General features: G+C 46.1%; 44 protein-coding genes (2 of these 44 cut by a window edge). 16 read left to right on the forward strand and 28 right to left on the reverse strand.

Features of this window, described 5'->3' with window-relative positions; genetic code table 11:
• A protein-coding gene (locus tag AC1XUF_RS22545; protein WP_483344103.1) for a YfiT family bacillithiol transferase crosses the window boundary here: on the forward strand, positions 1-177 show its end. The gene continues 357 nt to the left of window position 1, outside the view; only the last 177 of its 534 coding nucleotides appear in the window; its start codon lies beyond the left edge, outside the window; it ends in the stop codon at positions 175-177.
• A gap of 21 nt (positions 178-198) precedes the next feature.
• On the forward strand, positions 199-351 hold the full coding sequence (locus tag AC1XUF_RS22550) for a FeoB-associated Cys-rich membrane protein (protein ID WP_483344104.1): 153 nt from the start codon (positions 199-201) through the stop codon (positions 349-351).
• A 58-nt stretch (positions 352-409) separates the two neighbouring features.
• Here AC1XUF_RS22550 and acs read toward each other — a convergent pair whose 3' ends face one another.
• On the reverse strand, positions 410-2,299 hold the full coding sequence (gene acs / locus AC1XUF_RS22555) for an acetate--CoA ligase (RefSeq protein ID WP_483344105.1): 1,890 nt from the start codon (positions 2,297-2,299) through the stop codon (positions 410-412).
• A gap of 274 nt (positions 2,300-2,573) precedes the next feature.
• Here acs and AC1XUF_RS22560 point away from each other — a divergent pair, with 274 nt between their 5' ends.
• Entirely contained in the window at positions 2,574-3,779 is a 1,206-nt protein-coding gene (locus AC1XUF_RS22560) for a THUMP-like domain-containing protein (RefSeq protein ID WP_483344106.1), read from the forward strand.
• Here AC1XUF_RS22560 and AC1XUF_RS22565 read toward each other — a convergent pair.
• Together AC1XUF_RS22565 and AC1XUF_RS22570 are read right to left on the reverse strand one after the other, a co-directional pair.
• A complete protein-coding gene (locus AC1XUF_RS22565) occupies positions 3,772-4,128 on the reverse strand; it encodes an ArsC family reductase (protein WP_483344107.1) in 357 nt (118 codons plus the stop codon). The genes AC1XUF_RS22560 and AC1XUF_RS22565 overlap by 8 nt on opposite strands.
• 75 nt (positions 4,129-4,203) lie before the next feature.
• Positions 4,204-5,595 carry a dicarboxylate/amino acid:cation symporter gene (locus AC1XUF_RS22570; protein WP_483344108.1) on the reverse strand — a complete coding sequence of 464 codons (1,392 nt, stop codon included), beginning with the start codon at positions 5,593-5,595 and terminating at the stop codon, positions 4,204-4,206.
• Positions 5,596-5,925: 330 nt separating this feature from the next.
• Here AC1XUF_RS22570 and AC1XUF_RS22575 point away from each other — a divergent pair, with 330 nt between their 5' ends.
• From AC1XUF_RS22575 to AC1XUF_RS22585, 3 genes are read left to right on the forward strand one after another with little or no spacing between them, the layout of a single operon-like run.
• A complete protein-coding gene (locus tag AC1XUF_RS22575; protein ID WP_483344109.1) occupies positions 5,926-6,777 on the forward strand; it encodes a universal stress protein in 852 nt (283 codons plus the stop codon).
• 9 nt (positions 6,778-6,786) lie between these two features.
• On the forward strand, positions 6,787-7,917 hold the full coding sequence (corA, locus tag AC1XUF_RS22580) for a magnesium/cobalt transporter CorA (RefSeq protein ID WP_483344110.1): 1,131 nt from the start codon (positions 6,787-6,789) through the stop codon (positions 7,915-7,917).
• Positions 7,908-10,379 (forward strand): bifunctional UDP-N-acetylmuramoyl-tripeptide:D-alanyl-D-alanine ligase/alanine racemase, encoded by a 2,472-nt coding sequence (locus tag AC1XUF_RS22585; RefSeq protein WP_483344111.1) that lies wholly within the window; start codon positions 7,908-7,910, stop codon positions 10,377-10,379. Before corA ends, AC1XUF_RS22585 begins: the two co-directional genes overlap by 10 nt.
• On the opposite strand, the gene ppk1 is transcribed toward AC1XUF_RS22585, so the two are convergent.
• The 14 genes from ppk1 to queG form a co-directional block, all read right to left on the reverse strand.
• A complete protein-coding gene (gene ppk1, locus AC1XUF_RS22590; RefSeq protein WP_483344112.1) occupies positions 10,380-12,710 on the reverse strand; it encodes a polyphosphate kinase 1 in 2,331 nt (776 codons plus the stop codon). It lies immediately after the preceding gene.
• A 182-nt stretch (positions 12,711-12,892) separates the two neighbouring features.
• The gene (gene gyrB, locus AC1XUF_RS22595; RefSeq protein WP_483344113.1) at positions 12,893-14,848 is read right to left on the reverse strand and encodes a DNA topoisomerase (ATP-hydrolyzing) subunit B; all 1,956 of its coding nucleotides are present in this window, start codon (positions 14,846-14,848) and stop codon (positions 12,893-12,895) included.
• 229 nt (positions 14,849-15,077) lie between these two features.
• Positions 15,078-16,739, reverse strand: a complete 1,662-nt coding sequence (locus AC1XUF_RS22600; protein WP_483344114.1) for a hypothetical protein — start codon at positions 16,737-16,739, stop codon at positions 15,078-15,080.
• A gap of 164 nt (positions 16,740-16,903) precedes the next feature.
• The gene (locus AC1XUF_RS22605) at positions 16,904-20,080 is read right to left on the reverse strand and encodes a PVC-type heme-binding CxxCH protein (protein ID WP_483344115.1); all 3,177 of its coding nucleotides are present in this window, start codon (positions 20,078-20,080) and stop codon (positions 16,904-16,906) included.
• 44 nt (positions 20,081-20,124) lie between these two features.
• Entirely contained in the window at positions 20,125-20,994 is an 870-nt protein-coding gene (locus AC1XUF_RS22610; RefSeq protein WP_483344116.1) for a ThuA domain-containing protein, read from the reverse strand.
• A 173-nt stretch (positions 20,995-21,167) separates the two neighbouring features.
• A complete protein-coding gene (locus tag AC1XUF_RS22615; RefSeq protein WP_483344117.1) occupies positions 21,168-21,593 on the reverse strand; it encodes a DUF6157 family protein in 426 nt (141 codons plus the stop codon).
• Between the two features lie 13 nt (positions 21,594-21,606).
• Positions 21,607-22,347 (reverse strand): hypothetical protein, encoded by a 741-nt coding sequence (locus tag AC1XUF_RS22620; RefSeq protein ID WP_483344118.1) that lies wholly within the window; start codon positions 22,345-22,347, stop codon positions 21,607-21,609.
• A gap of 671 nt (positions 22,348-23,018) precedes the next feature.
• The gene (locus tag AC1XUF_RS22625) at positions 23,019-24,326 is read right to left on the reverse strand and encodes a vanadium-dependent haloperoxidase (RefSeq protein WP_483344119.1); all 1,308 of its coding nucleotides are present in this window, start codon (positions 24,324-24,326) and stop codon (positions 23,019-23,021) included.
• A gap of 8 nt (positions 24,327-24,334) precedes the next feature.
• Positions 24,335-27,655: a VCBS repeat-containing protein gene (locus AC1XUF_RS22630; protein WP_483344120.1), complete on the reverse strand. Its 3,321-nt coding sequence runs from the start codon at positions 27,653-27,655 to the stop codon at positions 24,335-24,337.
• Positions 27,656-27,747: 92 nt separating this feature from the next.
• Complete coding sequence (locus AC1XUF_RS22635; protein WP_483344121.1) at positions 27,748-31,086, reverse strand: VCBS repeat-containing protein; 3,339 nt, start codon at positions 31,084-31,086, stop codon at positions 27,748-27,750.
• Between the two features lie 106 nt (positions 31,087-31,192).
• A complete protein-coding gene (locus tag AC1XUF_RS22640; RefSeq protein WP_483344122.1) occupies positions 31,193-32,764 on the reverse strand; it encodes a SusD/RagB family nutrient-binding outer membrane lipoprotein in 1,572 nt (523 codons plus the stop codon).
• A gap of 26 nt (positions 32,765-32,790) precedes the next feature.
• A complete protein-coding gene (locus tag AC1XUF_RS22645) occupies positions 32,791-35,856 on the reverse strand; it encodes a SusC/RagA family TonB-linked outer membrane protein (RefSeq protein WP_483344123.1) in 3,066 nt (1,021 codons plus the stop codon).
• Between the two features lie 384 nt (positions 35,857-36,240).
• Positions 36,241-36,654 carry a DUF1761 domain-containing protein gene (locus AC1XUF_RS22650; RefSeq protein ID WP_483344124.1) on the reverse strand — a complete coding sequence of 138 codons (414 nt, stop codon included), beginning with the start codon at positions 36,652-36,654 and terminating at the stop codon, positions 36,241-36,243.
• Positions 36,655-36,729: 75 nt separating this feature from the next.
• Positions 36,730-37,677: a tRNA epoxyqueuosine(34) reductase QueG gene (gene queG / locus AC1XUF_RS22655; RefSeq protein WP_483344125.1), complete on the reverse strand. Its 948-nt coding sequence runs from the start codon at positions 37,675-37,677 to the stop codon at positions 36,730-36,732.
• A gap of 111 nt (positions 37,678-37,788) precedes the next feature.
• Between queG and AC1XUF_RS22660 the strand changes: the two genes are divergently transcribed.
• The 3 genes from AC1XUF_RS22660 (at position 37,789) to AC1XUF_RS22670 (ending at position 40,901) form a co-directional block, all read left to right on the forward strand.
• The gene (locus AC1XUF_RS22660; protein ID WP_483344126.1) at positions 37,789-38,409 is read left to right on the forward strand and encodes a nucleotide exchange factor GrpE; all 621 of its coding nucleotides are present in this window, start codon (positions 37,789-37,791) and stop codon (positions 38,407-38,409) included.
• 38 nt (positions 38,410-38,447) lie between these two features.
• Positions 38,448-39,611 carry a molecular chaperone DnaJ gene (gene dnaJ, locus AC1XUF_RS22665; RefSeq protein ID WP_483344127.1) on the forward strand — a complete coding sequence of 388 codons (1,164 nt, stop codon included), beginning with the start codon at positions 38,448-38,450 and terminating at the stop codon, positions 39,609-39,611.
• Positions 39,612-39,722: 111 nt separating this feature from the next.
• Entirely contained in the window at positions 39,723-40,901 is a 1,179-nt protein-coding gene (locus tag AC1XUF_RS22670) for an endonuclease/exonuclease/phosphatase family protein (protein WP_483344128.1), read from the forward strand.
• Positions 40,902-40,993: 92 nt separating this feature from the next.
• Here the strand turns inward: AC1XUF_RS22670 and AC1XUF_RS22675 are convergent, their stop codons facing one another.
• From AC1XUF_RS22675 to AC1XUF_RS22710, 8 genes are all read right to left on the reverse strand, one after another.
• Positions 40,994-43,966 (reverse strand): glycosyltransferase family 117 protein, encoded by a 2,973-nt coding sequence (locus AC1XUF_RS22675; protein ID WP_483344129.1) that lies wholly within the window; start codon positions 43,964-43,966, stop codon positions 40,994-40,996.
• A 143-nt stretch (positions 43,967-44,109) separates the two neighbouring features.
• A complete protein-coding gene (locus AC1XUF_RS22680; protein WP_483344130.1) occupies positions 44,110-45,435 on the reverse strand; it encodes an ABC transporter permease in 1,326 nt (441 codons plus the stop codon).
• A 39-nt stretch (positions 45,436-45,474) separates the two neighbouring features.
• Entirely contained in the window at positions 45,475-46,389 is a 915-nt protein-coding gene (locus AC1XUF_RS22685) for an ABC transporter ATP-binding protein (RefSeq protein ID WP_483344131.1), read from the reverse strand.
• 156 nt (positions 46,390-46,545) lie between these two features.
• Positions 46,546-46,980 (reverse strand): hypothetical protein, encoded by a 435-nt coding sequence (locus AC1XUF_RS22690; protein ID WP_483344132.1) that lies wholly within the window; start codon positions 46,978-46,980, stop codon positions 46,546-46,548.
• Positions 46,981-47,134: 154 nt separating this feature from the next.
• Entirely contained in the window at positions 47,135-47,539 is a 405-nt protein-coding gene (locus AC1XUF_RS22695; RefSeq protein ID WP_483344133.1) for a hypothetical protein, read from the reverse strand.
• 125 nt (positions 47,540-47,664) lie between these two features.
• Positions 47,665-48,891: an alanine dehydrogenase gene (locus AC1XUF_RS22700; protein WP_483344134.1), complete on the reverse strand. Its 1,227-nt coding sequence runs from the start codon at positions 48,889-48,891 to the stop codon at positions 47,665-47,667.
• 37 nt (positions 48,892-48,928) lie between these two features.
• A complete protein-coding gene (gene tsaE, locus AC1XUF_RS22705) occupies positions 48,929-49,375 on the reverse strand; it encodes a tRNA (adenosine(37)-N6)-threonylcarbamoyltransferase complex ATPase subunit type 1 TsaE (RefSeq protein WP_483344135.1) in 447 nt (148 codons plus the stop codon).
• A gap of 20 nt (positions 49,376-49,395) precedes the next feature.
• Positions 49,396-50,481 (reverse strand): Gfo/Idh/MocA family protein, encoded by a 1,086-nt coding sequence (locus AC1XUF_RS22710; RefSeq protein WP_483344136.1) that lies wholly within the window; start codon positions 50,479-50,481, stop codon positions 49,396-49,398.
• 344 nt (positions 50,482-50,825) lie between these two features.
• On the opposite strand from AC1XUF_RS22710, the gene AC1XUF_RS22715 reads away from it, so the two are divergent.
• Positions 50,826-51,833, forward strand: coding sequence for a sugar phosphate isomerase/epimerase family protein (locus AC1XUF_RS22715; RefSeq protein ID WP_483344137.1), 1,008 nt, complete (start codon positions 50,826-50,828; stop codon positions 51,831-51,833).
• A gap of 19 nt (positions 51,834-51,852) precedes the next feature.
• On the opposite strand, the gene AC1XUF_RS22720 is transcribed toward AC1XUF_RS22715, so the two are convergent.
• Positions 51,853-52,551: a hypothetical protein gene (locus tag AC1XUF_RS22720; protein WP_483344138.1), complete on the reverse strand. Its 699-nt coding sequence runs from the start codon at positions 52,549-52,551 to the stop codon at positions 51,853-51,855.
• A gap of 320 nt (positions 52,552-52,871) precedes the next feature.
• On the opposite strand from AC1XUF_RS22720, the gene AC1XUF_RS22725 reads away from it, so the two are divergent.
• Complete coding sequence (locus AC1XUF_RS22725) at positions 52,872-53,909, forward strand: Gfo/Idh/MocA family oxidoreductase (RefSeq protein ID WP_483344139.1); 1,038 nt, start codon at positions 52,872-52,874, stop codon at positions 53,907-53,909.
• A 74-nt stretch (positions 53,910-53,983) separates the two neighbouring features.
• On the opposite strand, the gene AC1XUF_RS22730 is transcribed toward AC1XUF_RS22725, so the two are convergent.
• On the reverse strand, positions 53,984-54,346 hold the full coding sequence (locus AC1XUF_RS22730) for a hypothetical protein (RefSeq protein WP_483344140.1): 363 nt from the start codon (positions 54,344-54,346) through the stop codon (positions 53,984-53,986).
• 483 nt (positions 54,347-54,829) lie between these two features.
• Here AC1XUF_RS22730 and AC1XUF_RS22735 point away from each other — a divergent pair, with 483 nt between their 5' ends.
• From AC1XUF_RS22735 to AC1XUF_RS22755, 5 genes are all read left to right on the forward strand, one after another.
• The gene (locus AC1XUF_RS22735; RefSeq protein WP_483344141.1) at positions 54,830-55,378 is read left to right on the forward strand and encodes an RNA polymerase sigma factor; all 549 of its coding nucleotides are present in this window, start codon (positions 54,830-54,832) and stop codon (positions 55,376-55,378) included.
• Between the two features lie 11 nt (positions 55,379-55,389).
• On the forward strand, positions 55,390-55,761 hold the full coding sequence (locus tag AC1XUF_RS22740) for a hypothetical protein (protein WP_483344142.1): 372 nt from the start codon (positions 55,390-55,392) through the stop codon (positions 55,759-55,761).
• 126 nt (positions 55,762-55,887) lie between these two features.
• On the forward strand, positions 55,888-56,145 hold the full coding sequence (locus AC1XUF_RS22745; protein WP_483344143.1) for a hypothetical protein: 258 nt from the start codon (positions 55,888-55,890) through the stop codon (positions 56,143-56,145).
• Positions 56,146-56,148: 3 nt separating this feature from the next.
• The gene (locus AC1XUF_RS22750; RefSeq protein WP_483344144.1) at positions 56,149-56,370 is read left to right on the forward strand and encodes a hypothetical protein; all 222 of its coding nucleotides are present in this window, start codon (positions 56,149-56,151) and stop codon (positions 56,368-56,370) included.
• Between the two features lie 16 nt (positions 56,371-56,386).
• On the forward strand, positions 56,387-56,791 hold the full coding sequence (locus AC1XUF_RS22755; RefSeq protein ID WP_483344145.1) for an Hsp20/alpha crystallin family protein: 405 nt from the start codon (positions 56,387-56,389) through the stop codon (positions 56,789-56,791).
• A gap of 96 nt (positions 56,792-56,887) precedes the next feature.
• Here the strand turns inward: AC1XUF_RS22755 and AC1XUF_RS22760 are convergent, their stop codons facing one another.
• Positions 56,888-57,671 carry the 3' end of a RagB/SusD family nutrient uptake outer membrane protein gene (locus AC1XUF_RS22760; protein ID WP_483344146.1) on the reverse strand. It continues 995 nt past the right edge of the window, so only the last 784 of its 1,779 coding nucleotides appear in the window; the start codon falls outside the window, past its right edge; the stop codon is at positions 56,888-56,890.

Below are 57,671 nucleotides of genomic sequence, written 5' to 3' on the forward strand. Positions count from 1 at the left end.
CATTTGCGCTGGGTCTTGCTTTTAAGCTCGATGGACCAAACCGACCTGGGTAGGACCTATACGCATCCGGCGACGGGCCGGATTACCAGGCTGGACGAAGTGATCGCTAACTACGCATGGCATAGCGAACATCATTACCAGCATGCTTTCCGCCTCGCCGCGAGGAACAATTGGTAGCATTCTCTTGTTTTCCGGGTCATGGACATACAGCAATTGATCGTACTTATTCTTTTCCTGATAGCGGGAGGCTTTATCGGTCGGCGTATCTGGAAGACTTTTGATAGCCGCAACAGTGGAGGATGCGCAAAAGGATGCGGCTGTGCAGCTGATAAGGCATCATTAAAAGCTTAATTTGTCAGACATAAAAAAGGTAGCCTTGAAGAGCTACCTTTTTTATGTCTGACAAAGGCTATAGCGCCCCTTTTTTGATATCGTCGACAACCGCCGGGTCCAGTAACGTGGAAGTATCACCTAGATTACTGACATCTCCTTCCGATATTTTTCTTAAAATCCGTCGCATGATTTTTCCAGAGCGGGTCTTTGGCAATCCCGTCACAAATTGCACCTTATCGGGTTTAGCAATTGGCCCGATGATGCGGGAGACCGTTGCCGAAATGTCTTTCCTGAACATATCCGCATCATCTATCTCCTTTTCTGCAATCACGTAAGCATAAATTCCCTGACCTTTGATATCGTGCGGATAACCGACTACTGCAGATTCCACTACACCAAGGTGCATATTGATCGCATTCTCGACTTCCGCAGTTCCAATCCTGTGGCCCGAAACATTCAGTACGTCATCGACACGGCCTGTAATGCGGTAATAGCCATCTTCGTCACGCAAACAACCGTCACCTGTAAAATACATTCCAGGATAAGTTGAAAAATAGGTTTGCTTGCAGCGCTCGTGATCGCCATAAGTGGTTCTGATGATTCCCGGCCATGGAAATTTGATACAAAGATTTCCGCTCACGCCATTTCCTTCGATTTCTTTTCCATTTTCGTCGACCAAAACCGGCTGTATCCCCGGTAATGGCAGTGTGGCAAAAGTTGGTTTTTCGGGCGTAATGCCAGCCAGCGGGGATATCATAATTCCGCCGGTTTCTGTTTGCCACCAGGTATCTACCAATGGGCAATGGTCTGCACCAATGTTGGTTTTATACCAATGCCATGCCTCCTCATTAATCGGCTCACCTACCGAACCGAGCTTTGTCAGCGAAGAAAGATCATTTCCATTCACATAGTCCAGACCCGAGCTCATCAATGAACGGATGGCCGTAGGAGCGGTATAAAGGATGTTCACCTTGTGCTTTTCAACGATTTTCCAGAAACGGCTTGCATCCGGGTAAGTGGGGACCCCCTCGAAAATAACCGAGGTAGCACCACAACAAAGCGGACCATACACGATGTAGCTATGCCCGGTAATCCAGCCGATATCGGCGGTACAGAAATGAATTTCGCCTGGCTCATACTGGAAAACATTCTGAAAAGTATAAGCGGCATAGATCATGTAGCCACCGCAGGTATGGACTACACCCTTAGGTTTTCCGGTAGATCCGGAGGTGTACAGGATAAACAGCATATCCTCCGCATCCATCGGCTCGGCCGCGCAGACTGAATCCACCAATTTCACCTCTTCTTCCCACCACAAATCCCTTCCTTTGAGCATGGAAACCGGCGTACGCGTGCGGGTCATGACGATTACATTCTTCACTGTATCGCATTGCACAAGTGCCTCATCAACCGTCGCTTTCATTGGGATCACCTTATTGCCACGGAACGCGCCGTCCGAGGTGATTACCATGGTGCAAGCGGCATCGTTGATCCGGTCGGCTATGGACTTAGCCGAAAAACCACCGAAAACAACCGAGTGAATTGCTCCAATCCGAGCGCAGGCCAGAACAGCAACAGTCAGCTCGGGCACCATGGGAAGATATATACAAACCCGGTCCCCTTTTTTGACACCATGTTTTTTCAACACATTGGCAAACCGGCAAACCTGATCGAACAAAACACGGTAGGTTATAGAAACTGATTTATCTTCCGGATCATTAGGTTCCCAGATAAGAGCTATCTGGTCGCCCTTATCTGCCAGATGACGGTCCAGGGCATTTTCCGTGATGTTAAGGACACCACCTTCAAACCATTTCACATTTGCCTCGGTAAAATCCCAGCTGAGGGCTTTTTTCCAGGGTTTACGCCATTGAAATTGTTGGGCCACCTCCGCCCAGAAACCTTCGGGATCATCTACACTTTGTTTGTAGGCAACCTGATACTCTTCAAAGGTCTTAATTCTCATGATAAATAAAGGTTAAACTTAAGGAAATAGGATATTAGACGACAAGTTATAATTTTCATCTGGTTAGTCCTACTTGACTAAAAACGCTGGTCAGGCATTAACAGGCCTATTTAATTGATAATCAGACAAAAGTAAAATGGTGCAAATCATCTGCATTCTGATAATATTTCTAAATCCGACTTGTTGGTATATAAGCTCCGATCAGTTGCCAAAATGATTTAATTTCGACCTCTCAAAACCTGCGAAAGGTATTGATGCATATCCTTTACATAAGATGGGAACAGACGGACCTGGTTTGTCGGATGAGGAAATCATTTTTATACAGTCACACCAACATGAAAATGTCAGTCGGCTGATTTTGAATGCCGGCCATTACAAGGGTTTGGATGTCAAAAAACTCGCGGGCCAGATTCTGTCCCGGCAGAAGGCTGCAAAAAAGCTTCCCGACTGGTACCACAATGAGCAACTGGTTTTTCCTCCGGCCCTATCCGTGGAGCAATGTTCCTCGGAAGCTACGGCACGCTATAAAGCAAGTCTGGTTTCCGGAAAAAAACTGGTAGATATCACTGGCGGAATGGGTATAGACAGTTATTATTTAAGCCGGAGTTTCGAAAAAGTTGAATATTACGAGAGGCAGCAGGAAGTTGCGGAAACGGCACGCTATAATTTCCATCAGCTCGGCGTCCGCCACATCGAAGTCCACGAGGAGGATTCGCTCACAGCCCTCTTGCATCATGTTTCAGCGGCGGACTGGATTTACGCAGATCCCGCCAGGAGAACCGAGAACCGGGAAAAAGTTGTCAGGCTCACAGATTGTACACCCGATATTTTATCGAATCTTGATCTGTTGTTCAAAAACGCCCCTAACATCTTGCTAAAAACCTCCCCGCTTCTCGACATCGCATTGGCCTGCAGTGAATTACAATGGGTGAAAGAAGTTCATGCCGTTGGTTATGAGCAGGAATGCAAGGAATTGCTTTTCGTTTTGAACAAGGATTTCAAAGCCAGCCAATACAGGGTTAAAGCCACCATTCTGGATCAAAATGGAAATCCCAGGCAGGTCCTCGATTTTGACCCTGAATCAGAACGGAATGCAGAGGTCACCTATTCCGACCCGCTTGGCTATTTATACGAACCGCATCCTGCCATTCTGAAAGCAGGGGCATTCAAAACCATCTGTGAACGCTATCGCGTGGATAAAATCGCCGCTAACAGTCAATTGTACACGTCAGCACATTTGGCGGGCAATTTCCCCGGGCGGTCCATGAAAATCATTGCAGTTTGCAAACCGGATATGCGGGAATTAACAAAACATATCGGAGGAAATAAAGCCAACCTGACTGTCCGTAATTTTCCTGCCAAAACAGAAGAATTGAGAAAGAAGTGGAAACTCAGGGAAGGCGGTGACTACTATTTGTTCGCAACTACACTCACCGATCAATCAAAAGTGGTAGTAGTAACCGTCAGGGCCTCTACTTAAGAAATGTTTCTTCGTAAATCTTCTCTGAAAACCCAAGTGTAACGGCTTTGCCCGTGGCATCTTCAATTACAGGCCTCTTGATTACAGTGGTATGAGCCACTGCCAACCTAGCTGCTGACTTCTCGTCGATTACTTTTGCCCTTTCTTCTTCCGAAAGCTCTTTCCAGGTCGTGGAAGCTTTATTGATCACTTTTTCCCAGGGAAAAACTTTAAACCACTTTTTAACCTTGTCGGCACTGATCGCATCTTTACGATAGTCGTAAAAAGTGTATTCAATATGATGTTTATCAAGCCAGGTACGCGCTTTTTTGATGGTATCGCAATTAGGTATTCCGTAAACGGTTAACATATGCAGAGTTAAAAGGTCAAAAGGTTAATGGTCAAGGGATAATGGTCTAAAGGTCAATACTAAGGATTGAACTCCTTAAACTGCTATTTCTTCCGTCACCAAGTCAGAATTGTGCATTTTCTCATCGTCCAATTCCCCTTCCCAGCGGGCAATCACTGCTGTGGCCAGGCAGTTCCCGGTTACATTGACAGACGTCCGCGCCATATCCATTAACTCATCAATACCCATGATTAGTAATACGGGCCACTCAGGCATTCCGAAGTTAGCAATCGCCCCCAGAAGTATTACCAATGTTGCGCGTGGAATACCAGCAACCCCTTTACTGGTCAGCATGAGCAACAATACCATGGTGAGCTGTTGCCCAAACGACATTTCGGTACCTGTGGCCTGGGCCACAAAAACGGTTGCCAGCGCCAGATAAAGCGTGGACCCGTCGAGATTGAAGCTGTAACCAGTTGGCATAACAAAGGATACGATCTGACGGGGAACGCCGAATTTCTCCATTTTCTCCATTGCTTTGGGCAGTGCAGATTCCGAACTGGTGGTTGCAAATGCGATGGATACCGGCTCGAAAATAGCCTTTGCAAACTTGATCACCGGGATCCGGGCGAATAAAGCGATCGGGACAAAAACAATTAGTATGAAAACAATCAAGGCGCAATACAAGGTAGCCAGCAGCAAGGCAAGGTTTTTCAAAACATCGATGCCCATATGGCCAACGGTTTCGGCAATAGCCGCTCCTACCCCGATTGGCGCAAAATACATGATGATTTTGGTAAACTTAAACATCACCTCCGCCAGCAATTCCACGCCATGCACGAATTTCTCTTTTTTAGCAGCCGGCAGCAATGCCAGGCTTATCCCAAACAAAACACTGAAAACAACAATTTGCAATACTTCCCCATGATAAATGGACTTGGCGACGTTCTCGGGAAATGAATGCAGCACAATATCCTGCCAGGTCTGCTCTGCTACTTTCGGCAAGGTAGCATTGAGCGATTCGGGGGGTACAATACCCACGCCTGGCTTAAACCAGTTGGCAAAAAACAACCCGATCAGCAATGCAAACGTGGTTACCACCTCGAAGTAAAGCAATGATTTCCAACCCATTCTGCCAACTTGTTTCAAATCCGAATGTCCGGCAATTCCCGTGACCAGCGTGGCAAAAAGCAAAGGTGCAATCACCGTTTTGATCATCTGCAGGAAGATCTGCCGCAGGAAATGCAGCTCAGTCCCCATTTTAGGATAATCATACCCGATCTCAGTGCCTACAAGCATGGAGATCAGGATGGAAGTAGTGAGGTTTTTCTTTAGTATGGCAAATACGACAAGGCCCGCCAGCGCAAGCCAGCGGAGCAAAATAAGCACATTATCAGAAACGGAAATAACATCATAAGCATTTAGAACTGTTGCAATTGCCGCTATGGTAACCAGCGCGATGTTGATAATGGTAATTTTGCTCTTCATACAGAAAATTGAAGTGATGAGTAGTTTGTGAAGGTAAACTTATAAAAAATCAGTTTAAGCCCAACTATGCCAATCGGCCCTATTAAGGTAAGATGCAAAATTTATAATATGTTTTCAAGGCTGTTATTTATTGATTGTATTAAACATTTTCTGATTTTTGAAATAAAAAATGGATCTACCCAAATTTTGCATGGAACTCTGGCATAAAAATTGAGTTTCACACTCAACATGAAATATTAAACTTTTGATAAGATGAGCCAAATCCTTTGTTTCATTCTTCAAAATGAATAGGTTCGGAAACTGCTTTCCAAAACATCATAATTAACTGACATGAACCGGATACTTGTCCCTATCGACTTTTCAGAAAATGCTGACCATGCCCTTGCTGCCGCGAAAATTATTGCCGAAAAAGAGATCACTGAGCTGCTTGTATTGCACGCATATCAGCCGTACATAGCCGATGTAAACCTGACACCCGGCAATATCGTACCTGGTGTGGGCGGTTCTGATTTTCTGGGCATGACCAGCGAACTGGAAGATGAGTTCAAGAAAAAACTGGAAAGTTACGCCGATCAACTCGCCACAGAGGGCTATCGGGCGCAAGCCATCTGGGCATTGGGCAGCATTCAGTCCAGCATTGAAGATGCCGTAGAAGAATACAATCCTGATATGATCGTGATGGGCAGGACCGGTACAGGCGGATTCCTGGACAAACTGATCGGCAGTTCGGCGACCCAAATCGCACTGCATGCCACATGCCCTGTCCTGGTTATACCACCGCATGTCAGTCCGGGCAAATTTACCAAAGTCGTATATGCTACTCAGTTTGAATATGATGAGAATGATATTTTAAAAGAGGTTTTTGTCTTGATGAACCATTTTGGTGCAAGCCTGACCTTGCTGAAAGTGAAGTCGGACACCCAACCCGATATTCAGCCTGACAACCAATTCATCGCTGAAATCAAGAAGGAATTTGATATAGCAGAGGGCCAGATCGTGATCCGCCAGGCCAAACACGTATTGGACGGGATTGAGGATTATTGCGACGAGGTGAAAGCCGACCTGCTGATGATGTCTTCCCGTGAACGTTCGTTCATTGAAGAATTTCTGATCAACCCAAGCGTTACCAGAAAGCTCATCATTGACACGCACGTTCCATTAATGGTTTTTCATCTTAAGTAATTCTTAAAATTGAACAAGACAGGAGAAAGCGAAGGTGTAAAGCGCAAGGAGATAGCACCGATCATCAAGAAATCGAAGCGCTATAAAAGGCGTAATTTGCTGACTTCGCCGGGCACACTGACCTACATAGGGCCTGAGATTGAACTCAAAACCAAAATTCGCAGGATCCAGTATAACGACAAAGTGTTCCGGGACGAACAAGCGCATTCCTTGAAAGACTGTGCTCCTGCTGAACCTGACGAGACCATCATCACCTGGCTTGACGTGGACGGCATCCACGAGATCCCGCTCATCGAAAAATTAGGGAAGCTGTACCAGCTACACCCCCTTCTGCTGGAAGATGTGGTCAATACGGAACATAAGCCTAAATTGGAGGTGTATGATTCAGGTTATCTTTTCCTGACGCTGAAAATGCTTCATGTAGAATATGAATCCCCTATCAGCATATCCTGGGAACACGTAAGCTTTGTGGTAGGCGAAAATTACCTGATCTCGTTCCAGGAAGAACTCACCAACGATATTTTCAGTCCGGTACTGGGCAGGTTACAGGCTTCAGTTGGCAAAACACGCCGAAATGGGCCTGATTACCTTTTATTTGCCTTGCTGGATGTCATTGTCGACAACTATTTCATCGTCCTGGAAAAACTGGGCGACAGCCTTGATGCGACAGAGGACAGGGTCATCAGTGGTTCGGAAAGTGTGTCGCTGAATGAGCTATACGCCTTGAAACGCGAACTTAGCGTTGCAAGGCGGCAGATCTGGCCTTTGCGCGATATGCTCAACCAATTGATTAGGGAGGATAACATCCAAATAAAAAAAGACGTAATACCTTACTATCGCGACCTCTATGACCACGTCATGCAGGTGTTGGACACTATTGATTCCTACCGTGAGCTGGTCGCCAGCCTTGCCGACGTGCATTTATCCGCCATCAGCAACCGCATGAATTCCGTCATGAAAACGCTTACCATTTTCTCCGCCGTTTTTATGCCCTTGACCTTCATAGTCGGCGTATATGGAATGAACTTTGAATTTATGCCTGAACTAAAGTGGCATTATGGCTACTTTTACGTCTGGGGTCTGATGGTCGTCGTCACCATCGGGATGATTTTTTATTTCAAGTCTAAAAAATGGATGTAGGTTTCAAACCGCAAGCTGCTTACCTTCTTACCGATAGCCGTCAAGTTTCTTTTCCCGAACAAAGCATTTTTTTCGCGATTAAAGGCGCAAGGCACGATGGTCACGCATTTATCAATGATTTATACAAGATCGGCGTCCGGGAATTTGTTGTTGAAGAGGATTCCTGGTCCGAATCCTTAAAAAAAGAAACCGCCCGATGGCACGATGCGCAAATTTGGGTGGTACCATCCGCAGTCAGGGCCTTACAGAAGCTGGTTTCTGAGAAAAGAAAACAGTTCGATATACCCGTTCTGGGCATTGCGGGCAGCAATGGTAAAACGATCGTGAAAGAATGGCTTGCCCAACTGATGGCACCAGACCAGCGGATCCTGGCAAGTCCCAAAAGTTATAACTCACAGATCGGCGTTCCCTTATCAGTCTGGAACCTCAGCAGCGAACATACGCTGGGCATTTTCGAAGCGGGTATTTCAAAAGCCCACGAAATGGAATATCTCCAGCCGGTTATGCAGCCCACTATAGGTATTTTCACCAATATCGGCTCAGCGCACGACGATGGTTTCAGGAGCCGGAAACAAAAAATCACAGAGAAGCTCCGCCTTTTTACCAAGGTAAAAAAACTCATCTATCGCAAGGATTATCAAGAGATCGACGAGGAAATAGCGTTGATCCTGCGGCCGGTTAATCCGTTTTTGGAAACCATCAGCTGGGGTACGACCAATTCGGGGGCCGGTATCCAGGTTTCGTATCAGATTCAAAAAGACAAGTCGGTCATCACTTTAAAAGGAAAGTCGGGATCCTTTACTTTTGAAACCGGTTTCCGGGACGAGGCATCCCTTGAAAACCTGACACATTGCATCGTATTCATGCTGGACTTTGGTATCGGGCCAGCCGCAATTCAGGAGCGGGTCCTTGCGCTAAAGCCCGTTTCCATGAGACTGGAATTAAAAGAAGGGATCAATCATTGTTACCTGATCGACGACGCATACAACAATGATCTGCAGGGGCTTTCTATGGCATTAAACTTTCTGTCACAGCAGGAACAGCGCCAAAAAAAAGCCATCATCCTTTCTGATGTTCTGCAAACCGGGCAGAGACCTTCCGATCTGTATGGGCTGGTATCCAAACTGTTAAAGGAAAAATCAATCAACCGGCTCATCGGAATAGGCCCGCAGATCAGCAGCCAGGCTACCCTGTTTGACATTCCCGAGCAGGAGTTTTTCAACGATACCGAGTCTTTTTTAAAAGATTTTCCATTCCAGACATTATCAGACAGCCTGATCCTGGTGAAGGGCGCAAGGCCCTTTTCATTTGAAAAGATCGTCCACAGGATACAACAAAAAGCACACGGCACTGTTTTGGAAATCAACCTGGATGCCTTGGCTCATAACCTGAACTATTATCGTTCGAAAATTGGACCCAGGGCTGGCGGTCAGGGAACCAAAATCATGGCGATGGTGAAGGCATTTGCCTATGGAAGCGGAAGTTCGGAAGTGGCTTCGTTGCTCCAGTTTCACAGGATTGACTATCTGGGCGTAGCGTATGCAGATGAAGGCGTGACGCTCAGGCAAAATGGTATTACGCTGCCAATTATGGTGATGAATGCCACTTCTCCGGCATTTGACCTGCTCTGGGAATACCGCCTGGAACCGGAAATTTACAGTCGCCGTATCCTGATGGACTGGGTTGAATATATCAAGAAAAAGAACGACGTAATCCACACGCCTTCTGTCCATATTAAATTGGACACAGGCATGCACCGTTTGGGTTTTGTAAAAGATGACTACCCATGGCTGGTTGACCAGCTACGACAAAATCCTGCATTGAAAGTAGCCAGCGTGTTCTCGCATCTGGTTGGTGCGGATGAAGGGATTCACAATGATTTTTCCAGAAATCAATATGCCCAGTTTATCGAAGGCGCCGCTCTTTTGGAAGAGACATTGGGTTATACAATCATCAAGCATATCCTCAACTCTGCCGGGATCGTACGTTTTCCGGATTATCGGCTGGATATGGTGCGGCTTGGTATCGGGCTGTATGGCGTGGAAGCAACCGGCCAGGAACAACATGCGTTACAGGCGGTTGGGACTTTGAAAACCATCGTCTCGCAAATCAAATATCTTTCCTCGGGAGAAACGGTCGGTTACAGCCGAAGCGGCCAGGTTGACCACGATTCTGCCATCGCAACGCTGGCTATTGGTTATGCCGACGGATATGACCGCGGATTTGGTAATGGTGTAGGCAAAGTTTCGGTCAATGGCCAGTTATGTCCTACTATTGGCAATATCTGCATGGATATGACGATGATCGACGTCACCAACGCTTCTGTGGAGGAAGGTGACGAAGTAATTGTTTTTGGTAAAGAGATACCTATCACCGAGCTGGCGAAAAGCATCCAAACCATTCCTTACGAGATTTTAACAGGTATTGGTGACCGGGTAAAAAGGATTTTTTACAAAGAATAATCAGGATAAGCCAGCCTCGGACTGTACTTCAATTTCAATAGGACCGGCTTCTGATGGTTTTTCTGTTTCTTTCGGCTCCGAATTGTCCTTGGGAATAAAATCCTCTTCAAAAAGGTGCGTCGCCATTACCTCATCGAGGGTAACGTCATAAAATGCCTGATGAACATTCAGCGGCTCTACGCCTTCGGGAATCTCGCATTTGATGTAGTTGCCATCTTCCTGCAGTTCATAGGCATTGACATTATCCTTAAGGCTGTAATAAAGGATATGGATTGCTTCCTGCCTCACACGGGGATCAACCAGCTTGAACAGCGACTCAATCCGTTTATCGAAACTGCGGACCATCGCATCGGCACTTCCGCCGTAAACCAGCGGATTCCCATTCTGATGGAAATAAAAGATTCTGGAATGTTCAAGGAAATCCCCTACCAGGGACCTTACGGTGATATTCTCGCTCAAACCAACACGTTTCGGGCGGAGGCAGCACATACCGCGTACAATCAACCGCACAGGAACGCCAGCCTCCGAAGCCTTATATAATTCCAGGATCGTGTCTCTGTCTTCCAGAGAGTTTATTTTAATACATATCCCACTTTTCAACCCGGCACGGGCATTTTCTGCTTCCTGCTGGATCAGCTCAATCAGCTTGGTACGCATATACCTCGGCGCTGTGATCAGGTTCTGGTATTCTGAGGGGATTGAATGCCCTGTAATTACATTGAAAAACTCGGAAATGTCGTGGGTATATTCCTCATTGGAGGTGAGCAAACCTGTGTCAGTATAAAGACGTGAAGTGTCTTCGTTGTAATTCCCACTAGATAAATGCGCATAACGGAGCACTCTGTTACCTTCGTTTCTGACGATCAGCAATAGTTTTGTGTGTGTTTTCAACAACCCGATACCATAAATCACAAAACAGCCTGCTTTTTGCAAACGCTGTGCTTCGCGTATATTGTTTTCCTCGTCAAAACGTGCCTTTACTTCGAAGAGAACGGCCACGTGCTTTCCGTTTTCGGCGGCATGCAGCAATGCTTCCGTTACCCGCGAATTTTTGGCTAGCCGGTAGATGGTCAGTTTAATGGACAAGACTTTGGGATCTTCCGAAGCCTGTTCCAGAAGTTGTAAAACGGGCTCAAAATTGTTGTAGGGATGGTGCAACAGAATATCCCGTTCGCGCATTACTTCAAAAATATCCGGAATACGCTCCCTGTCCAATCCCAGAGGCGGTACTGGCGCGTGGATCGGCGGGATCTGGTCTTTGAACTCGGGGTGTTTGATGATCCCCCATAGCGCAGTGTAGTCTATCAGGCCATCTATTTTAAAAACATTGTAATCATCAATTTCCCATCGCTTTTTGATCAGGTTCAGCAGGTCCGGGTTGGCATCGGGCTCAATGTATACCTGCACTACGCGACCGAGACGGCGGTTCTTGATTTTTTGCTTGATCTCATCTATGAAGTCCGCTTCGATGTCGTCGCTTTCCTCCAGCGTAAAGTCCCCATTACGGATCAGCCTGAACAAGTTGGTAGATACGATGTCGACATTTCTATAAAGCTTGTTGATATAGGCTCGAACGATACTTTCAATAGGAAGAAATAAAAGCTCATCGTCCCGCTCGATAACATAAAACCGCGGAAGGTTCAGCGGCAATTGTACAAAAGATAATTTGCGGTCTTCTTCGGAAGTAGTCCCTTTCACCTGGGTGATAACCCCTAACACCAGCACTTTCGCGAGTAATACCGGAAATGCGTGGGTATAGTCGAAAAGCATAGGTGTCAGCATCGGGTAAACCGTCCGCTCAAAATATTCTTCCACTGCAGCCTTCTCTTCCTCTTCCACCTCCTCTAATCCCACAATTCTGAAACCGTGCCGGGCAAACAAGGGTAGCAGCTGGTATTTGTAACAATCGTTCTGCTTGCGGACCGAATCGTGCAACTCGCGCATCAGCACTTTCCGGAAAGGAATTTCACGTAGTCCCGAATAGTCGAGGCGTTCTTTTCCGAAGTCAAGGTAATTATAAAGGCTGCCGACCCGGATCGTGAAAAACTCATCAAGATTTGAGGAGGTAATGGCCAAAAATTTCATGCGGTCGAAAAGGTTCCGCTCTTCGTTGATGGCCTGGTCCAATACGCGGTCATTGAATTTGAGCCAGCTCAGGTCACGACTGATGAGATCGCTCTGCTGAACTTGTGTATTTGCTTTCTCAGTAGAACTGACTGCTTTGTTGTCTTCGGCAGGCGCCGGTTCTTTCGAGCTTTTGAAGAAGGCTAATAAACTGGTCAGTTTGCCTTTTTTTTCATTGCTGTCTGAGGTGTCATTAGGGCCTGGCATAACTAAATTCAATTAATGTACTTAAATAGATAACCTTAAAATTCAACGAATCTAACCAATCTTATGTTTCAGCCTTGTGAAGTTTGTGTTAAATCTTCACCCTGAAAACAGGAACGGATGACTGCTATTGACAGCCATCCGTTCCCAAATTTGTATCGGAGCGCGGCTCCCGGAGCTAACGGCTAAACGTCAACACGTGCATATTTGGCATTTTTTTCAATAAAATCGCGCCGGGGCGCTACTTCGTCACCCATGAGCATAGAGAAAAGATGGTCTGCCTCAGCCGCCGATTCCACTGAAACCTGTTTAAGGCTTCTTCTGTCCGGATTCATGGTTGTTTCCCACAACTGCTCGGCATTCATTTCTCCCAAACCTTTGTAACGCTGCACGTTTACCGACTCTTCCTTTCCTGCCGCAATTTCGCGGATCGCTTCCTCACGCTGCAATTCGGTCCAGCAGTATCTTTCTTCTTTTCCTTTTTTGACGAGATAAAGAGGCGGCTGCGCAATGTAGATATAACCATGATCGATCAAAACCTTCATGTACCTGAAAAAGAAAGTAAGAATCAGGGTCCTGATATGGCTACCATCAATATCGGCATCCGTCATGATGACAATCTTATGATACCTCAGCTTGTCGATGTTCAGCGCCCTTTCGTCACCGTCCTTGCCGATCTGCACGCCCATTGCGGTAAACATATTCTTGATCTCCTCGTTTTCGTAGATGCGGTATTCCTGCGCTTTTTCTACGTTCAGGATCTTACCACGAAGCGGCAAAATTGCCTGATAAGCACGATTACGACCTTGTTTTGCGGTACCACCCGCCGAATCCCCTTCTACCAGGTACAATTCACAAATATGTGGGTCCGTTTCAGAGCAGTCAGAAAGCTTGCCGGGAAGACCTGTACCAGTCAGTACATTTTTGCGCTGAACCATTTCACGGGCTTTTTTCGCGGCAATCCGGGCCTTAGCGGCCAGAATCACTTTATCAATAATCACCCGGGCCTCTTTGGGATGCTCATCCAGATAAGTATCCAACATTTCAGAGACGACCTGGCTCACTACGCCAGTCACTTCCGAGTTACCCAACTTGGTTTTAGTCTGGCCTTCGAATTGCGGCTCGGCCACTTTAATGGAAATAACAGCAGTAAGCCCTTCACGAAAATCGTCCCCGCTGATCTCTATTTTTTCCTTTGCAAGGATACCCAGCTTGTCGGCATAGTTCTTTAATGTCCTGGTCAGAGCAGCGCGGAAGCCCGAAACGTGTGTTCCTCCTTCGACTGTATTAATATTATTGACATAGGAAAAGACATTCTCGCTGTACGAAGTATTGTACATCATCGCCACCTCCACAGGAACAGACCCCTTGTTAGTTTCCATGTGAATAGGCTCCGGGATCAGCGGTGTGCGTGTTGCATCGAGATAAGTCACAAATTCATTCAAACCAATCTCCGAGTAAAACTCTTCGCCCCTGAATTTCCCGTCCTCGTCTTCTTCACGCTTGTCTTCAAGTGTAATCCTGATCCTTTTATTCAAATAGGATAGTTCGCGCAGGCGCGTTGCAACAGTTTCATATTTGAATTCAGTGACGGTAAAAATGGTGGCGTCAGGCAGAAAGTGGATAAAGGTCCCTGTTTTTTCGGATTCCCCGATGACCCTCGTCGAATACAGCGGCTTTCCCTCGCTGAATTCTTGTTCGAATATTTTTCCTTCGCGGTGAACCTCTGCACGCAAATGTATAGAAAGTGCATTAACGCAGGAAACACCCACACCATGCAAACCTCCTGAAACCTTATAAGTGTCTTTATCAAATTTACCCCCTGCGTGAAGAACGGTCAAGACCACTTCCAATGCAGACTTCTTTTCTTTGGGGTGCATCCCTGTCGGTATCCCGCGGCCATTATCCTGAACGGTAATGGAATTATTTTTTTCAATCGTGACATTGATGGTGTCGCAATAGCCAGCCATTGCCTCATCAATGGAATTATCAACCACCTCCCAAATCAAATGGTGAACGCCTTTAAAACCCGTATCACCTATGTACATCGCGGGACGCTTCCGTACCGCCTCTAAACCTTCAAGAACTTGGATATTTTCGGCTGAATAACTATTTACTTCAAGCACTGTTTCGTTTGACATATAGTTTGTTTTTCATTTGGATAAAAAGAACCAGATTCTGGCTTTTTAAGCATGCGAAGATACGATTTTTTTGTCGTTTAACCTAGTGTTTACGATACAGAAGCGAGCTAAAAAAGGCTACTTTCCCATTATTTTGGCTTCCCGAATTCCGGGCGCGTAAATAGGAGATTTTTTATATTGTAGAATGTGAAAACCGGGCGAAATGAAAGATTTCCGGCAAAAAACCGGCTTATCGTTGCGTGCCGACAGCGGCGTTAATGGTGATTTGCGCTGTCGTCCAGGAAAGTCTGTTATTTCGTAAAACAGCGATCTGATAATTTCCCGGCAGGATATTTTCCGTCAGAAATTCCAGCGTAAACCCGGGTTTAAACCAGGTACCGGTCTTTAAAAAATCGACGATACCGCTGTGGTTTTTTCTGCTCGCAAGCCAGTAGCCTTCCGGGTTGTTTGGGGATTTTAGAAAAATAAAAACATTCCTGTCCGTGATGTCGCGATTCGACAATGTCACATAATTCCGGAAGTAGCTTTTGCTAGCATCTCTTTCCTCCCTGACAACTAGATCATACTTTAAATCCACACTCTGGTCCAGCTTGCTACCTTGTTTGATGCTGGTGAAATGGTCCCGGGAAATACAAATGCCCTTGCTGACCGCCCGCTGATATCCCGACCGGATATTATCATTAAATGAAGCACCATAGTAGAGAAAATTCTGATGGTGCGTCCAGTTTGTGTCGTCGGCAAGCAGGCCGTCACGGCGATAGAGAATTTCTTCATGGTACGTAAAATAGCTCAGTAGATTGAACACAACCCCGACAGCAATACCGGCAAAACCCACTGTCCTCTGCAACCTTCCGGTCAATACCGAAACCACCGACAGATAAACCAGACAGGCAATGAAGGACGAGTAGTGCTGGTAGCGCGGCGCGATAATGGTCTCAATACCTCCCCAGCTTCGCGAAACACTCACCAGCCCGCTAGTAATGGTAAGAAAAGCCAAAATCCCGGCAACCATTTTAACCGACCACGGGAGCGGAACATGCATCTTCCTGAAATGGAAAAACCTGAAAATAACAAAAATCGCAAGTGCCAGGAAAAGAACCATCCCGATCAGCACTGCCGCCCCGGGTGCCATAATCCGAACTTTGCTTAGCGAACCGAAAAAGGCAAAAAAGCATTCGATCAGTCTGACCGGATCGGAGAGACTTTTCATAAAATCGGCATTCTGACCTTTCTGGAAATCCAATAAGTAAATGGTTCCTGTTAAAATCCACCCCAACCCCAGAATTCCCGCCCACTTCCAATTACGGTCGTATAAAACAAACAAAATCGCTATGAGGAAACTAAACAGTCCATTACCATGCGTAAAGGTCGCAATGAGGCAAACCACCAATGCACCAGCATACCGCCCCCTCGCACATAGGTAGCTGAGGACGACAAACCAGAACACAATAACGGATTGCTGAAGAATGCTGATCGACCAGGTGACGTTGTCGTAGTACTGTGGATTCAACAAAATGAGAGGTGCCGGGATAAACAGCCACGCCGCGCTGTGTGTACTACGGAAACCTTTCCAGAAAAACCACAAGATCGAGGCCCACAATATATTTCCCAATAAGATCAGTACCGGCCAGTTGATATAGCCGAAGATCCGATAATTGATATAGGTAATAAGCCTCGGAATAACGATCCTGTGCTCATTGTGCTGCTGAAGAAATAGCCTGACCTTATTTAAAAACTCAGGTTCCTCGCCCACCCAAAGCACTGTTTTGAGTAGATGAAAATCATCGGAAAAAAAGATGTTTTCTGAAAATAGCCAGCTATAAACAAGGTAAAACAAAACCGGCAACAGAATGAGTGGAACTACAACTAAGACTTTGCGCTTTGAAGACATACCAATTGCTTAGAAAAGAACAAATAAATATCATTTTAGGCATTTTAGCTCTAAACAAATCCATTTTTCAGGGAAAACAAAAAACGATAAGGGTTTAATGTGAACTTTAAATAGCTCAACACCAAACCCTTATCGAATAGTAAGAAAACTACCAATACCGTTTTCTACATCTTTTCAAGCGGATGTTCCTTCAGCAGTTGTTCGGGTGAATAGAAATCCTTTTTATTTTCTGTGGATAATCTTACCTGCTTCACCTTACTAGGCGTAATTGCAGTGCCTTTATTTCCGAAAGAATTTCTGACATAAGTCAGCACCGCAGCTACTTCCTCATCTTTAAGCAATCCGCCGAAAGGCGTCATAGGTACCTGCCCAGGATATTTCTGGCCGCCCACTTCGATAGGGCCCAGCAGACCTTTGAGCACCAGCTTGATCAGACGGTCGTCGTTTCCAAGGATCCATTTGTTGGCTGTAAGCGGCGGAAAGCCCGATGCCGCAAGCCCTTTTCCGTCCGGCTGGTGGCAGGTTGAGCAATAACCCTCTCTGGCATAAATCTCTTTACCCATGTTGAAAAGGCTCAGTTCATCACCTTTCAAGCCTGTTTTCGCAACTTCCACTTTTTCTTTTTTGACATTCTCCCCTTTCAGATGGGCTTCCGCCGCCTCATAAGCATAGATCATCCAATCGTCCAGAGGCATTTTCTTGGCTTCCGCCAAAATAGGCAAGCCTTTTTCTTTGCCAATCCACGAAGCCGCAACAATCGCCACCAAACGCACACGGCTGTTTTCGTCCCTTACCGCCTGCATCAACAGATCAGCCTGGTTCGCAACCTGATGACCTGTATAACGCAGTACTTCCACTGCCGCAGCACGGGCGTGATAGTCTTTCGCTTTGAGCATTTGATTCAGCAGTTTCTGATCCACCTTGTCCAGACCCCAGCTCACCCATAGACCCTCCAGAACGTGGTGTTCATATCTCGGATCTTTCTTGTCTAATCCCGCAACCCAGGCTGTCAGTTTTGGTAACACCTGCGCTGCGTCCCTTCCCCGCAATTCTCTCCTGGTACGGTATCTGGTGCGGTATTCAGGCAGTTTAAGGTTGTCCAACAGTTGCTCAATGCTTGCTCCTGCCACTTTTGCAGGAGTTACCAATGGTCTGGATGGATAGGTAATGCGGTAAACACGTCCGTGGGAATGGTCACGCAAAGGATCACGCGCATTGTGCTGCATGTGCCCGATCAGGATGTTGTGCCAGTCGATCACATAAAGGGACCCGTCGGGCGCAAATTCCATATCCACGGGACGGAAGTTCCTGTCCTCGCTCACCACCAGATCCTGGCGGTGGTGGCTTTTGTAACCCGTGCCCTCGTCAGTCAATGTATGTTCTTTGGTACCCAAAAACCCAATGGTATTGTTGATCAGAAAATCTCCCTGCAATTCGTCCGGAAAATGACGGCTCGACACGAATTCCAATCCCGATGTCGGCCGGACACGATGCTTTTCTTCAATCAGCTGCACCCCTTTGTGCGTAGCTTCGCCATACCTCGGCAGTACACTTCCGGGCAACATCCAGCGCACATCCGGACTTGAAGTTTCGGCAAAAAATGGCTGTCCCCAGTCATCAAAGGCAATTCCCCAGGGGTTCGGGATCGATAACTGCGCCGTGCGTTCCAGCTTTTTAAGCTGCGGGGCATAACGGTAAAAACCACCGTTTGTAGCCCTCACCGGCCCATAGGATGTTTCTACGTTGGTATGCAAAAACACACCTTCACCTGAATAAATGGCTCCCGACGGATCAACGGTGAAAGCATGACTGTTATGGTGGGTATCATGGTCGTCAAAACCACTCAGCAAAATCTCACTTTTGTCGGCCTTGTCGTCGCCATTGGTATCTGTAAACAGTTTCAGATTTGTTCCCTGGGAAACGTACACTCCTTCCGGTGCGATTTCGAAACCGAGCGGCAAATGCAATTTGTCGGCAAAAATCGTTTGCTTATCCGCTTTGCCATCATTGTTGGTGTCTTCCAGGATAATGATCTTATCGTCAGGCTTGGTGTCCCCTGGTTTGTAGTGCGGATAACTTGGCATGGTAGCGATCCACAAACGTCCCTTGTTGTCAAACGACATTTGCATAGGTTTGGCCAGATCAGGAAATTCTTCTTCCGAGGCAAAGAGCTCAATCTTATATCCGTCCGGGACTTTCAGCTTTTTCACAGCATCCTGACCATACAGGTACTCCAGACTTCCGTTTTTCTCAGGATTGTAGTTGGTTTTGATTTCGGGCAATGGCCTGGTATTTTTATCGGCTGCCGCCACATCCATCTTCTCTCCTTTCGAAGCTGCCAGCCATACTGCCCTATCCCGTATATCCGTCATTTCACGGATTTTCTCGATCTCCGCGGGATAATTATCTTGCCCAAACGGGTTATAACGGCGGCCGTAAACGTGTACGCCATTTGGTATTTTGAAGTCATTATGCCACATCCAGTTCTTTTCCATCACCGCATCGTGCACCAGCTTTCTGTTAGCTTCTGCTTTCAACGACGATTTACCAAAAACCTGGTCTACCAGCAACACGCCTAATTTTTTATATCCTTCTTCATTCAGTTGAGAACCGTCGATCGTCAAATTTTCCTTGGTCTCATGATACCATTTCTGGGAAGGTGTAAAGGCATCCACAAAAAGCACTCCCTTATTTTGATCGACCACTTCTTTCATGGCTTTGGTATACAAGGAAAGGTTCTCGTTTTCCTTCTTACCATTGGGCAGATCAAATTGCGCCGATAAGTCTTCGAATGCAATCGGGGATACAATTGCCAGCTGGGGAGGTGTGCTGCCATTGTATTTCTGGCTCAATGTGTATTTGATAAACGCGTCCAGTTCAGCCTTGTAGTTGGCCAGACCCGCTTTACCTTCAAATGATTCATTATAACCAAAAAAGGCGATGATGACATCCGTTTTCAAACGGGTCAGCCATTGGTCCGGAGTTTCAAAATGCCCCTCGCTTTGGGAAGGATTCGCGAGTTCGGTCTGGAATTTTTCTGCCCCGGGGAATGCCCACGGCGAGTTCCTGCTCGCATGCGGACGGAACCCCGGCGTGTCACCACCGTCGCACATGTTACGTATGTAGAGGTTATTTTCGGGGTACCTCACATGCAATTCGGTTTCAAAGTTATCGTAATTCATCATCCTGGACCCCAGGTTATTACCTAGCAGAATGATGTGAGAACCTTTATTGACCGGAATCGGAACGGGCTGGTTGAACTTGAAAGCACTGAACGCAATGATTGCTAGTCCAAATGCAATTAGCGATACATGAACGCTGATTTTCCTGGGTTTAGACATTTGACAGGTATTCTTAAGTTGGGATTTAGGAAATATAACGGATCTTATTTTGCTTCTCGGTAAGGGACCAGGATGTCCATTTTGCCTTTCCAGGTTTTAGGGATCTTCATACCTAGCTCCCAATGGATCGCATTGATGACCAGCCTCTGGAATGATTCGATGCGAAAATCCTCAGGGTGGCCCAATGTGGTCATAAACACTTTTCCGCCGAAAGAATTGGTACCTGTCCAGGCAACGGGATTTTCAATGGCTTCTTTATCCGGATTGACAGATTTGCCCATCAGCAGCCAGGTCGATCCCTTCACAGGATAGTCAGGCAAAACTCGGTACAACCACGAACGGGCATGAAATGGGCCGGTAACACCGGTGAGGATTGGATTTTTCGCTTGTTCAGGTATGATGGTCACATCCGTGCTGCTGTTATGGCCATAATGGGTGTGTTTTGCGGCACCGCCCCAGCCCGGAGGCGAATTCAGGGCAAATTCCCCGAATGCATTCCATTTCTCGCTTTCGTCGCCTTTCGGAAAATTAAAAGCGTGGGTTGTGGTCCTGAAACCCATCACCGGCTTGCCTTTTTTCAGGTATTCTTCAATGTAAGCGAGTTGATCTTTGGGCAGCTGCCGCCACCGCAGATAAAAAACGGCCAGATCCGCATCTTTCAGTGCTTCCAGGCCGGGAATGTTCTTTTCGCTGTTGTGATCGGGATAGGCTTTCAGAACGATGGTTCTTATGCCGTAATTTTTCTCCAGTTCAGCAGCTACGATCGGAAGGGTTTCCTCTCCGCTATATTCATGGTCACCGGTCACGAAAACGACAAGCGGCCTTTTGTCTTTGGATTGTGCCTGAACACTTTGAGGGACAGCGTAGATGGCGAGGAATAAAAAGAGGCAGGAAATGAACTGACTTATTTTCATCAGGAAAAAATTAAGGATACTTGGTGGTTAGGAATATAATGCAAAACTATGGGCAAACTACTGATAACTATCGGCACGTCTTTTCATAAAATCACGCTGTAGCAAGGCAGTCACAAAAACAAGACTGTTTTGTCCTACTTTTCCCTTACTTTTTTATAGATATTTTAGAATTGTCAAACCCGCTTCGACCGCATTGCCCTGGCGTGCTTCAAATTATTGTCAGATGCAAACTTCTTGTATTCATCCGACTCAACCGGGTAAATAGCAACTTTACCATCCTCATTGCTATGGATACCCCAGCCATAACGTTTGCCAAGAGGGGAACAACGCAGGCAGGGCTGGCCTTTGGAAAAGAATTTTTCTCTTACTTCTTCTAATTCGTTGCGTTTGACTTTATTTTTTGACACGTAAGCTCCAAAGATCACATCGTCGGAGGTGTATTGATAAGGATGGTCATAAATCATGGCAAAATGCAGGACGGCCACCGTCTTTTCTTCAACTTTCTGAGGCGGGATTTCTGCTTTCGTAGCGGGACTGTCCTCCGCAGTTTCGATGAAAGTATTGAAATAATTGGTTGTATGTATCCTTTCTTCTTTCATGGTGCATGCTTCATTACTTCAGAAAACCAACACCTAGCGTCAGTGAAAACCGGGAAAGATCTACGCTGTTGTCTTTTGACAAATGCAGTGTCGCCGTGCTGATCTCCGTTTTTCTTCGCAAGCGATAAATCGCACCCATCATGGCAGTTCCGGTAAGGTTCAGGCTGAATTTTTCGCTAAGACGGTGTTCCAGCCCAACGCTCACGCCCCAGCCCATTGTTTTCCCGTAAAAGGTAAAATGCTCTGCTCCAACACCGGTTTTATTCTGATAGGGTTGATATCCCACTAGCAATGAAGAAAGTACGGAGGTTTGTTGATTTTTAGAAACCGTCCGGTGGGTCAACAAGCCGCTGAAATGCTGTATGGTCACATCTTCGCTCAAGTCGTTCATAGACGCCCTACTCTGGTAGCGTTCATATCTGACCCCAAATCCTACTTTCGGCCACGGGAAATAAGCTAGCCCCCCTCCGAATGCAATGCCCGACTTGAAATTCTTGATGTATTTCTGATTGGCAGCCGTTGTAACGGCGATACCTGTCCGGTACAACCTGTAGCCTACGCCTCCATTGAGGCCGATGCTCCATTTGGGTAAAGCGGATTGCCGGGCTTGTTTTTCCCTGGTTTCTGGTCTCGGATGACTGTCTTCCGTCTCGCCCCCTCTGTCTTTTGCCCATTCGGCCTGTGCAGACTGCGCCTTCAACTGCGGAACAGCGAAACCAAGTATCAGCAATAACTGGGCAAACGTTTTTGTCATTTATTCGGGTGAAGACGGAACTCTCAATTTCAAAACTAGCCATTTCAGACCAAAATTGGCAGTAACTAATGGGTTTATTTCCCGATCAACAAGCTTAATTCTCCTCTTTCTACGCTTTTCGACGATAAGTCCGGTCCATTTGGAAGGAATACCTAAACATACTCATATCGTTGGAATTGGGCATATTCACACCTCTCAATACATGGCTGTAAAAGACCTGGACTATCTTTCAGTCAACAAATCCGTTACTTTTATCAATTTACCTCCGCTGAAAATCAAGTTTATCCGATTTAGAAATAGCGTGTCCGCGTCATGATTTTGGACAATGAGAACAGAATCCGTGGAGGCCGAAATGTTCGATCCATCTTTGCTCGGCTTTCCGCTGTTAAAAATTTTGATCAATTCCCTCAAATCATTTTCAGTATCTGCATATCCCTCCTGCATATAAGTAATCGTAACAGCCTGGTCAGTTACTAAATATGCACTTGATACGATCGTTGCGAACAGCAGTAGCAAACAGATAAAAAAGGCAATTTTCCACTTGTTCATGGTCCTTGAATATCTGGAAAGTACATTTTAAATCCGGAGCTGCCACAGAAAATTTCCCTGTAGCTCTTCTGACTTACCCAGCGTAAATTTTGATGAAATGCGGACGGAATCCGGCCTGGTGCTCAAAGAACCGGCTTCACACCGCTCTTTTTCAACTTTTCCACAATAAAAGCCCCGATTGCTTTTCCCTGTGCCTGGCCATTTTCGATGGCGTCGCGGTAATGTATCCCGCCGTACAAACGCGAAACAGCGGCTTCCTCCGCGGCCAGGCGGAACGATTTGAAATCACGGGTAGGAAGGTCAAAAATGACTTCGGTGTCGTCCCGGAAGGAGAAATTGTCGCCCAATAAATAGGTCAATGTTTCTGAAACGGCGGTGGAAATGACGCTATGCCCGCTGGTGTATTCGGGAAAAGGAGGCGTTTGCAAAAGAGGCGTCCATTTGGGATCGATCGATCGGGCTATGAAAGTTTCTGGCCTGACGCGGCTGCTCCGGTACTTTTCGTCCCAACAACTGATGAACGCGTCCATTAACGTTGCTGCCGCCAGTGCATGTACTACAATTCCCTTATCCAGGTCCAGGTTGGCTTTTGCACTTGCAATTCCAGTGATGTTCATCCAATGCCCACCCGGACTGATCTTTTTAAAGCCGATCGACATATGGCCCGACGTATTGATCGCGAACGGGTTACAGTCCCAGTAAGATGCGATGAGCCTTTCTTTTTCGGTCAGGTTTTTACCGACCAGGTACACTTCCCGGGCCAGCTTGTAAAATTCGCTGGTACTATCCTTGCTGAAGGCAACCGGAGGTTTTGGCACAAACTGGTTGCATGAGTCGATCAGCATCGGACGGATCGTCTTCCAATGCGGCTCAATGCCTTCGATATAACCCGGGGGGGTGGGATACCAGAATGCGTCGCCCTTTTTAGGTCGGTACCTGACCCGGGTGCTCAGTTTGAGATAACCATCTGTCGCGGCATTGGCAGCTATTTTTTTCGCCACTTCCTGCGCAACCAGCATGGCCTTATCGATCGTTTCCTGCGAATGCCCCTCCCGCAGCAAATCGATGATCAGTTTTTTCTGGTCTTCTTCGAGCATTGAGCCCGACGGCAAGATCAGCCGGCCTGTTTCCAGAATACAGTAAAGCGCCGCGATCCGATAGTCGTAGTCTTTGGATGCTTCGATGGAGATCGGTTTAATGCTCGGAATAAAGGTGGTGGGCGACGTGACCTGCTTGTTGTTTTGCGCCACGATTTCATAAGCACCCATCATACAATACGTATAAAACCGCGAAGCAGCAGGTGGGTTTACAACATCATGGATCATCACCATGGTTACCGAAAATACCGCCGGCTGTAAATGTGCGCGCAGTTCATCTTTGACGATATCGGCGAACGATAACTGGCAGCTGAGCAATATGAGGGTTATCATTCTAAGCATTACTTTCCTTCATTTCTGTAAAACTGTAGGGCCTCATTGAACGCCCCTACCACAACATAAGGCTTCCTGCGGATCGTCAGATTGACAGCCGACTTCACATCCCCTTTTACCGATAAGCCGGACAACGGCTGGCCCTGATAAGTAAATCTGCCCTTTCCATCGCCAGTAAGCAGGCAACCATAATTTGCGTCCATACTCCCCAGCTTCAAGCGGTTATCCGTTTTATTTCCCAGCAGGAGTAAATCCTTAGTACCGTCCTTGTCATAATCCTGCACAAGGATCGCCGTGACTGGCGAAAATTGCGCCTGTAAGGGCAAAGGAAGTTTTTCAAATTTCCCTCCCATATTCAAAAATAGAACAGTTCTTATTTCCCTGGCTTCCAGCCGGGTTGCTTTGTCCAATTCGGCTTGTGAAAACACTTCCCTGATCGAAGCATTTGCATAGTCCTTGTAAAAGCCGAACTTCTTGCGCATCGGATAAATCTGGTCGTTCAGTTCGTCGCGGCTTACAAATGGATAGGACTTTCCCTGGACATAGAAATTGAAGAAGGGGTCAATGGAGCCGTTTTTATCAAAATCGGCAAAATAGAGCTCAGCAGGCTGTTCTTTAGAAGCCTTAATCTGCGAATTCTGTCCGAGATTGCCTGCAACCATATCCGGCTTGCCGTCGCCATCCAGGTCCTCTATTTTCAATGCCGACCAAAAGCCGGTTTCCTCATCCTTGAAGAACTTCGAAGTCGTGTCCTCAAAATCCTTTCCGTTGAAACTAAATACCTTCACCGGCATCATTTCACCGACTATGACCAGCTCCGCTCTTCCATCGGCATCCAGATCCGCCCATTGCGCATCAGTAACCATGCCCACCTTGAAAAATGGTGATTCTTTGATTGTATAAGTCCCCTTTCCGTCATTTATCAGCAGGAACGAGACAGGAGATTCGGGATACCTGCCGGGAATGATGCGCCCCCCGACAAACAGGTCCAGGTCGCCGTCATGATCAAAATCAAATGGCCGCGCGCACGATTTGCTGCAGGCTTTCATGTTTGGGATCGATAGTACCGATAAATTCAGTTTACCTGTTCCATCGCTGAGGTAAATCTCGTCCTGCAATGAAATGGTATTGGGTTCAAACATCGAATATCCACCTTTTGCAATATAGAGATCGTCAAAACCATCACCGTTTGCATCAAAAAAGACCACGGAAGAAGTGGCAGAAATGTGCTCGTCGCCTACTGCGAAGCCCGGCATTTCTTTGAAAGAACCACTGGCGCCCTGCAACCAGATTTTGGCTTGCTTATTTTGGTCGCCACTGACAAAAATATCTTCCAGTCCATCTTTATTCACATCCCCTTTTGCCACCACCGGCCCGGTTTGCGAATACATGGTGAGCATCAGCGGCTGCCTTTTGAAATCATTTTCATTAAAGCCTTCGTGCTGGTAAGAGATGATACTGGTGTCTTTCTGAAACAATGGCACCGGTTTTTCTGGAGCAGCCCTTTTTCCGGCCCTGCTATGGTCTTGTTTTTGAACAATAAGCAACTGATTAGCCTGCACATCCTTTTTTACTTCCCAGGTTCCGTCCGGCCAGATGATTTTCATAGAATCTGCCAAGGTTTCCTTACCCAAACCGAAATGCAGCCGTAGCGGCGTGCAGGACAGATAGCCCCTGTTTGGGTTTAGCTCCTGGTACTGCATTTTGCTTTTAGTAAAAACATAAACCCTCGCCCCAATGCTGTTTTCATTGGCTGATTTTTGTACCAGCCTGAGCTGCAGCCAGGTACTGCCGGCTTGCTCCACTGCCATATTCTGGTATACAAATGCGGGATCGTTGATGTTGTTCACTACCAGATCAAGATCGCCATCGTTATCCAGGTCGGCGTATACTGCCCCGCTCGAAACCGCAGGTTCCAGCATTCCCCATTCCTCCTGTTTTTTACTAAAAGTGAGATCCTGGTTATTGCGGAAAATATAATTGGCAAGCTTTGTAGAAGGCATTGCCCTTACGAGATCCATCAGCCGAAATGGCTCTTTGTCCACTGCCCTCTTGAATTTATAATCGCCCCAGTACTTGAGAAAATCTTTATTGGTATAATCTCTCAGATAACCGTTTGAAACAAAAAGATCCTTGAAACCATCGTTATCGAAATCGGCGAAAAGCGGGCTCCAGCTCCAATCCGTATTCGAAACGCCCGCTATCTGAGCGATTTCGCTGAAAGTGCCGTCACCATTGTTCAACTGTAGCATATTGCGCATATACTGCTTGTGCAGGTTCTGCTGCTGCATCAGCTCGAAAGATTCGTAATTTTCCTGCAGCTGCAGGAGCTTCTGGCGCTGGTTATCTTCGGGAAGCATGTCCAGCGACATGATATCGGGCAAACCATCATTATTAAAATCAGCGATATCGATTCCCATTGAAAACTGGGCAATATGCCGGAAATACTGCTGGGTAACGTCCTTGAAAGTCCCGTCCTGATTATTAATATAGAGGTAATCAGATTCGTTGTAGTCGTTTGTGACGTAGATGTCTTCCCATCCGTCCTGGTTCACATCCGAGATTGCAATACCCAGGCCGAATGTCAGCGGATACTGATGTATCCCGGCCTTTTGGGTTACATCTACGAAATGGTTTTTCTGGTTTTCAAAAAGCTTATTGCCGGCCAGCGCATCCGTCTCTGTTTTGAATTTGGCAAGCTCCATATTGTCAATTTTTTTGATGCTATGGTTCAGAAGCATCATATCCAGGTCGCCGTCATTGTCATAATCAAAAAAAGCCGCCTGCGTACTGTAACTGACGTTGTCCAGGCCGTACTGTGCAGCTTGTTCAACAAATTTCAGGTTCCCCTGGTTGATGAAAAGCTGGTTTTTGCGTTTTTCGTCGTCGACTTTCCCCGAATAACAAATATGAATATCCAATAAGCCGTCTCCATTGACATCAGCCATGGTAACCCCGGTTTTCCAGCCGCCTTTCCTGCCTTCCAAACCTTTACCCGCAGCCGATGTAATGTCCTTGAATTTCAGTGCCTGGCCTTTCGCAGCGCCCATATTCAGATACAGCTTATTCGGCCCCATATTGGATGTCAGGAAAAGGTCGTCGAAACCATCATTATTCAGGTCGCCCACTGCCACACCGCCGCCATTGTAAAAATATTCGTAGGACATCACGTTCTGGCTTTCATCTTCATTGATGATATTGGTGAATTCGATGCCGGTTTGTTTTGGCGGGAGAAGCTTAAATAAAGGTTGCTGCGCCCCGACAGTTGAACACGAAAATGCCAGAAAGAACAGTACAAGAAAGTAACGGCGGCGCTCTTTGATGTTCATTAATTTGCTTATACCGGTTTCTGAAAACAGGAAGATTTATTGGAAGTAAAAAACTTCAACTTTTGGTTGAAGTTAAAACTTAGCTTACTCATTTATTTGAAAGAGGAGAGAATTTTTTGAGTATGTTCATCTTTTACGGGTTGTAACCGGTATCCGATCAGGTTCGCGTTGTTCAATGCGCCCAGTAAAAAAGTCTGGCCTGATTTCGTCAGAACCGCCAGGTCGCGCACGTCTCCATTTACGTAAAAGCCGCTTTTTGACTGTGGCAGGTAACCAAAATCCAGGGCACCTTTATTCAGAAAAACCTGCAGTAAGTTTGCATCATTTTTCCCGATCCTTACCCGGGTTTGTTTCAGGTTACCACCCAGCACCAGGTCGGGCTTGCCATCGGCGTTCATATCCGAAATGGAAATAGCGTAAACGGGGGCAAACTGTGCCTCAATAGGCAATGGATGAAATACCAGCTTGCCTGCCTTGTTTTCGAGGATACCGCTCCTGAACTCCCTCGCTGAAAGTTTCTGCGCCGCTTTCAGCTTTTCGGCGGGAAGCATTTCTTCCAGACTGGCTTTAGAGTACAAAACATAATTGGTGTATTTCTTTTTAAGCGAAGGAATCTGGTCCAATAGCTCGTCCCTGCTTGCATAAGGGAATTCTTTTCCGTTTTCGGTGACACTGATGATCGGAACAATCCGGTTCAGGTTATCAAAGTCGGCAGCATAAATGGACAGGCCTTCAGGCGAAGTGAGGTTCCATTGCCAGTTGGTCCCCATATTGCCTACCACGAAATCCATATCGCCGTCGCCGTCGAGGTCTGCTGCTTTCAGTGCATTCCAGCAGCCATGGAGAGATGCCATGCCCCAGGCTTCACTCGCATTGGTTAGTTTTCCCTTATTATTATTAAAAACTTGTACAGCACTCCAATCGCCGGTAAGTACCAGCTCGGGATATCCGTCCTTGTTCAGGTCCTGAAACAATGCATCGGTGATCATACCAGCCTGCTTCAACTGCGGTGCAAGCGCAGCAGTTCCGTCACTGAATTTACCCTTTCCGTCATTAACCAGTAAAATTCCACCCATACTTTCCGGAAAACGGCCGGGCGTTACCCGGGCGCCCAAAAACACGTCCTGATCTCCATCTTTATCTACATCTGCGACAGCCAGCGCTGCGGCATTCGTCCCGACTGCCGGCAATTCGGTTTTCTTCCAGACACCCCTGTCGTTGATGTATAAACGCGGCAGCAAAAGCGGGTCATTTATACTCAGCTCGTAACCTGCGCTGGTCACGAGCAAATCAGCATCGCCATCCTGGTCGGCGTCGAAAAATTCCATATCAGCATCTTCAAACGCAGCATCCGCTTCAAATGCAGGTTGTGCGGATTTAGAATATTTGCCACCGGAACTCAAAAATAGGGCTCCCGCCTGTCCCCTGCCTCCTCCTACATAAAAATCGTCCGTACCATCCCCGTTCACATCCTTTTGAGCAAAATGCGGCCCCTGATACGACAACATATTGGGAAGTAATGTCTGGATCCGGAAATCATTGCGGATATCCTCGTTGTGTTTGAAATCGATCAGACTTGTCGGCTGCCACATCGCGTCTGACAGTACAGCCGGCACACTGGGATATTTTTTAGCATCGCTGTATTTCACCGTAACAGTTTTGCCGAAGTCCGGCTTTTTCAAAACCTGCCTGCTTCCATCCGCCCAGTTTACCACCAGAGAGTCGATATGCTGGTCATTACCCAAACCAAAATGAACAAGGTCCCATTGCGCAGACTGGAAACCCCTCACAGGCATAAAAGTCTGCGTCTGAGACAAAGTATCTGAATATAAATCAAGTTTAGTACCTGCAAGCAAGGCATACTTAGGAGATTCCAGCTTTATGTTGAAATGCTTATTCTTCAGCTTGGTATCTGCATTGTTGCGGTATACGAAGGCTTTCTGGTTTACATTGCTCGTTACCAGGTCCAGGTCGCCGTCATTGTCAAGGTCGGCATACACCGCGCCGTTCGACTGGTTGTTTTCTTCAAACCCCCATTCTTTTATTTTTTTGATAAAAGTCAGGTTCTTCTGGTTTTGAAATATATAATCCGGCTCGTTAATCGGCGGCATTTCGGCAATGATCTCCATTTGCGTTGGCGCCTTACTGCCCTGTCCGGCCTTCACCTGAACATCTGTCGAATATTTCAGGAACTCCATATTGGTGTAGTCCCTGGCATAGCCGTTGGAAACAAAAATGTCTTTCCATCCGTCATTATCGAAGTCGGCCATTAATGCTGCCCAACTCCAGTCTGTATTGGAAACGCCTGCTAGCTGGCCAATTTCGCTGAAAACGGGCACACCACTGGCATTGACGCCATTGTTCAACTGGAGCATATTTCGCATCGTCTGGTCGTGGAACCCGGCACGGAGCAATTGCTGGTATTTATCGTAATTATCATCGCCGGCGGTGAGCTTAAGGCGCTCATTGGAAGCAGGGAGCATGTCAAGTGTCAGGATATCCGCTAATCCGTCATTATTCAAGTCTGCGGCGTCTGTACCCATGGAGTATAACGACACGTGCCCGGTAGCTTCACGGATCACTTCTCTAAATTTCCCGTTTTTCTGGTTGAGGTACAGGTAATCGTTCTCGTTATAGTCATTGGAAATGTAAATATCCTGCCAGCCATCGCTGTTGAAATCATTGATATTTACACCCAAACCAAAACTTAAGACATTGGAAACGATGCCCGAAGAATCGGTAACATTGGTAAATTTCCCGCCATCGTTTCTCAGGAGCTTATTTCCATAAGCTTCGTTCCTTTGCTGACGGTAGTTCCCCAACAAGTTGCTGAAACCAGCATATTTCTGAACGGAGTGGTTCAATAAAAAACAATCGGTATCACCGTCGCGGTCATAATCAAAAAAAACAGCCTGAGTTGTGTAAGAAGGATCATTCAAGCCATATTCTGCCGCTTTTTCTGTAAATGTAGGAATGCCGTCCGCTGTTTTTCCATTGTTGACGTACAAGAGCTTTGTCCTGAGCCTCGGGTCTTGTGCGCCGGCGCGGCATACGTAAATATCGATCCAGCCATCATCATTGATATCGACCAGCGATACGCCCGTTTTCCACCCCTCGTTCAAAGCAGTTCCCGACTTTTCGGAAACATCTTCAAATTCAAGATCACCTTTGTTAATATACATTTTGTTGGCGACCATGTTTCCTGTAAAATACAGGTCAATAAGCCCATCGTTATTGAAATCCGCAGCGGCTATTCCACCTCCATTGTAAAAATAGCCATATTCCAGAACGTTATTGGACTCGTCCTCGTCAATGTAATTGTTAAAATCGATCCCCGTTTTATCGGACTTCAGCAGTGTGAAAAGCGTATCCTTTGATTGACAGGACGTAAGCAGAATAATAAAGAAAAATAAAATGCGGCTACTTTTCATTAGGTCGAATGATACTGATGTATTACAAAAAAAGACAGAATCCCCTTCATAACAAAAGGCAGGCACAAGGCCTGCCTTTTTGCTAACGTTTAACGCGCCACAGGGATTAGTTTTTGTCCCACCACAGCGGCGTGCTTGCTTTATCGGGACCACCCAATAATTTAACAGCATCCTGAACGGCCTTTGCGTTGGTTTCCTTTTCCGACGTAATGAACGGGATCCTTCTCAAAACCGCTCCTGCCGGCACATCCTCATTTTCAGAGTTTACTACGGGATAAAGTTTCGGGAAACGTGTTCTTCTGTATTCTGCCCATGCTTCCATACCATCCGGATACAGCGCCAGCCATTTTTGCGTGCCAATTTTTTCCCGTTTTACAGCGTCGGTAGCGGCGTCATCCCATTTAATGGCAATGTCAGACAATGCAGGTGAATTCTGCTGATCACCGGGAGCAACCGGCTTTGCCGAACTGTTGATATATGCTGTAACTGCTGCCCCACTCACACCCCATTGTGCCATAGAGGCTGCAATACCTTTTTCGTACAGATCCTTGGGAGTTCCACCCATGTTCCATCCGTTCAGGGCACCCTCTGCCCGAAGGAAGTATGCTTCCGCAGTATGCAAGATATTCTGTGGCGTTTCAAAATTCGTGTTCCAGGCAGCTCCCGATCCTGTTACCCAGCGTGTTCCCACGTTCGCGTTGTCGTCGTTAAGGTTTTTAGGGAGTGCCAGCTGTGCAGGGGTGAGTCCGTTGCGCAAGCCGTCATAGGCTTTGGTAGTGGTTGCCGGCTGGAAATAAACCCCGATCCGCGGATCCTCGAAACCTTTCAGTACCGACTCCATAGAAGCGCTCATACGGAATTCATTCCAGACCGCGATCCGGCTTAATCCGTTTCCATCATCTCCCACCAGTTTTTTAACCATATAGGCATCGTCCGCCACTTCGGTCATGACACCGCCTGCATACGCCGCCTCAGCCTGTTTCTTGGCTTCTGCTGGATCTACTTTTGATATCCGCAATGCCAGACGAAGACGTAGTGTATTCGCAAATTTGATCCATTTGGTGACGTCACCAGCATAAATTAAATCAAAAGTACCATAGGGCTTGGCATTCGCATTGGCCTTCAAAGCAGCAGTTGCTGCGTCCAGACGGACAAAGAAGTCTTTATAGATATCTGCCTGCGCGTCGTACTTTACACTGATGGCCGGAACACCTGCATCAAAATACGGAACAGGGCCGTAGTAATCTGTAAGCCGGTGAAATGCGAAAACCCACATGACATTGGCCAGTGCATATTCCGCTGAACCAGGATCAGTTTGTTCAAAAAGAGTTTTCAGCTGGGGCACCACCTGGGTATAAATCGGGTTCCAGTGACCAGTCAGCCAGTCATAACGCATAACAAAGCGGTCTGAAGGAAAATAAGTGGCTGTGGTAGCGAAATACTGGGCGTAAAGGTCCGCGAAGAGATTTTGTGCGATCTGGTAAGTACCGCTCTGATACGACGCCTGCTGCTCTGCGCGCGAAAAAAGAAACGGCAGCTCATCCTCCGAAAGCGTAGTGAGCTTCGTCTTGCTCGTATTCATCTCCTCAAAATCCCCGGTACAAGCCTGCTGAAGACCCGCCATGCCGATTAGCATTCCGGCACATGCAAGTTTTTTATATGTATTTAAAATATTCATTTTGCTATCGAAAGAAGTGGTTTTTACTAAAATCCTAGTTTCAGATTCAATCCGATTGTCCTTGTGGAAGGAAGGTTTCCATACTCAATACCCTGGAAGTTACCAGCGCCCAGGTTCACATCAGGGTCAAACGGCAGCTTGCGTTTTTTTACGCCCGGAATGTCCATGGTTGCGGAGCCTCTGTAGATAAAGAACAGGTTGCGCGCGATAAACGACAGCCTCGCCGATTTGATGAAGAAGCCTGTTCCGGTAGGGATGTCGTAACCCACAGTCAGCTCTCTCAAACGAACATTGGTTGCGGAGTAGGTAAAAAATTCACCCCAGGAGTAACGACCGCCTGATACGGTAGTCCAGAAAGTCTCAGCGTTGATCGCTGTTGTGTTAGTCTCTCCGGTAGACGTTACGCCCGGCAGTACCCAGCCTCCGTCGCGATGGTCGGTCGTGAAATCACCGGTCCCATCAAATGCGAGGTTTGCTGCTGTTCCTGAAGTCATTACCCCGCCAAACCGGCCATCGATCAGGAAGCTGGCCGAGAAGCGCTTGTATTTGAAGGTGTTACTCAAACCGGCAGTCAGCTTGGGGTTGAAATTTCCAATGTACTCATTCTCCGAAGTGACTACTGGTTTTCCACCACCATTGCCTTTGCTGTCAGGAGCGGTAACTACATATTTTCCGGTAAGCGAGTCTGTTTTCCATTTTTGGGCAATCATATCGCCATACGAGCCGCCTTCCTGCACGACCGGCGTCGCTGTGCGGCCAAATCCGCCGCCCAGAAATGCGCGTTTTACATTAGGATCAAGTTTTATAATCTTGTTTTTGTTTCTGGCAAGATTCAATGTCACATCCCAGCTGAAATCCTCGGTTTTTATTGCCTTACCGGTAATGGAGATCTCAAAACCTTTATTGTTGATTTTTCCCGCATTGATAAACTGCTGTGAAAAACCGCTGGCTGGTGCCAGTGAAAGTGACAGTAACTGGTTCACCGTATTCGAATTATAATACGTCACATCCAATCCGAGTTTCCCGCCAAACAAACGCAGGTCAAGTCCGAATTCAGTAGAGGACGAAATCTCCGGCTTCAGATTGGTCGCAGGCTGGGTTGGGTCACGGTAAATATACCCTCCGGTACCTCCCTGGGTGAATGTGTAGGTTTGTGTCAGGAGATAAGGATCTGTGTCATTACCCACTTGCGCCCACGATCCGCGGATTTTTGCAAAACTGATCACATTCGGCAGTTGGAATGCTTCAGAAAGGATCAGGTTAGCGCCAAAGGACGGATAGAAGAAGGAGTATGGTTTCGGCAATGTAGACGACCAGTCGTTCCTTGCAGCCGCATCCACGGTGAAGAAATCCTTATAAGAGAAAGACGCGGTCCCGAAAACATAATGCAGTTCTTTTTCGCTGAAATTGGCAATCTGCGATAGCGAGGACGCAAACGACAGGTCAAACTTGTTAGGCACCAGCAAACCATTTGCGTTACCACCCACCTGTGAATAGCGCTTATAGGTTTGTCCCGCACCAAAGTTGTAGGTCACGTTAATGTTCTCGCCGATTTTATTATTTCCCGAAACGATCAGATCAAGGTTCTTTTCAAGAATGGCAACGGAATAATCCTGGTAAGAACCACCCGGACCAGCAAAAAGCAAGGTATGGTCTGACCAGCTCCTGTTCACGCGGTCATCATAACGGTCAAAGCTGATACGTCCCTGCACATTCAACCAGTCGGTAATGTTGTATTTGGCCGAACCAAGAGCCGTCGTCCGGTTACGTTTTTCGTCATCCGACGTTTTGTTGATCGTCCAATAAGGATTCATGTAGATAGAAGACGATGTCCAGTAAGTAGGCTGGCCCGCAGCGTCCTCGTACGCCTTATAAGTATTCAGATCAACACTTCTCGGCACCTTGTAAACGTTCATGACCGTACCGCTTTCTTCACCGGACCTGGGTTTGTTCTTGATATCCTGGTTCACGTAGGTGATTTTCGCATCGGTTGAAAAACGTTTCGTCAACTGGGTGCCAATGCGTAGGTTAAATGTATGACGCGCCAGGCTGTTATTTGGAATAATACCCTGTACATTATTATATGCATAAGAGGTATAAGTCTGAACCTTGTCTGTTCCCGCTGAAATACCGAAGGAATTATTGGTTGTCACGCCTGTGCGGAAGAAATTCTTCACATTATCGGGGAATGTCGTAGTGGCAGGTCCCCAGCTGCCATAAGAGTTGGAGGTAGCCCCGCCTGCGCCTTGTCCGTAAGTATTCTGGAATTTTGGAAGCAGAAAAGGATTTTCAATTACAACACCCGAGTTGACGTTTGCGGTTACCGCGCCTGCCTTACCTTTTTTGGTGGTAATCATCACTACTCCGTTTGCGGCACGGCTACCATAAAGTGCCGATGCGGCTGCGCCCTTCAACACGTTCATTGACTCGATATCGTCCGGGTTGATGTTCGACGCACCATCACTGCCGTTTGTTCCACCGAAATCATTTCCAACCTGCCCCTGAACAGTGTTATCGATCGGAACACCGTCCACCACAAACAGAGCATTGTTATTTCCACTGATGGAACGGTTACCGCGAAGCACAACACGTGTTGCTGATCCGGGGCCGCTGGCTCCCTGCGTTACGACAATACCCGCTACTTTACCTGAAAGGGTGTTCACGAAGTTTGCATCACGTACGTCTGTAAGTTGTTTTCCATCAATCTGCTGCGTTGCATAAGTCAGCGATTTGGCACTTCTTTCAATACCAAGGGCTGTTACCACTACCTCTCCCAGGTTTCTTACGTCCGGATCGAGGCTCACATTCACACTGGCCATGGAGCTGGTTACTGCTACTTCCTTGGCCAGATATCCAACCGAAGAAATGATGAGCGTAGCACCCGAGGCTGACACGCTGATCGAGAAGTTACCGTCAGCATCGCTATTGGTACCTCTTGTAGTTCCTTTAATAAGGATATTAGCCCCTGGCAACCCGGCCCCATTTTCATCGCTCACCTTTCCCGTAACCGGCCGGTCCTGGGCTTGGGATGGTGAAACCAACATTGCTACCGAGAGGAACGTCAGCAGCAAATAGAGTACACTGTTTTTCATAGGTTAATTTGGCTTTTTTAAAATTCCATGAAATTTATAACTAAATAACAACACACGCAATTTATTTGGCAAAATTTAATTGTACTAAACTAATATTCCGAATTATAGCTAGCAGCACGTAGCGAAAGTCCAATTATCCTACACAAAAGAAATATTATATGTCCTAAGTACATTTATAAAAACAGAAGATAATTTCTGCGTGCTCGAAGACACCATTTCAAAATGTTCTGTATCCCCAAAATGGACTGAAGGTAACATTTGTAAAACATCCCCAAGAAAAAACAGGAATTATCGTATAAAATGGACGCAAAGACGCTGGTTCGGGGATATCCGGAACTAGTATTAAAATAAGATGTGAAAAGAAGGTCACCGCGGCTCTCCGGGCTACTCGTACTTGCGCCAGACACCCAGAATACTCCCAGTTACGGAGTAGGTAATCACACTCACGCCGCCGTCGATCAATGAAAGCAGCAGAGGCCTGAGCGAAAACATATCTTTGACAATGACCTCGGAAAGGACAAAAACAGCCCCCAAAAGCAGCCCGGTCAGGAAACCGGCAAGAAGTGATTTGACTGGAATTTTAGTAAAAATCCAGGCTATTGTATAAGCCACGAAGGAGAAAGAAACGATACTGGCAAGATAGGGAGCCGGGCTTGTTGCCGACTTGACTTGCTCCATGGTGAAACCGTTTAGGGCCATCCATTTTTCCGAAAAAACACTATACCATAAAGCCGGAATGATTTGTCCTATCACCACGCAGACCAGCACCGCCCAAAGATTGACAGATTGTTTTCTCATAATTTGAGTGTTTTATTCAGTCATCGAAAGGAACTCCCGAGCTCAAATATAAAAGTTTAAACCGAATTGCGCTTTTTATTTAGACGATGTAACAAATTCGATATTGCGCTTCAAGCCTTCGAATTTGGCGCGTTTTACGGGGGAACGGCGGAAGATTTCACGGAAAACTTCCTCGGTAATTTCCTGCCAGTCACTGGATGTAAAGCCGGTCAGACTTTCGGGCAGATCGAATTCTTTTGTTGCGTGGGGTTTTGAAAAACGGTTCCAGGGACAGACGTCCTGGCAAATGTCGCAACCGAAAATCCAGTTGTTGAATTTGCCTTGCACGTCCTGCGGAATAGACTCTTTCAGTTCAATCGTGTAATAACTGATGCACTTGCTCCCGTCCACCACAAACGGATCCGTAATGGCATCGGTCGGACAGGCATCCATGCATCGTGTGCAAGTCCCGCAATAATCCCCTACTGAAGTGTCATAGGCCAGGTCGAGGTCGCAGATGATTTCTCCAATAAAGAAGAAGCTGCCCATTTCACGGTTTAGCAGGTTTGAATGTTTTCCGATCCAGCCCAGACCGCTTTTTGCAGCCCATGCTTTGTCCATGACCGGCGCCGAATCCACAAATATCCTCCCATTCACCTCTCCTATTTCTTCCTGGACAGAAAGCAGAAGTGCGCCCAATTTTTCTTTTAACACAAAATGATAGTCCGTGCCGTAGGCATATTTGGATATTTTGAGATCTTTTTCGCCTTCAGGAAGCTTACTGTCGGGATAATAATTGAGCAAAACCGAAATAACACTTTTTGCTCCGTCGACCAGCTTGCGGGGATCAAGCCTTTTATCAAAATGATTGGCCATATAACCCATTGCACCGTGATGGTGCTTGTTCAGCCAGTTTTCGAGCCTCGGGGCTTCGCTTTCCAGGAATTCAGCTTTGGATATACCACAAAAGTCAAACCCGTTTTCCCGGGCTCTGGCTTTGATAATCTGACTTCTTTCCTGCTTGACGAGATCTTCGGTAGTCATCTTACAAAGTTACAAATTGATTGTAAAATGCCATCTTGTCAGTATTTTAGCTCTGGCAAAATAATTTAGGGGAAAAGTGGGCATTATAAAAGTCACGTTATTTTAACAGTTATGCCGGAAAATACAGAATTCAACATAGATCAAGACAAAAACTACGTAATGAACGAGGATAACGCCCCATTGGAAACTGACAATCTGGAAAACGAAGAAATTACTGAAACCACCAACTCCGTGCCCTTGGACAATGCTGGGCAGGAAATCAAAAATGAGGCGCCTGCGGTTGATCCACTTGATAGCGCCAAATCCGAGATTGCAGAATTAAAGGATAAATATTTGCGTCTTTATGCGGATTTTGAAAATTTCAGAAGAAGGACTGCAAAGGAGAAATTGGAAATGATTTCCGGCGCAAGTGCTGATATGATGAAAATAATCCTCCCCATTGTAGATGATTTCGAACGGGCCAAAGTTTCATTTGATTCCTCCACAGAAATCGAGGCGCTCAAAGAAGGTGTAGACCTGATTTACAGCAAGCTGTTCAAGACATTAGAATCGAAAGGGCTTAAACCCATGATTTCCAAAGGCGAAGCGTTCGATGCAGAATTACATGAATCAATTGCCCAATTTCCGGCACCTTCAGAAGATTTGAAAGGAAAGGTTATCGATGAGATAGAAAAAGGGTATTATCTTAATGACAAAGTGATACGCTACGCCAAAGTCATCGTAGGCTCTTAAAATATTAACCTCCTTAAAGGATTCACGACCAATCTAAAATGGCAAAGAAAAGAGATTATTACGAGGTGCTTGGAGTAGACCGTGGCGCAGCAGCTGATGACATCAAAAAAGCCTACCGCAAGCTAGCCATCAAATTCCACCCGGACAAAAATCCGGACGACCCCACTGCGGAAGACAAATTCAAGGAAGCCGCTGAAGCATACAGCGTTCTGAGCGACGACAACAAACGTGCGCGTTATGACCAGTTTGGTCATGCAGGTGTGAGTGGTGCTGGTGGTGGAGCCGGCGGTTTCAGCGGCGGAGGATTTTCAATGGACGACATTTTCTCCCAGTTCGGGGATATTTTCGGTGATAGCAGCCCATTTGGCGATATTTTTGGACGTACCGGCGGCGGAAATGGCCGCAGGGTGCGCAAAGGTTCCGATTTAAGGATCAAATTGAAACTGAATCTGGAAGAGGTGGCCAATGGTGTTGAGAAGAAAATTAAAGTAAAAAGACATGTTACCTGTAATACCTGCGGGGGAAATGGGGCGAAACATGGCACGTCTCTCACCAATTGTAATACTTGTAACGGAACCGGCCAGGTTCGCAAAGTAGTGAGCACCATGCTGGGTCAGATGGTATCTACCAGCACCTGCCCAACTTGTAATGGCGACGGCAAGATCATCAGCGAACGCTGCGATTCTTGTGCAGGGGAAGGAAGATTGTTACAGGACGACCTGATCACCCTGAATATCCCTGGAGGCGTTGCCGAAGGCATGCAGCTTTCCATGTCCGGCAAAGGCAACGTTCCTGCCCGTGGCGGCGTTGCGGGAGACCTGCTGATCGTAATTGAGGAAGAAGAAGATGCGCTTCTGAAAAGAGATGGAAACAATGTAGTGTTTGACATGCATCTGAGCTTTATCGATGCAGCGTTGGGTACGTCGGTTGAAATACCCACGATTGATGGAAAAGCAAGAATAACAGTAGAATCGGGCACCCAGGCGGGCAAAATTCTTCGCCTGAAAGGAAAAGGTGTAAAAGACCTGAACGGCTATGGAAAAGGGGATCAGCTCGTACATATCAATGTATGGACGCCCCAGCAACTCTCCTCCGACGAGCGTGAAACATTGGAATCACTTCGCCATTCGCCCAATTTCCAACCGAAACCAGGTAAGAACGAAAAGGGTTTTTTTGACAAAATGAAAGACTTTTTTCATTGATATTTTGGGACACCAGTTTATATACCGAGCCACTTCCGAAACGGGGTGGCTCTTTTTATTGAACACCCAGTATAGCATTTATTTATTCCAGTGTATTAACATTTAATTTCTATGAAAAAGCTACTGCTTTCGTCACTAATGCTTTACACGATTCCGTTGCCTGCACAGCCTTCCAAACCAGTTGAACTCACATTTGCTACCTATAATGTAAGTATGGAAGCAGAAAACTACGTTCCGCGGGGCACCAAGGGCAATTCGGAGCAAATTTTGGTCAGGGAACTTGCATCGGGGCAAAATCAGCAGATACATAACATTGCCCGGATCATCCAAACGGTAAGGCCGGATGTGATCCTTCTGAATGAATTCGATTATATCAAAGATCCGCAGGCAGGTATCTTGCAATTTGTAAAGGCTTACCTAAAAGAAGATTCTGGTGACACAAAAGGCATTGATTATCCTTACTACTATTACTCGACTGTCAATACGGGCCAGCCAAGCTCTTATGACCTGGATAATAATGGCAAGGTCGAGCAATTCGGAAACGATGCCTGGGGATTTGGAACCTTTCCAGGGCAATATGGCATGGTACTCCTGTCCAGATACCCTATTGAAATGGGACAGGTGAGAACATTTCAGCATTTCAAATGGAAGGATATGCCCGGCGCACTGAAGGTCACCAAGGCAGATGGTACCGACTGGTATTCGGCGGAGGCATGGGCGAAATTTCCGCTATCGTCAAAATCACATTGGGATATCCCTGTTAAAGTCGGAAAAGAAACCGTTCACATCCTTGCAAGCCACCCTACCCCACCGACCTTCGACGGGGCGGAAGACCGCAATGGCAAACGAAACCACGATGAGATCCGGTTTTGGAAGGATTACGTCAACGACGCGGACGGGGCCTATATTTACGATGATAAAGGAGTAAAAGGTGGTTTGAAGCCCGATTCCCGTTTTGTGATTCTCGGAGACCAGAATGCTTCCCCCGATGAAGGAAACGCTATTTCGGAAGGCATCAGATCGTTGTTGAACAACCCGAAAGTCAACAGTGAAATGGCCCCAGCCAGCAAAGGAGGTGCTGAGTATAGCACTTCGAATGCGTTTGCCAAAAATCATACTGCCTTCTGGAGAATGCGTGCTGACTATGTACTGCCTTCTAAAAAGGGATTTCAGGTACTTGATAGTGGTGTCTTCTGGCCATCAAAAGGAGAACCCAAAGCTGACCTGGTCGAAAAGAGAGAATCCAGTTCAGATCACCGGTTGGTTTGGGTAAAAGTGAAGATGCAATGACAAATAGTGAATAATTTGCGGCCGTCCAGTGAATGGGGTCGAAGACGTGACGGATAACCACCATGCCTTCGACCCTGCTCAATTTGCAGTCACTATTGCCCGCCGTACATATTAAATGCAGCCAGATGTTTCTGGAATATCGCTTCGTATTTCTTCGCGACAGCTTCCTGTTTCGCTTCGCGGCATTCCTGTACGATTACTTGCATGATATATAAATAAACATTACTGTCGCGACGTCTGGTTGTGCCATTGTCTTTGGCCCAGGTCAGGACCTCATCGGCACGCTTCGCCATTGTTTCAGCAATTTCCAATGCTCTTTTGGTTTCCCCCAGATCGAACAATGGTCCGATGAAATTGGCGGAGAACTGATCGTATGGAATGCTCTTGTCCGGCATGGTCGCCAAAGATTTATCAATCGCTTTTTTAGCTTCATCTCTTCTGCCGTCGGCGATTAACTGCCCTGCCAGGCGCAGAAAGGCTATACGCGCCGTCGCAACCGGAGAACCCAGATAGGTATTGTCATAGTATGTATTGGGGTTGTCAAGATCACGCCAGAACATTTTGGTCATCAGATTGTTGTACATCACATCCGAATTCACATAACCGTCATTGGCACCAGGGACCTTCACCGGCAATAAACGATACGCATACCCTTCCAGTTGCATATACTCTTTCAGGTTCAGGTAACTACTTCCTCCCAATGTAGATGAGAAGTAAATCGGCCGTTTCCAGTCGTTGGTAGCGATGATATCCAGCATGATGAGATCCGATTTATATAAATCGCCCTTACCAATTGTCCAGCTGATAGAGTCACTAACAAATGGAAGCAGGTCACTTTTTATGATATTCATTTTCTTAACCGCCTCGGCATTGACCGGCAAGAACAGCACCGATGAGGGGAGAATAGAAGTCATATCACCACTCGTCAGCGGCACCTGGATCGCTTTATTTTCCTGCCTTACCAAACCAAGATATTCTTTCAGGTTGATACCTGCCTTCACACTTGGAATTTCGTAAAACGGCACAATGTCATTTTTTCCAAAAGCATAATTGCTCTTGTCCAGAGAGATGGGCAATGCCTCTGACAAATAGGTTTTACGCTTCATCTGATCAATATACCAGTCGGTTCCCAATAAGCTGAGGTTACAAACGCGCACGTCGGTACGGAAACCTTCTACTTCCTGGACGTACCACAAAGGAAATGTATCATTGTCGCCGCCCGTGAACAGGATCGCATTCGGGGCGCAGGAATTAAGCAGGTTCTTGGCAAAATCAACAGAATGGTATCTGTGGTTACGATTGTGATTATCCCAGCCCTTTGCACCCATAATTACCGGCACTACCAGGCTTATTGCTGTTGCTACCCCTGCACGTGCCGCGGGATTTTTCACAAACTTGCTGATCGCGTCAAAGACTGCGATGACCCCATATCCAATCCAGATACAGAAAATATAAAATGATCCTACATAAATATAGTCCCTTTCGCGTGGCTCAGTGGGCGGCGAATTCAGGTACATGACAAGGGCCACACCTGTCAAAACAAATAATAGCCCAAGGACCAATAAGTCGCGTTTTTGACGAAAAAATATAATCACCACGCCAAACAAGCCCAGTAAAAATGGAAGCATGAAATAATTGTCATGCGCCTTGTTATTAAGGATAGGCTCCGGATATTTCTTGGCTGTATCCCACGGAAGCATGTTTCCGGCACCTTCCTCATCGCTCTCCCTACCTACAAAGTTCCAAAGGAAGTACCGCCAGTACATATGCCCGATCTGGTAAGAGAACATAAACGAAAGGTTGTTCCCCATCGTAGGTTTTTGCCCCTCCGCGAGGCCCGTCATTTGCCGGTAAAGTTCCGGGTGCCCACCCTGGGTGCTGTACATCCTGGGAAGCAGCATGTTAGCACCTGGCTCGTACTCATATTCGGGACGGTAGTCGTAAATGGTATATTTCCCGTCCTGTTTGCGATACATGGGAGCACCACGTTTCTGACTTACGGGACGCGAAACAAAAGATGGTCCGTACAACAATGGCCGACTTCCGTATTGCTCTCTTTTCAGGTACGAAACAAAGCTGAGAACATCATTTGGGTTGTTTTCATTGATCGGCGGGTTGTATTCAGCACGCACCAGCACCATCAGATAACTTGCATAGCCTATCAACACGAAGGCAAGGGACAACAATCCGGTGTTCAGCAACACTTTCTCTTTCTGGTGAGAATACCGGATCCCCCAAACCAACGCGCCCAAAAAGATAATGATAAAGAAAATTACGCCGGATTTGTAAGGTAACCCCAGCGAATTCACGAAGAATATTTCAAACTTACCAGCAACACTTGGCAGACCAGGAATGATACCGGAGTTAATGATGGCAAGAATAACAAGACCTCCTAAGAAGGCGAGGATACCTCCAAATAATGTATTCTTCGGATATTTTTTGAAATAGTAAACCAGCGCAAGCGCAGGGATTGTAACGAGGTTCAATAAGTGGACACCGATAGAGAGCCCTACGAGGTAAGCGATCAGGATCAGCCAACGGTTTTCGGTTGCCGGGTCTTGTACTCTTTCCCATTTAAAAACCGCCCAGATTACAATGGCCGTAAAGAAAGAAGACATCCCATAAACTTCTGCTTCAACCGCCGAAAACCAGAATGAATCGGACCAGGTATATGCCAGTGCGCCCACGATACCCGCTCCCATCAAAAGAACGATATCACCAGAATCGAGCTGCTCGTCCGTTTTGGAGATCATTTTGCGAACCAGCAAGGTAATGGTCCAGAATAAAAAGAGAATAGTAAAGGCACTGCTCAGCACCGAAACCATATTGACCCAGTAAGCTACATTGCTCAGGTCACCAAATGCGAAAAGAGAAAAAAGACGTCCAATTAAAAGGAAAAACGGCGCTCCCGGGGGGTGAGGAACCTGCAATTTAAAGGCACAAGCAATGAATTCCCCGCAATCCCAAAAACTGGCTGTTCGTTCAACTGTAAGTGCGTAGGTAATGAATGCGATTGCGAAGACAATCCAACCCGTAAGGTTGTTGGAACGGTTGAAACGGGTCATTTGAAAGACGGTAGATTTGAAAAATTTATATGCACAATGCGCAAAGATGGCAACTCCCTTGGAGCATTTTTACCAATGATCGGCCAAAATTAGCAAAATTACCACAACAGCAAGATTTTCCGTCTCTTAAAAAGTGTTAAGAATTACTTATAAAAGATCCATTTGGCCAGCTCTTTATAGCTCACTTTTTTACCATACATCAGAATCCCTACCCTGTAAATACGGGCCGCCAACCAGGTAGTGCCCATAAAGCCGAGCACGAGTAAGACCATAGACAGCGCGATCTCCCATGCAGGAACACCGAACGGGATCCTCACCATCATGATCACTGGTGACGTGAACGGAATAATGGATGTCCAGAACGCAAGGTTACCGTCGGGGTCGCGCAGCACAAACTGGGCAAACACAAAAGAAAAAATAATCGGCAGGGTAATAGGCAACATAAACTGTTGTGTATCTGCGTCGTTATCCACGGCTGCCCCCACGGCGCCAAAAAGCGCGCTGTAAAGCAGGTATCCTCCCAGATAGTAAAACAAAAAGCAACCCAGGATCAGCGGAATGTTCAGGCTGTTGACTGCACCCAGAACTTCGGCAACCGGGTTTTCGACATTACCTCCGGGCATCTGTTGATTGGGCATACCCTTCTGGATTTTCTGCATTTCCTGTTTGACCTGATCCGACTCGCCGGACATACGGGCGCTTAAAACTGCGGAAGTTGCGCTGGTTAATGCGGTTGTTAAAGTGATCCAGAGAACAAACTGGGTTAATCCCACCAGTGCCACGCCAATGATTTTGCCGAGCATAAGGTCAAACGGCTTGACAGAAGAAATAATAACTTCAACAATCCGGCTGGTTTTCTCCTCCGTAATACCCCGCATGACCTGCGTTCCGTAAATGAAGACGGACATATAAATAAGGAATGCACAAATTCCCCCAATAACGGTTGCAGCACCGGAGCTACTGGCTTTCTCGCCCTCTTCACTGAGGCTAATGGTTTCGGAAGTAACATTGACACGCGAATCTTCCAGGATTTTGTGTGTAATACCGGCTTCAGAAAGTTTGATGTCCTCGATTTGCTTTTCGATTACCTTTTCAATTTCCGATTTGAGGTCCATGCTAACGTTCTTCTCGGCATAAATCCGAACGCTCTTGGGCTTTTTAATCACATCCTTCGGTATAAAAACCAGTGCATTGGCTTCACTGTTCTTGAAACCAGCTTTGGCCGAATCGATATTGCTGTCGATGTAAATAAATTTAAGCGTCTCCGAATCCTTGAATTCCTTCTTGAAAAGTCCGCTTTCATCCAATACCTGAACCGTTTTGGCATCGATCGAACCTACTGCTACCCAAATAACGGCCGCATAAAAGCCTACAAAAAGCAGCGGTGCGAGCAGGGTCATGATCAGGAAAGATTTTTTCTTGACCCTTACCATATACTCCCGTTTGATAACAAGAAAAATATTGCGCATTTAACAAAAGTTTAAAAATGATGAAGAACGTTGAATAAACTACGCTTCCGGTACCTCATTGACCGACCGCATGAAAATGTCGCTCATACTCGGAATATTTTCTCCGAAAGAACGAATTTCTACTTTTGGCAACAAGCTCATCAAAAGCTCGTTAGGGCTGATATTCTCCCCGAGGTAGATATTCGTTCGCCGGTAACCGCCTTCCAGCTCTTTTTCGTCACGAATGTTGTAAGCCTGTTCGAGCCCGTCCAGTTCGCCCCTGTATTCAACAAAATAAGTATTGGTTTTGAACTGCTCCTTAATCTGCTTTTTGGGGCCATCGAGTACTTTCCTCGACTTATGAATCAGTGCAATGTTGTCGCACAGTTCTTCCACGGTTTCCATTCTGTGGGTCGAAAAAATGATGGTGCTACCTTTCTTTTTTAGTTCAAGAATTTCGTCCCTGATGAGGTTTGCATTGATCGGATCAAAACCTGAGAAAGGTTCATCCAGGATAATCAAGTCGGGCTCGTGTAATACAGTGGATACAAACTGGACCTTCTGTTGCATCCCTTTGGAAAGATCGGACACGCTTTTGTCCCACCAGGTCTTGATATCAAATTTCACAAACCAGGTTTTTAGCTTGTCCATGGCCTGCCTTTGAGACAATCCTTTCAATTGGGCAAGGTATAAAAGCTGCTCACCCACTTTCATTTTCTTGTAAAGCCCCCTTTCTTCGGGCAAATAGCCGATTCTGGATATGTGGCTTGAATTCAAGACTTTACCGTCAAACAATATCTCTCCTTTGTCAGGGCCGGTTATCTGATTGATGATACGTATCAACGAGGTTTTTCCGGCACCATTTGGACCTAATAAACCGAATATGCAGCCTTTTGGGATTGAAATGCTTACGTCGTCGAGCGCAACATGATTGGAATATTCTTTAGTAACATTCCTGACTTCGATGATATTCATAAGATGGGAAACGCTGTAATTTGCACCAAATATGTGAAATATAAGTAGCAGGAATAAAGTTACAAGTAAGAATGCATTATTTGACGGATCAATGGCAAAATAAAAAAGCGGGCGGAAAACCGCTCGCTCTGTGCAAAATCGATCAGTAGTCAGTTATTAGATGTATTTTTCTCGGATCTGAAACAATACCCAAAATCCCAGTATACCGCCAATGATCGCCCCGAGAAGGGCCAGCTGAATCAGATTACTCACCAACCCGACGAGTAACGCATAGTATAACAGGTTCCAGCCAGCTCTTTTACGGGCCCTTAGTGGGGTAAACGCCATCAGATACATGATCAGCGTGATCACGCCCAGCGCAATACTCAGGTAAAAGTTAAATCCAACCCCAACTGATACAGCACCAAGGCCAAGCGCGGCGCTGCCAATCCCTAGTGCGGTGAGCAATCCGAAAATAGCAATCACCGAAAGTACAAGCATAAAATAAGGACCGTACTGTACAAGAAATTCTTTGACAGTATCTGAGAACGGGGGAAACTTTTCAAGAAAAATGGGTTCCAATTCCTTTTCAAGGGGCAATTTCGATTCCATAGGGAGAAGTTTAAACTGATTATCAAGAAACTATCTGATAAAGCTAATTTTTTTTCCCCTTTACCTGCCTCAGAAATACCTAAGCGGGAAAATAGTTTATTTTCCGGCACGAGCACTTGATTTTACGGCGCATTAGCCTACAAAGTGAAGAAGATCAATCTTCGGGATAGGGTACAAATACAAAGCCCGAAAACTCCCCGATCAATGCAAAAAGACAGCAAAATTCGTCTGGGTTCTTGTAATTTTCTGTAAACATCGGAAGTGATTCCTCCCCTATCAATTTGCGGTCGACAAACTCCTGCATGTAGGATGCCCGGTATACATATAAGTTACCAAGTTCATGCGAATCAATGAGCAATGCGCCGATCTGAAGTTCATTATTTGTAACTGCAAAAATAGGGTACTCGGAAAAACCCCGCTTCCGGATCTGATAAGAAGCTTCCTTTAACTGGTCCGCCACTTTGATAAAATCCTGTGATATATTCCCCATGAGTTTCTGGTTCAACTCCGGAGAGTTGGCATCATCCATCAGGGTGTTTTCGTTACTGTTGTTGATCATTTTTTTGGTTTTAGCTTTTGGGCTGAGATAATGTTGAACTATTGCTATTAATCATTAACCAGCAGCTTTTCAGTCATGTTTAAAATATGCACGATGAAGCTAAAGCTGACGCTTAACTAACGCCCCTACATCCTCGCCGCAAGCAGCAACGTCAAATCCTTGTACCTCATATTGAAGTTTCGGGCGATGTGTGAATTGGTCAGCGTTCCTTTATGGCAATACACCCCCTTCATAAACCACCTATTGGCATAAATCATTTCTTCTATGCCACCAATTGTCCCGGTTTGCAATAAAAAAGGTAAAAATACATTACTCAATGCTGTACTTGCAGTATGCGCAACCCGCGATGGTATATTGGGCACGCAATAATGGATCACATCATTATACTTAAATGTGGGGTGCTTGTGACTGGTCATTCGTGAGGTTTCAAAGGAACCGCCCTGGTCGATACTTACATCGATAATGACAGAGCCGGGTTTCATCTGCGCTACCATCTCTTTGGTTACAACCAACGGACTGATACCGTTTTCAGCACGCATGGTACCAATGACCACGTCTGCCCGCCCAATCGCCTCGGCAAGTGTGTCCGAATCAATGATAGAGGTATACAAATTCTGGCCAATCGAATATTTGAGCCTCTGTAGCCTATAAATGTGCTTGTCGAAAACCTTGATATCCGCACCCACACTGATCGCAGCGCGGGTGGCATATTCTGCAACCGTACCTGCACCCAGGATTACGATTTTGGTAGGAGGTACACCGGTAATGCCCCCGAGTATAATTCCCCGGCCACCGTTTGGTGTTGACAAATATTCAGCCGCGATTAACAACACCGTACTCCCCGCGATTTCGCCCATTGCACGGATAATCGGCTTTCCGCCTACTTTATCCTCAATCAGTTCGTACCCAATGCCGGTTATTTTGAGCTCGTTCAGTTTCTCAAAATAATGCTTTTCAAGAGCCGGCAAATTCAAAGCAGAAATGAGTGTGGTGCCTGATTTGACATATCGGAACTCTTCTTCCACCAGGGGCTCGACTTTGAGTATCACTTTTGCCTGATAAACCTCTTCGACACTCTGGACAATTTTTGCCCCTGCCTCACTGTACTCATGATCCGAAAGATTTGCGCCTCTCCCTGCATCCTTCTCCACCCACACTTCATGGCCGTTCCTGACGAGTATCCCAACGGCATCCGGAGTTAGCGCAATGCGGTTTTCCTGTAACGACACCTCTTTGGGTAAGCCGATATGCAATGAATTTTGGTCCTTTCGGACAGCCATCAAAGATTCTTGCGGATAAAGGACCGATTGCTTGGCAAGCTCTTCAAAACCGGTAATCTGAGGTTGTGCCATTAATGAGCAAATGAAAATGAAACCATGTTAATACCTCTTACACCTTTGTAACTTCTAATATTCTCATGCCATTTTCATCGGCCTGAAGATTTAAATGCAAATATTGCTGCGGCCACAGAGACGCTATTTTCACAGGCCATTCCACAAAGCAATAACTCCCCGAATCGAAGTATTCTTCCACACCCATATCCAGGGCTTCGGTTTCATCCTCAATCCGGTAAAAATCAAAATGATAAATTAGCTTTCCGTCAGCTTCGTATTCGTTGACCAGCGAAAATGTTGGACTTTGTATATGCGACTTTACCCCTAGCTTTCTGCACAAGGCTTTGATAACGGTTGTCTTTCCAGCCCCCATTCCCCCTTCGAAAAGCCATACAGAAACATCCCTGCCAAGATCCAGCAGATCGGCAGATACTTTTTCCAGTTCACTAAGTGCTTTGAAGTGTATGATGGCAGGCTCGGCGGTCATTTTGCAAAAATACACAATTTGGAAAAAAGGTCACCTCAGACCCTCCATTCCTTTTGCATACTTCTTCCCAGTAGTTTGTCAGCTGCTTTGTCATTTTTAAAATTCTCCTTGCCCGGGTCCCATTTCAGCGAACGGTGTAACTTGTAGGCGATATTGCCAATATTGCAAACTGTGGCCGACCGGTGGCCAATCTCGACGTCACAAATAGGCCGTTTCCTTTCTTTAATAGCGTTGAGAAAATCGCGGTAATGGTTTTCGCTGACATACACATGCCCATCACCTTCATTAAATGTTTTTTGATCGAGCACCTGCGGAGTCGTTCTCAGCTCTCCCCTGGCGACGTATACTTCACCATCCGTCCCGACAAAATGACAATGTGACTTCCCTTCCATAGGACGATGTATTAACTCCACGCCGTTGGCGTATTGATAGATCAACCCTTTTCCTGGTTCCGAGTAAATCAACTCCTGCGGACCTGAATTGTCCATATCGAGTCCCCATTGAGCGATATCGAACATATGCGCACCCCAGTCGGTCATCCCTCCTCCTCCGAATTCAATGTAATCCCTCCATTTTGGCCAGAAAGTCGCAGTCATAACGGGGGCCAGTTCGTTGTTATACGGCCTGTCCACTACGTTGGGCCCCATCCACATTTTCCAGTTCAGGTCTGCGGGTTTTGTTTCCGCTTTCAAATCCCATTCCTTGGGAGGACCTCCAACACTCACATATATTTTCTTTACCGTTCCGATAGCGCCCGTTCTGACCAATTGAACCGCCTTGGTGAATTCCTTTGACGATCGTTGCATACTGCCAGTCTGGAAAACGCGATCATGCTTACGAGTTGCATCTACCATCGCCCGTCCTTCTTTAACAGTCAGGGATAAGGGTTTTTCGCAATAAATATCCTTACCAGCTTCGGCCGCCCGAACTGCCATGGATGCGTGCCAGTGATCAGGTGAAGCGATGACCACCGCGTCAATACCCTTTCGGGACAACAGCTCCCGAAAGTCGGCATATCCTTGGGCCGACTTATAGTCAGCTGCCTGCTTTTCGGAATACCATTTGTTGACCTGATTAACAAAGCTTTCCTGTTTAACACCATATACATCGGACGCTGCCACAACTGGACATCGGGAAAATCAAGAAAACGGTTACGCAACCCTCCCGCCTGCCTGCCACATCCAATAAAGCCCAAGGTGATCTTGTCACTCGGGGCTGTAAAACCTCTGCCTAGCACATGCCTGGGCACAATCATCAAGGAAGATATAACTGCTCCCGCTTTCAAAAACTCCCTACGGCCGATGTTTTCCGTTTTCATTTTTTCTGAAATAAAATGCCTTAAACCGATATTCTTTAAAGTTAAAAGCCCTTCATTCTACTGAATTTAGGGCATCCTCAAAGAAGTAACCTCTTCGGGGACTGCAATGGATCTCTCGTAAAATCACGTGAGTTTGGCGGTAAAAAAATGATCTTATTCACTTATGACTTTAAAGTCAGGACAATTCCAAGCAGCCCTATCATGAGAGATCCTATTTCACGCCGAAAATTCCTCATCAACAGCGCCATTGCAGGAAGTATCGTGCCGGCAATCGCCAAGGAGACTTTCTCTCAATCGCGTATTTCAATGGCTGATATCCCCAAAATCAACATTTTCTCAAAACACCTTCAGTTCCTGAATTATCAGGATATGTCGGAAGTTGCGAGGGAGATTGGATTCGACGGTATCGACCTGACGGTTCGCCCGAAAGGCCATGTCCTGCCCGAAAAAGTTGAAACTGACCTTCCCAAAGCGGTTGAGGCGATGAAAAAAGTAGGTTTCAACCCCTTGATGTTTTGCACCGCGGTTGAAGATGTAAACAATCCCGTTGATAAAAAGGTATTGGAAACAGCCGCTCAGCTGGGTTTCAAATATTACCGCATGAACTGGTACAGATACAATGAACAGCAGCCGATTCCCGAGCAGTTGTATGGATTCGCTGAAAAAATGGCCGGCCTTAGCAAGCTGAACAGTAAAATCGGTTTAAACGGATGTTATCAGAACCACTCGGGCAGAATGGCTGGGGCTTCGATGTTCGAGATCTGGACAATTCTACAAAAGGCAGATCCCAAGACAATGGGTGCACAGTACGACATTCGTCACGCCACTGTTGAAGGCGGATTATCCTGGCAAACCGGCTTCAATCTGATTCGCCCCAATATCAAGACTATTGTTCTCAAAGATTTTATATGGGAAAAAGCCAATGGAAAATGGGCTGTCAAAAGTGTACCTATGGGAGAAGGAATGGTTGATTTTAAAACTTACTTAAGGTTATTAAAAGAGTACAAAATAGAAGTACCTATCTGCCTTCACCTCGAGTATCCCTTGGGTGGCGCAGATCAGGGCGCCGACAAAATAACAGTAGATAAAAAGGTAGTTTTTGACGCGATGAAACGAGATTTAAAAAAAGTAAGAGAATTGTGGGCCGAATCGTAAAACTGAAAAAGAACCTCATCTACATATCATGCAAATTATTGATTAACAAAGACGTGTACTTCCTAGTACTTCTTTCCACACTAAGAGAAGTTAAATGTTCCAAAACCTCAGATAAAATTTGACGCTCAGTAGCAAATTTCGGATTAGCCAACATACGTAAAGCATTCTCTGAGGCTAGTCTGAATGTAAGAGTATCTACACGCGACGCCCAAATATCAGCATCAAGCTGAAAAATCCACAGCTGATTCTTTTCGGCATATGCTTTCAAAGCAGAGACTAAAAAAGGAAGATCTTCTTCTACAAGCTTCAGGTATCCATCGTAATTGGCGACAAGCATGCTCTTCACACCCGAATCCCCCGTTGCCGAGCTGAAATAGTCAAGTGCATAATCTGCCCCCTGCAACCTGATAGCAGTCGCTAAAAAAATATTCGAAACGATGGGATCATGTTCTAGTGAAGCTAAGGATTTAAGAAGCGCAATTGCGGAGGTGTCGTTCATTGCAAGCAATGCTCTTGCAGCGGCATTTTTTTGTCTACGTGTTTCTCCACTGAGAGTCTCACGTAGGCGGGGCAAAAGTTGGAAGTACTTTGCCATTGCTGCCGCATTTCCAATATGAGTAGGAACAAAACCCTCTTCCGAAACAGCGCGATCGAGATCGGCGTTGGTGACGTTAACCGCTGCATTCCGTTCATTGAAAACCTTATAACTCAATTTCATTCTTATATGGATATGACGGAAAACTGATGACTTCCAAAATGACTGTAAACTCCTTTACAACCAAGCCGAGAGCTGAGATATTAGAATTGAACCGCCAGCATGCTCTGGATTTGATCAGGGTTCCGCAGAAATAGCTAATTTGAGATTGAACGCACTAAAATTCATTTTCTTTTGAAATTTGTCATGGCAAATGAGATTAATGTTGGTCACTAGCTATGAAAGTGGATTCAAAACTTAGTCTTCAAAACAATATATCGTTGTAGTTGCTGCTCCGTATGTCTTTGAAATTATCTTTACCAAAAAGCAAAATCCCTAAAATTATGTCTTCAAAAACTCTCAATGTCGGGCTGATTGGCTTTGGATTGTCCGGGCGATACTTTCATTCCCCGTTCCTGAGTACCAATCCCGGATATAAGATCAAAACCGTTGTTGAACGCACAAAAAATGAGGCACAGGAATTTGATGCTTCGATTGGTAATGCCAGATCGGTCGACGAACTGCTCAGTGACCCCGAAATTGACCTTGTCTTTATCTGTACGCCCAATGATACCCACTTCCCCTATGCAATGGATGCTCTTGAAAACGGGAAGCATGTGGTGATCGAAAAACCATTTGCTGCCACGGAAAGTGAGGCCAGGCAATTGGCTGAGTTGGCAAAAAAGAATGGTTTGGTCTTAACAGCCTACCAAAACCGTCGCTGGGACTCCGACTTCCTGACGCTCAAAAAGTTAATTTCCGAAGGAAGGTTAGGTGATATCGTGGAATACGAAAGCCGTTATGATCGCTACCGTCAAGTAGTGCCCACCGAATCGTGGAAGGAAAAACGTGTTCCGGTTGGCGGAAATGTTTACAATCTCGGCCCGCACCTGATTGATCAGGCTTTGGTTCTTTTTGGCGAACCAGAAACCGTCACCGCGGAAGTACGTGTGGTGAGGCCTTACAGTGAAATCGACGATTATTTTGACATTCGACTGGGTTATAAGGATAAGCTGGTCATTCTCAAATCGAGTCTGATGGTTTATGAAAACCAGCTCCGCTATGTGCTCCATGGCACGAAAGGGTCTTTCATAAAAGGTGGATTGGACCCACAGGAAGAAACTTTGCGTAAAAACATTTTACCAACTGCAAAACCCTGGGGCGTTGAACCGGAGAACCGCTGGGGCAAATTGTATACCGAAGATTTTACCGGAGTTATCGAAAGCGAAGCCGGTGATTATGCTCCTTTTTATCAAAACGTTTATGACGCAATCGTTGAAGGGGCGGAGCTGGCTGTCAAACCCGAAGAAATTATTCGTACCGCAAGGGTGATCGATCTGGCATTCCGGAGTAGCGACGAAAAGCAGGTAATGACCTATTGATTGCGCTCGGCATAAAAAGTAAAAGGCAGTCCGGGGTGGACTGCCTTTTTTGCGTATGAAGGTCTTATCTTCAATTATTTCACTACCGCGATAACCTGACGTTTTGTTTCAGTTGAGATCGAGAACGGCTTTGTAGAAATTTCGCTCCCATTGTTGATTACAAAGCTGTAGTTACCATCTGCCAGATTCGACAAGTCGAAAATTTTAGAATAGCTTTCAGATTTTGGAATGGATGTGCTGTAAACAGTGTCTCCGCCGAAATCTTTGATCACTACCGAAGATCTCTCTTTCACGTTCTCAAGCGTCAATTTGAATTTCAATTCTCCTGTCGAAACTAGTTCGATTGCAGCATTTTCTTTTACTTTTTCGGCAGCGATAGAAAGGTTTGCAGCTGATACTCCCACCAGAACCGCGATTGTCAAGATTGTCTTTTTCATTTTATTTCTAATGTTTAATGTCCAACTAATGTTCAATTGTACTTTTTAAATATTTGCAAATACTCTGTTTCTACTTACTAAATCAAACTTCAAAATGCTGTGTTTGACTGATTTGATGATTCAAATGTAGGCAACATACTTAATACAAGTCAATAACATGATTTTCCAACAATGAAAGTTCTTTTTCTTATTATCTAATAATATTAAAATAGTTATACGTTTATTAAAAAAGTACAGCAAGTCGTTTGAAAGTTGACAGTCGAATTAGAAAAGTACAATTTACGATTTTTTGTACTTTACAAAGAAATATCAATAACAATTGTTCTTTTGACACTTTAACTCAAACAAGGGTTTCCAAAACCCCATTTGTGTGAGTAAGTCATTCGTGTCCATTCTCGTCTCAGCGGCAAGAAAAATTTCCGTAGTTAAAGTATTTTGCAAAATCATTCGTCTGGTAACTCACTATCAATTCCTGCGATCAGTTTGTCACAGAAAAAACCAAATATCATTCAAACCGTCACATCTTACAGTAAACAGCTGCTGGGCTTTATCCGGCAACGGGTTAACACGGATGAGGATGCGGAAGATATTTTGCAGGATGTCTGGTTTCAACTGAGTAGTCTGCCTGAAATCGAGGCAATTGAACAAATCGGGAGTTGGCTTTACAGGGTCGCGCGTAACCGCATCATCGACAAATACCGTAAACAAAAGCCCGATTCACTGGAAGATTACGGCTACGAGGACGAAGAAGGCGAATTTTATTTCAAAGACATTCTACTTGCCGACGACAATACGCCCGAAACAGCTTATATGAAAGAGCTTTTCTGGGAGCAACTCACCATCGCCTTGCAGGAATTACCCGAAAATCAGCGACAGGTTTTCATTTGGAATGAATTGGAAGACCAGACCTTTCAGGAAATTGCCGACAGGACCGGAGAAAACATTAAAACATTGATATCACGCAAACGTTACGCTGTCCAGCATTTAAGACTGCGGCTGGAATCTGTTTATCGTGAGTTCGTTAATTATTAAATTTGTTGATCATGAACCAGCAGAAAAGATACAGGAGGCACTTCGCATTGATCCCAATTTTCGCATTGGCAGGCGTTTTGATTTTCGGCGCGGCCGTACGTTATCTGTGGAATGCCATTTTACCCGAAGCAATAAATGTAAACCCGATATCATACTGGCAGGCGGTAGGATTGCTTGTATTGTGCAAAATCTTGTTCGGAGGTTTTGTGAAGCCAATGGGTAACCGCAACAGATGGAGAAAATGGCAAGGTTTTGAGCGTGGTCCGGCCCACGGACGATTTGGCGCACGGCGGGGCCGATGGATGCAATTGAGTGACGAAGAACGTCAGAAGTTCCGGCAGGAAATGCGAAGAAGATGCGGAAAACCTCCTGAGAGTATTTAGCAATAAAGCCCGGACAAAAAAGCCGGGCTTTATTTTTTGCCTCCTTAAAGTATTTATTCTCGCTGAACGTCTGCGACTATGTACGCACCACCGTGTATATATACAAATCAAAACAAAACAAACGCCATGATTGCACCAATTTTGAAAGTAATAGTAGCAGGTATCCTTGGAGGTATCTTATTGTTCGCGATACCGTTTCTGCTTTTTAAAGCGGTCGTCCTTTTTCTTTTCATTGGATTCTTATTACGCCTGATCGCCGGAGGAAGTAGATATGGGCGATGGAGAAGGTATCACCCACGTTATGACCATTATGAAGTCTACGAACCTTTAGTGGGAAAGGAAAGGCTCCACGACCATTTTAACCGAAATCCTAAAAAAATATAGACAATGAAAAGAAGCACAAGAATATTGCTGGGCGCCAGTATTGCGCTGATTACAGCCGCGGGTCTCCGTTGGACTGTTGGGGACCGCTTTCATCAAAGAATGCCAGGACGTTATGGCGAATTCGGCTGCGGACATTTTGGCAAGGCCCCACATCACAAGTCAGACTCTGATATGCCAGCTCGGCCGCAGGAAAAGCCAAACGACAACTTAAACAATAATCAATAAAACAAAGACGAATAACATGTGTAACAGATATGGGAATCGTGGTTTCGGAATGCGCCACGAGTATTTAAGCAGAGGGGCCTTCGGCAGGCCCGAGGAATTCAGGGTACCTGTTAACATCGCTAAGAACGATGGCAGCTATGAATTGTTCATTTTCGCACCCGACCGCTCCAAGGAAGATTTTAAGATCAATTTAAAAGGTCATGAATTGAGCGTTTCCTATGCCCTGAAAAATGAACAGGCAGAAACCAAAAACTGGATCCGCCATGAATTCAGCAAGAGTTCATTTGAACGTTCCTTTATGATAGACGAGACAGTTGACGCGGAGAATATCAAGGCGGAGTATGTCAACGGCATTTTACAACTCGTGCTGCCTATTTTGCCAGGTACCGAAAAACCTGAGCAGGAAATAAAGATCAGCTAATCAACGCCGCACCAATGAAGAAAGCCTCTGGACATTCAGTCCAGAGGCTTTTCTAATTACAACGCTTAACAAATATTGGTATTAACTAACCAAAAACTATTTATAGGCCGGATCCTGTGTAAGGGTTGCAACACCCGCTTTGTAAGACCGGTCAATCGCTTCCTGAGGGATCGGGAAATATTCGTTCTTGCCTTTTGTAAAAACAGCACCCTTTTTATAAACACGCTTGGTTGACTCCACGGCCACATATTTGTTCAGGGTTTCTGCTGCGATACCCCATCTCTGCAAATCAAAGAACCTGTGGCCTTCCATTGCAAACTCCAGGCGTGTCTCAAATCTTACGGCTTTACGGGCAGTTGCCGCATCCGCCCATGGCGCGTCGTAAGTCTTGATGAGGTAATTTGCTGCTGGCTCATTCAGAACGGTATAGTCGTCGCGTGATTTGGTGCCTTGTACGGCCTTCTTAACAAACCCTGCAGGATTGGCTGCACGCGTGCGAATCTGATTCACAAGCTTCCTGGCGTTTTCCAAATTACCTAACTCTACCTCTACTTCGGCCAGCCAAAGCAGTATCATACCATAGCGCATGATGCGATAGTTGTTGCTGGAAAGGTTACCCCAACCATTTATGCCAAAGCCTGCTTTTTCGGAGATATGCTTCTTAGGGGAATAAGGCCCTGCGTAAGTTTGATCCCTGATGAAGTCGCTTCCATGGATTTTAAAATCCTTGAACAAAATTCCGCGGCGTCCAACTGTCTGATCCAAACGCGGATCCAGAGTTCCCGTATACGGCTCAAATGGGTCTGTATATTTTAAACCCTGATCATTTTTCACGTCTGAATCATTAAACGTATCTAACAACGGAAGACCGGTTGCACTT

The organism is Dyadobacter sp. HNCC25DJ185, assembly GCF_056895195.1.

Coding starts and splice junctions, on each gene's coding strand:
- AC1XUF_RS22740 (WP_483344142.1), top strand. CDS start 55,390: ATGAACCAGCAGAAAAGATACAGGAGGCACTTCGCATTGATCCCAATT.
- AC1XUF_RS22685 (WP_483344131.1), bottom strand. CDS start 46,389: ATGAATATCATCGAAGTCAGGAATGTTACTAAAGAATATTCCAATCAT.
- AC1XUF_RS22715 (WP_483344137.1), top strand. CDS start 50,826: ATGATCTTATTCACTTATGACTTTAAAGTCAGGACAATTCCAAGCAGC.
- AC1XUF_RS22610 (WP_483344116.1), bottom strand. CDS start 20,994: ATGAAAATAAGTCAGTTCATTTCCTGCCTCTTTTTATTCCTCGCCATC.
- AC1XUF_RS22660 (WP_483344126.1), top strand. CDS start 37,789: ATGCCGGAAAATACAGAATTCAACATAGATCAAGACAAAAACTACGTA.
- AC1XUF_RS22560 (WP_483344106.1), top strand. CDS start 2,574: ATGGGAACAGACGGACCTGGTTTGTCGGATGAGGAAATCATTTTTATA.
- AC1XUF_RS22620 (WP_483344118.1), bottom strand. CDS start 22,347: ATGACAAAAACGTTTGCCCAGTTATTGCTGATACTTGGTTTCGCTGTT.
- AC1XUF_RS22645 (WP_483344123.1), bottom strand. CDS start 35,856: ATGAAAAACAGTGTACTCTATTTGCTGCTGACGTTCCTCTCGGTAGCA.
- AC1XUF_RS22570 (WP_483344108.1), bottom strand. CDS start 5,595: ATGAAGAGCAAAATTACCATTATCAACATCGCGCTGGTTACCATAGCG.
- AC1XUF_RS22675 (WP_483344129.1), bottom strand. CDS start 43,966: ATGACCCGTTTCAACCGTTCCAACAACCTTACGGGTTGGATTGTCTTC.
- AC1XUF_RS22650 (WP_483344124.1), bottom strand. CDS start 36,654: ATGAGAAAACAATCTGTCAATCTTTGGGCGGTGCTGGTCTGCGTGGTG.
- AC1XUF_RS22565 (WP_483344107.1), bottom strand. CDS start 4,128: ATGTTAACCGTTTACGGAATACCTAATTGCGATACCATCAAAAAAGCG.
- AC1XUF_RS22670 (WP_483344128.1), top strand. CDS start 39,723: ATGAAAAAGCTACTGCTTTCGTCACTAATGCTTTACACGATTCCGTTG.
- acs (WP_483344105.1), bottom strand. CDS start 2,299: ATGAGAATTAAGACCTTTGAAGAGTATCAGGTTGCCTACAAACAAAGT.
- AC1XUF_RS22635 (WP_483344121.1), bottom strand. CDS start 31,086: ATGAAAAGTAGCCGCATTTTATTTTTCTTTATTATTCTGCTTACGTCC.
- AC1XUF_RS22640 (WP_483344122.1), bottom strand. CDS start 32,764: ATGAATATTTTAAATACATATAAAAAACTTGCATGTGCCGGAATGCTA.
- AC1XUF_RS22575 (WP_483344109.1), top strand. CDS start 5,926: ATGAACCGGATACTTGTCCCTATCGACTTTTCAGAAAATGCTGACCAT.
- AC1XUF_RS22630 (WP_483344120.1), bottom strand. CDS start 27,655: ATGAACATCAAAGAGCGCCGCCGTTACTTTCTTGTACTGTTCTTTCTG.
- AC1XUF_RS22750 (WP_483344144.1), top strand. CDS start 56,149: ATGAAAAGAAGCACAAGAATATTGCTGGGCGCCAGTATTGCGCTGATT.
- AC1XUF_RS22745 (WP_483344143.1), top strand. CDS start 55,888: ATGATTGCACCAATTTTGAAAGTAATAGTAGCAGGTATCCTTGGAGGT.
- queG (WP_483344125.1), bottom strand. CDS start 37,677: ATGACTACCGAAGATCTCGTCAAGCAGGAAAGAAGTCAGATTATCAAA.
- AC1XUF_RS22615 (WP_483344117.1), bottom strand. CDS start 21,593: ATGAAAGAAGAAAGGATACATACAACCAATTATTTCAATACTTTCATC.
- AC1XUF_RS22755 (WP_483344145.1), top strand. CDS start 56,387: ATGTGTAACAGATATGGGAATCGTGGTTTCGGAATGCGCCACGAGTAT.
- AC1XUF_RS22695 (WP_483344133.1), bottom strand. CDS start 47,539: ATGATCAACAACAGTAACGAAAACACCCTGATGGATGATGCCAACTCT.
- AC1XUF_RS22625 (WP_483344119.1), bottom strand. CDS start 24,326: ATGATAACCCTCATATTGCTCAGCTGCCAGTTATCGTTCGCCGATATC.
- AC1XUF_RS22600 (WP_483344114.1), bottom strand. CDS start 16,739: ATGTCTTCAAAGCGCAAAGTCTTAGTTGTAGTTCCACTCATTCTGTTG.
- AC1XUF_RS22550 (WP_483344104.1), top strand. CDS start 199: ATGGACATACAGCAATTGATCGTACTTATTCTTTTCCTGATAGCGGGA.
- AC1XUF_RS22700 (WP_483344134.1), bottom strand. CDS start 48,891: ATGGCACAACCTCAGATTACCGGTTTTGAAGAGCTTGCCAAGCAATCG.
- AC1XUF_RS22680 (WP_483344130.1), bottom strand. CDS start 45,435: ATGCGCAATATTTTTCTTGTTATCAAACGGGAGTATATGGTAAGGGTC.
- ppk1 (WP_483344112.1), bottom strand. CDS start 12,710: ATGCCAGGCCCTAATGACACCTCAGACAGCAATGAAAAAAAAGGCAAA.
- dnaJ (WP_483344127.1), top strand. CDS start 38,448: ATGGCAAAGAAAAGAGATTATTACGAGGTGCTTGGAGTAGACCGTGGC.
- gyrB (WP_483344113.1), bottom strand. CDS start 14,848: ATGTCAAACGAAACAGTGCTTGAAGTAAATAGTTATTCAGCCGAAAAT.
- AC1XUF_RS22690 (WP_483344132.1), bottom strand. CDS start 46,980: ATGGAATCGAAATTGCCCCTTGAAAAGGAATTGGAACCCATTTTTCTT.
- AC1XUF_RS22725 (WP_483344139.1), top strand. CDS start 52,872: ATGTCTTCAAAAACTCTCAATGTCGGGCTGATTGGCTTTGGATTGTCC.
- AC1XUF_RS22605 (WP_483344115.1), bottom strand. CDS start 20,080: ATGTCTAAACCCAGGAAAATCAGCGTTCATGTATCGCTAATTGCATTT.
- AC1XUF_RS22720 (WP_483344138.1), bottom strand. CDS start 52,551: ATGAAATTGAGTTATAAGGTTTTCAATGAACGGAATGCAGCGGTTAAC.
- AC1XUF_RS22585 (WP_483344111.1), top strand. CDS start 7,908: ATGGATGTAGGTTTCAAACCGCAAGCTGCTTACCTTCTTACCGATAGC.
- AC1XUF_RS22730 (WP_483344140.1), bottom strand. CDS start 54,346: ATGAAAAAGACAATCTTGACAATCGCGGTTCTGGTGGGAGTATCAGCT.